The organism is Isoptericola chiayiensis (assembly GCF_013149805.1).
GTDB classification, from domain to species: Bacteria; Actinomycetota; Actinomycetes; order Actinomycetales; family Cellulomonadaceae; genus Isoptericola; species Isoptericola chiayiensis.
The window spans coordinates 1-56,934 of the sequence record NZ_JABEZT010000006.1; the positions used below are offsets into that span (position 1 = coordinate 1).

General features: G+C 72.7%; 53 protein-coding genes and 1 pseudogene (1 of these 54 only partly in view). 40 read left to right on the top strand and 14 right to left on the bottom strand.

The genetic code is table 11. The annotated features are described in order from the left end of the window. The 8 genes and pseudogenes from HDG68_RS11550 to HDG68_RS11585 form a co-directional block, all read right to left on the bottom strand. Window positions 1–305, bottom strand: a 305-nt coding sequence (locus HDG68_RS11550; RefSeq protein ID WP_172152249.1) for a hypothetical protein, incomplete at its 3' end; no start/stop codon positions are given. Continuing rightward, window positions 302–922: a DUF6318 family protein gene (locus tag HDG68_RS11555; protein WP_172152251.1), complete on the bottom strand. Its 621-nt coding sequence runs from the start codon at window positions 920–922 to the stop codon at window positions 302–304. The genes HDG68_RS11550 and HDG68_RS11555, both read right to left, overlap by 4 nt. 258 nt (window positions 923–1,180) lie before the next feature. Beyond that, window positions 1,181–2,029 carry a hypothetical protein gene (locus HDG68_RS11560; RefSeq protein WP_172152253.1) on the bottom strand — a complete coding sequence of 283 codons (849 nt, stop codon included), beginning with the start codon at window positions 2,027–2,029 and terminating at the stop codon, window positions 1,181–1,183. A 27-nt stretch (window positions 2,030–2,056) separates the two neighbouring features. Beyond that, a complete protein-coding gene (locus HDG68_RS11565) occupies window positions 2,057–2,722 on the bottom strand; it encodes a DUF4126 domain-containing protein (RefSeq protein ID WP_172152255.1) in 666 nt (221 codons plus the stop codon). A 13-nt stretch (window positions 2,723–2,735) separates the two neighbouring features. Beyond that, window positions 2,736–3,803, bottom strand: coding sequence for a glutathione S-transferase family protein (locus HDG68_RS11570; protein WP_172152257.1), 1,068 nt, complete (start codon window positions 3,801–3,803; stop codon window positions 2,736–2,738). Beyond that, entirely contained in the window at window positions 3,800–4,402 is a 603-nt protein-coding gene (locus tag HDG68_RS11575) for an HhH-GPD-type base excision DNA repair protein (protein ID WP_172152259.1), read from the bottom strand. Before HDG68_RS11575 ends, HDG68_RS11570 begins: the two co-directional genes overlap by 4 nt. 6 nt (window positions 4,403–4,408) lie before the next feature. Further along, entirely contained in the window at window positions 4,409–6,148 is a 1,740-nt protein-coding gene (locus HDG68_RS17570) for an AIPR family protein (RefSeq protein WP_172152261.1), read from the bottom strand. A 191-nt stretch (window positions 6,149–6,339) separates the two neighbouring features. Beyond that, window positions 6,340–6,435 (bottom strand): annotated as a pseudogene (locus HDG68_RS11585) (HhH-GPD-type base excision DNA repair protein); the annotation flags it as partial. A gap of 63 nt (window positions 6,436–6,498) precedes the next feature. Here HDG68_RS11585 and HDG68_RS11590 point away from each other — a divergent pair. Beyond that, window positions 6,499–6,909, top strand: a complete 411-nt coding sequence (locus HDG68_RS11590; RefSeq protein WP_172152263.1) for a DoxX family protein — start codon at window positions 6,499–6,501, stop codon at window positions 6,907–6,909. On the opposite strand, the gene HDG68_RS11595 is transcribed toward HDG68_RS11590, so the two are convergent. The 4 genes from HDG68_RS11595 to HDG68_RS11610 form a co-directional block, all read right to left on the bottom strand. Continuing rightward, window positions 6,895–7,341 carry a PNPOx family protein gene (locus HDG68_RS11595; RefSeq protein ID WP_172152265.1) on the bottom strand — a complete coding sequence of 149 codons (447 nt, stop codon included), beginning with the start codon at window positions 7,339–7,341 and terminating at the stop codon, window positions 6,895–6,897. The two genes, HDG68_RS11590 and HDG68_RS11595, sit on opposite strands and share 15 nt — an antisense overlap. Window positions 7,342–7,460: 119 nt before the next feature. Then, window positions 7,461–8,378 carry an ABC transporter ATP-binding protein gene (locus tag HDG68_RS11600; protein ID WP_172152267.1) on the bottom strand — a complete coding sequence of 306 codons (918 nt, stop codon included), beginning with the start codon at window positions 8,376–8,378 and terminating at the stop codon, window positions 7,461–7,463. Further along, on the bottom strand, window positions 8,375–9,463 hold the full coding sequence (locus HDG68_RS11605) for a putative F420-0 ABC transporter permease subunit (RefSeq protein ID WP_172152269.1): 1,089 nt from the start codon (window positions 9,461–9,463) through the stop codon (window positions 8,375–8,377). The genes HDG68_RS11600 and HDG68_RS11605 overlap by 4 nt, the downstream gene beginning before the upstream one ends. Next, on the bottom strand, window positions 9,456–10,484 hold the full coding sequence (locus HDG68_RS11610; RefSeq protein ID WP_172152271.1) for a putative F420-0 ABC transporter substrate-binding protein: 1,029 nt from the start codon (window positions 10,482–10,484) through the stop codon (window positions 9,456–9,458). The genes HDG68_RS11605 and HDG68_RS11610 overlap by 8 nt, the downstream gene beginning before the upstream one ends. A gap of 328 nt (window positions 10,485–10,812) precedes the next feature. On the opposite strand from HDG68_RS11610, the gene HDG68_RS11615 reads away from it, so the two are divergent. Next, window positions 10,813–12,399: a molybdopterin-dependent oxidoreductase gene (locus HDG68_RS11615; protein ID WP_172152273.1), complete on the top strand. Its 1,587-nt coding sequence runs from the start codon at window positions 10,813–10,815 to the stop codon at window positions 12,397–12,399. A gap of 14 nt (window positions 12,400–12,413) precedes the next feature. Here HDG68_RS11615 and HDG68_RS11620 read toward each other — a convergent pair whose 3' ends face one another. After that, window positions 12,414–13,817 carry an aminotransferase class I/II-fold pyridoxal phosphate-dependent enzyme gene (locus HDG68_RS11620; RefSeq protein WP_172152275.1) on the bottom strand — a complete coding sequence of 468 codons (1,404 nt, stop codon included), beginning with the start codon at window positions 13,815–13,817 and terminating at the stop codon, window positions 12,414–12,416. A gap of 154 nt (window positions 13,818–13,971) precedes the next feature. Between HDG68_RS11620 and HDG68_RS11625 the strand changes: the two genes are divergently transcribed. From HDG68_RS11625 to HDG68_RS11665, 9 genes are all read left to right on the top strand, one after another. Then, on the top strand, window positions 13,972–14,820 hold the full coding sequence (locus tag HDG68_RS11625; RefSeq protein WP_172152277.1) for a nitrilase-related carbon-nitrogen hydrolase: 849 nt from the start codon (window positions 13,972–13,974) through the stop codon (window positions 14,818–14,820). Window positions 14,821–14,857: 37 nt separating this feature from the next. Further along, complete coding sequence (gene hydA, locus HDG68_RS11630) at window positions 14,858–16,291, top strand: dihydropyrimidinase (RefSeq protein ID WP_172152279.1); 1,434 nt, start codon at window positions 14,858–14,860, stop codon at window positions 16,289–16,291. A gap of 23 nt (window positions 16,292–16,314) precedes the next feature. Continuing rightward, window positions 16,315–17,346, top strand: a complete 1,032-nt coding sequence (locus HDG68_RS11635; RefSeq protein WP_172152281.1) for a TIGR03842 family LLM class F420-dependent oxidoreductase — start codon at window positions 16,315–16,317, stop codon at window positions 17,344–17,346. Then, window positions 17,343–18,203 (top strand): ABC transporter permease, encoded by an 861-nt coding sequence (locus HDG68_RS11640; protein WP_172152283.1) that lies wholly within the window; start codon window positions 17,343–17,345, stop codon window positions 18,201–18,203. Before HDG68_RS11635 ends, HDG68_RS11640 begins: the two co-directional genes overlap by 4 nt. Then, on the top strand, window positions 18,200–19,087 hold the full coding sequence (locus HDG68_RS11645; RefSeq protein ID WP_172152285.1) for an ABC transporter ATP-binding protein: 888 nt from the start codon (window positions 18,200–18,202) through the stop codon (window positions 19,085–19,087). The genes HDG68_RS11640 and HDG68_RS11645 overlap by 4 nt, the downstream gene beginning before the upstream one ends. Beyond that, window positions 19,084–19,866, top strand: a complete 783-nt coding sequence (locus HDG68_RS11650; RefSeq protein WP_172152287.1) for an ABC transporter permease — start codon at window positions 19,084–19,086, stop codon at window positions 19,864–19,866. The genes HDG68_RS11645 and HDG68_RS11650 overlap by 4 nt, the downstream gene beginning before the upstream one ends. Before the next feature lie 70 nt (window positions 19,867–19,936). Continuing rightward, a complete protein-coding gene (locus HDG68_RS11655; RefSeq protein ID WP_172152289.1) occupies window positions 19,937–21,085 on the top strand; it encodes an ABC transporter substrate-binding protein in 1,149 nt (382 codons plus the stop codon). A gap of 89 nt (window positions 21,086–21,174) precedes the next feature. Beyond that, entirely contained in the window at window positions 21,175–22,515 is a 1,341-nt protein-coding gene (locus HDG68_RS11660) for an aspartate aminotransferase family protein (protein ID WP_172152291.1), read from the top strand. A 27-nt stretch (window positions 22,516–22,542) separates the two neighbouring features. Beyond that, window positions 22,543–23,331, top strand: coding sequence for an SDR family oxidoreductase (locus HDG68_RS11665; RefSeq protein WP_172152293.1), 789 nt, complete (start codon window positions 22,543–22,545; stop codon window positions 23,329–23,331). A gap of 123 nt (window positions 23,332–23,454) precedes the next feature. On the opposite strand, the gene HDG68_RS11670 is transcribed toward HDG68_RS11665, so the two are convergent. Next, the gene (locus HDG68_RS11670) at window positions 23,455–24,807 is read right to left on the bottom strand and encodes an MFS transporter (protein ID WP_172152295.1); all 1,353 of its coding nucleotides are present in this window, start codon (window positions 24,805–24,807) and stop codon (window positions 23,455–23,457) included. Window positions 24,808–25,035: 228 nt separating this feature from the next. Between HDG68_RS11670 and HDG68_RS11675 the strand changes: the two genes are divergently transcribed. The 29 genes from HDG68_RS11675 to HDG68_RS11815 all read left to right on the top strand — a co-directional run. Continuing rightward, a complete protein-coding gene (locus tag HDG68_RS11675) occupies window positions 25,036–25,668 on the top strand; it encodes a maleylpyruvate isomerase family mycothiol-dependent enzyme (RefSeq protein WP_172152297.1) in 633 nt (210 codons plus the stop codon). Between the two features lie 290 nt (window positions 25,669–25,958). Next, the gene (gene ileS, locus HDG68_RS11680; RefSeq protein ID WP_172152299.1) at window positions 25,959–29,276 is read left to right on the top strand and encodes an isoleucine--tRNA ligase; all 3,318 of its coding nucleotides are present in this window, start codon (window positions 25,959–25,961) and stop codon (window positions 29,274–29,276) included. 167 nt (window positions 29,277–29,443) lie between these two features. Continuing rightward, window positions 29,444–30,868, top strand: a complete 1,425-nt coding sequence (locus HDG68_RS11685; RefSeq protein ID WP_172152301.1) for a glutamate ligase domain-containing protein — start codon at window positions 29,444–29,446, stop codon at window positions 30,866–30,868. A gap of 143 nt (window positions 30,869–31,011) precedes the next feature. Continuing rightward, complete coding sequence (locus HDG68_RS11690; RefSeq protein WP_343037549.1) at window positions 31,012–32,010, top strand: siderophore ABC transporter substrate-binding protein; 999 nt, start codon at window positions 31,012–31,014, stop codon at window positions 32,008–32,010. A gap of 4 nt (window positions 32,011–32,014) precedes the next feature. Then, window positions 32,015–33,016 (top strand): iron chelate uptake ABC transporter family permease subunit, encoded by a 1,002-nt coding sequence (locus HDG68_RS11695; protein ID WP_172152303.1) that lies wholly within the window; start codon window positions 32,015–32,017, stop codon window positions 33,014–33,016. Continuing rightward, window positions 33,006–34,040, top strand: coding sequence for an iron chelate uptake ABC transporter family permease subunit (locus HDG68_RS11700; protein ID WP_172152305.1), 1,035 nt, complete (start codon window positions 33,006–33,008; stop codon window positions 34,038–34,040). Before HDG68_RS11695 ends, HDG68_RS11700 begins: the two co-directional genes overlap by 11 nt. Then, on the top strand, window positions 34,037–34,822 hold the full coding sequence (locus tag HDG68_RS11705; protein ID WP_172152307.1) for an iron ABC transporter ATP-binding protein: 786 nt from the start codon (window positions 34,037–34,039) through the stop codon (window positions 34,820–34,822). The genes HDG68_RS11700 and HDG68_RS11705 overlap by 4 nt, the downstream gene beginning before the upstream one ends. A 110-nt stretch (window positions 34,823–34,932) precedes the next feature. Next, window positions 34,933–35,928, top strand: a complete 996-nt coding sequence (gene dhaK / locus HDG68_RS11710; protein WP_172152309.1) for a dihydroxyacetone kinase subunit DhaK — start codon at window positions 34,933–34,935, stop codon at window positions 35,926–35,928. After that, a complete protein-coding gene (gene dhaL, locus HDG68_RS11715; RefSeq protein WP_172152311.1) occupies window positions 35,925–36,563 on the top strand; it encodes a dihydroxyacetone kinase subunit DhaL in 639 nt (212 codons plus the stop codon). Before dhaK ends, dhaL begins: the two co-directional genes overlap by 4 nt. A 69-nt stretch (window positions 36,564–36,632) precedes the next feature. After that, window positions 36,633–37,400, top strand: coding sequence for a dihydroxyacetone kinase phosphoryl donor subunit DhaM (gene dhaM / locus HDG68_RS11720; RefSeq protein WP_343037550.1), 768 nt, complete (start codon window positions 36,633–36,635; stop codon window positions 37,398–37,400). 56 nt (window positions 37,401–37,456) lie between these two features. Further along, window positions 37,457–38,059 (top strand): TetR family transcriptional regulator, encoded by a 603-nt coding sequence (locus HDG68_RS11725; RefSeq protein ID WP_172152313.1) that lies wholly within the window; start codon window positions 37,457–37,459, stop codon window positions 38,057–38,059. Window positions 38,060–38,131: 72 nt separating this feature from the next. Next, window positions 38,132–39,841, top strand: a complete 1,710-nt coding sequence (locus HDG68_RS11730; RefSeq protein ID WP_172152315.1) for an MDR family MFS transporter — start codon at window positions 38,132–38,134, stop codon at window positions 39,839–39,841. Next, entirely contained in the window at window positions 39,838–40,284 is a 447-nt protein-coding gene (locus HDG68_RS11735) for a DUF4233 domain-containing protein (protein ID WP_343037551.1), read from the top strand. Before HDG68_RS11730 ends, HDG68_RS11735 begins: the two co-directional genes overlap by 4 nt. A 43-nt stretch (window positions 40,285–40,327) precedes the next feature. Further along, window positions 40,328–40,768, top strand: coding sequence for a nucleoside-diphosphate kinase (ndk, locus tag HDG68_RS11740; protein ID WP_172152317.1), 441 nt, complete (start codon window positions 40,328–40,330; stop codon window positions 40,766–40,768). A 159-nt stretch (window positions 40,769–40,927) separates the two neighbouring features. Beyond that, window positions 40,928–44,485, top strand: coding sequence for a chromosome segregation protein SMC (gene smc, locus HDG68_RS11745; protein WP_172152319.1), 3,558 nt, complete (start codon window positions 40,928–40,930; stop codon window positions 44,483–44,485). Window positions 44,486–44,496: 11 nt separating this feature from the next. Continuing rightward, complete coding sequence (locus tag HDG68_RS11750; RefSeq protein ID WP_172152321.1) at window positions 44,497–44,814, top strand: hypothetical protein; 318 nt, start codon at window positions 44,497–44,499, stop codon at window positions 44,812–44,814. A 63-nt stretch (window positions 44,815–44,877) separates the two neighbouring features. Then, on the top strand, window positions 44,878–46,023 hold the full coding sequence (gene ftsY, locus HDG68_RS11755) for a signal recognition particle-docking protein FtsY (RefSeq protein ID WP_172152323.1): 1,146 nt from the start codon (window positions 44,878–44,880) through the stop codon (window positions 46,021–46,023). A gap of 216 nt (window positions 46,024–46,239) precedes the next feature. Then, window positions 46,240–47,517 (top strand): ammonium transporter, encoded by a 1,278-nt coding sequence (locus HDG68_RS11760; RefSeq protein ID WP_172152325.1) that lies wholly within the window; start codon window positions 46,240–46,242, stop codon window positions 47,515–47,517. Next, window positions 47,514–47,852 (top strand): P-II family nitrogen regulator, encoded by a 339-nt coding sequence (locus tag HDG68_RS11765; protein WP_172152327.1) that lies wholly within the window; start codon window positions 47,514–47,516, stop codon window positions 47,850–47,852. Before HDG68_RS11760 ends, HDG68_RS11765 begins: the two co-directional genes overlap by 4 nt. A gap of 5 nt (window positions 47,853–47,857) precedes the next feature. After that, window positions 47,858–49,741 carry a [protein-PII] uridylyltransferase family protein gene (locus tag HDG68_RS11770; RefSeq protein ID WP_172152329.1) on the top strand — a complete coding sequence of 628 codons (1,884 nt, stop codon included), beginning with the start codon at window positions 47,858–47,860 and terminating at the stop codon, window positions 49,739–49,741. A 43-nt stretch (window positions 49,742–49,784) separates the two neighbouring features. Continuing rightward, complete coding sequence (gene ffh, locus HDG68_RS11775) at window positions 49,785–51,413, top strand: signal recognition particle protein (protein ID WP_172152331.1); 1,629 nt, start codon at window positions 49,785–49,787, stop codon at window positions 51,411–51,413. A 20-nt stretch (window positions 51,414–51,433) separates the two neighbouring features. Then, complete coding sequence (locus HDG68_RS11780; RefSeq protein ID WP_172152333.1) at window positions 51,434–52,546, top strand: amidohydrolase family protein; 1,113 nt, start codon at window positions 51,434–51,436, stop codon at window positions 52,544–52,546. A 220-nt stretch (window positions 52,547–52,766) separates the two neighbouring features. After that, the gene (rpsP, locus tag HDG68_RS11785; RefSeq protein ID WP_172152335.1) at window positions 52,767–53,186 is read left to right on the top strand and encodes a 30S ribosomal protein S16; all 420 of its coding nucleotides are present in this window, start codon (window positions 52,767–52,769) and stop codon (window positions 53,184–53,186) included. Further along, complete coding sequence (locus tag HDG68_RS11790; protein WP_172152337.1) at window positions 53,186–53,425, top strand: RNA-binding protein; 240 nt, start codon at window positions 53,186–53,188, stop codon at window positions 53,423–53,425. Before rpsP ends, HDG68_RS11790 begins: the two co-directional genes overlap by 1 nt. A 117-nt stretch (window positions 53,426–53,542) precedes the next feature. Beyond that, window positions 53,543–54,079: a ribosome maturation factor RimM gene (rimM, locus tag HDG68_RS11795; RefSeq protein ID WP_172152339.1), complete on the top strand. Its 537-nt coding sequence runs from the start codon at window positions 53,543–53,545 to the stop codon at window positions 54,077–54,079. Window position 54,080: 1 nt separating this feature from the next. After that, window positions 54,081–54,914, top strand: coding sequence for a tRNA (guanosine(37)-N1)-methyltransferase TrmD (gene trmD / locus HDG68_RS11800; protein WP_172152341.1), 834 nt, complete (start codon window positions 54,081–54,083; stop codon window positions 54,912–54,914). Between the two features lie 140 nt (window positions 54,915–55,054). Then, on the top strand, window positions 55,055–55,414 hold the full coding sequence (rplS, locus tag HDG68_RS11805; protein WP_172152343.1) for a 50S ribosomal protein L19: 360 nt from the start codon (window positions 55,055–55,057) through the stop codon (window positions 55,412–55,414). Window positions 55,415–55,520: 106 nt separating this feature from the next. Then, a complete protein-coding gene (gene lepB, locus HDG68_RS11810; RefSeq protein ID WP_343037552.1) occupies window positions 55,521–56,339 on the top strand; it encodes a signal peptidase I in 819 nt (272 codons plus the stop codon). Next, window positions 56,336–56,934, top strand: partial view of a ribonuclease HII gene (locus HDG68_RS11815; RefSeq protein WP_172152345.1) — the 5' portion only. The gene runs 238 nt beyond the window's last position; the window shows 599 of its 837 coding nt (coding positions 1–599); its start codon is at window positions 56,336–56,338; its stop codon lies off the right edge, out of view. The genes lepB and HDG68_RS11815 overlap by 4 nt, the downstream gene beginning before the upstream one ends.

Consider the following 56,934-nt stretch of genomic DNA (forward strand, 5'->3'; position numbering starts at 1 on the left):
CCGTCGGTGCAGGCTTCGCGCAGGACGGTGGAGTCCAGGTCGTCGAGCAGGCAGTAGTGCACCGTGGCGCGGTAGTAGCGCACGTCCGACTCGCCGTCCCCGCTGCCGCCGCCGTCGAGCAGATCCTGCTGCTCCTCGAGCGTCGCGCCGACCGTGACGCTCGGTTCCTTGCTGTCGTCCACGCCCAGCTCGTAGTCGGCACCGCCCTCAGCCGCCTGCGAGGTTTGGCCCAGCAGCACCGTGACAATTGCCAGGGTGGCCGTTGCGAGCGTCGTAAATGTCGTCGTACGAGTCGTCGGATTCACTCGGGTATCTCCGCCATCTCGACGAGGACCCATTCGCCATCCTTCAGAGCAACTTCGACTCGTCGTTCAGCTCGACTGCCCTCGGAGTCAAAGACGACCTCGCCAGAGCTGTCCCGGATCGTCGTTTCGTGTTCGGCTACCTTTACGTCAACTGGCCAGATCGCTGTGACGGCGTCTCGTTGATAGACAGTTTCGACCGTGACCTCAAAGCCGCCGCCGCTGAAAGTGTCGCCGCGTCGTGCGATGGTCTTGGCCTGGTCGAGGCGTGAAGCGCAATAGTCGCATGATCGATGCGACCGCTTCTCCCACTCCGCCGTGTCGCCGGTGACCATCATCGGCTGCTCCAGCGCGAGGATGTACTTGACGGCCGCAGCCGCCCCGTCGCCGTCTTTCTTGTCCATGGCGGCGGGCCGTTCGGGCTTCTCCGGTCCGCTCGGTGACGGCGATGGTGTCGGGGACGGCTCGTCGGACGGCGAGGCGGTGACCGAGGCGGGCAACGGTAGCTCGCTCGAGGTGGCTTCCGGTTCGGCGTCGTCGTCGGTGCAGCCAGCGACGAGCAGTACGGAGGTGAGCAGGGTCGCGGTCGAGGTCAGGTGGTGCCGGGTCGTGCGCGTCATCGCGTCTCCAGGGCATCAGCGGCCAGATCGAGTCCCGACCTTAGCGACCGGGACACTTCCGGCGAAACTGCACGTCCCACCCTGTGGACAACGCTGTGCTACCTCGCCGGGAGGTCGCCTACCCCGCGGGAGGTTTGCCTACCTCGCCGGGAGGTCGCCTACCCCGCGGGAGGTTTGCCTACCTCGCCGGGAGGTTGCCTACCTCGCCGGGAGGTTGCCTACCTCGGCGGCGGCCGAGGGGAGCGAAGAGAGGGCGTCTCAGGCGAGCCGGGCCGTGAGCACGACCTGCTCGCCGACCTCCAGCGCGACGTCGTCGAGCCGCACGCCCGGCGGCAGCGCGTCGGTCAGGTCGACGCGCCGTCCGGCGACCTCTTCCACGCGGCCCCGCATCGCCCCGAGCATCGCGCCCACGATCGGGTTGCCGCTGTGCAGCTGGACGTCGCCGACGGTGAGGACCATGTGCTCGTCGACGGACGCCGACGCGGTCGCGGTGATCTTCGCGGACAGGAACATGCCCTTCTTGATCGACGCGTCGATCTCGAGCCGTGCGTCGCGCGGTCCGGTCTGGTCGATGCGCAGGTCGAAGTCGGTGAGCTGGATGCCGTTGCCGTGCAGCGCCACGGCGAGCAGGCCCTGCACCGTCCCTGCGAGGCCTTCGCGGGAGACGGCCACGCGGGCGTGCCCCGAGACGGGCGCGTCGTCGGTGGGTTCGATGAGCTCGACGCCGACCATGTCGTCGTCGGCGGTGACCCAGGAGAAGCGGACGTCGGAGACCTCGGCGGTCACGTCCACGGGAAGGTCGACGGCGGCCAGGGGATGCGCCTCGATGCGCAGGGTGCGCACGGTGCCGGCCTCGCGGTCGATGATCTGCGGGTGCCAGTGCAGGTGCGGCGCTTCCTTGCCCGCCGGCATCCCGACGGCCACCCCGGTCAGGTCGACGTCGAGGGACGCGATGTCCGTCCCGTCGAGCACCGGGAGGATCTTCGCGCCGTCGAGGCCCTGCACCTGCTCGCCCCCAAGGGCGACGAACGCCGCGCGCAGGCGTGCGGCCAGGTCCTGGTCTGAGTCGGGGCGCGGGGCGGGACCGAGGGGGAGCAGTGCGTCCATGCCGCCGAGCCTAACGGGCGCGACGCGTCATTCGCGGGACGACGGCGGTACCGACGGTGGCAGCGCCGGCCCGGGACCGCCGGGCCCACCACCGGCGGTACCGTCCTGCGCTGCCGTGTGCCGCCGTCGTCGGGCCCGCACCACCCGCCACACGACGACCGCCAGCCCGATCGCGACCGGGATGACGAGCAGCGGCAGCAGGATCGCCACCAGCGACAGGCCGACCGACGTGCCGTCCTCGGCGGTGGACAGCACGGGTGCGGCGAGCCCGCCCGTGGCGGCGTTGGCCCCGGCGCGCAGGGCCGCCTTGGTCAGGTGCACCACCAGGGCCAGGGCGATGCCCGCCACGACGGGCACCCAGGCACCGGAGTCGACGAACGCTGCGGGGTTCTCGACCCGCGCGGTCTCCGACGTCGCACCGGCACCGAACGCGATCCCGCCGGCACCGGGGCGCACCACCGTCTGGACGACGTCGTTAATCGAGTCCACCACCGGGACCTTGTCGCCGACCATCTCCAGGACCAGCAGCACGCCGAGCACGATCAGCACCCAGCCGTTCTCGAGCCAGGCCCAGGCACCGGGCAGGGTGATCAGGTCGGTGTACCGGGACAGCAGCCCGAGCGCCAGGAGCGGGATCCAGGCGTTGAGGCCCGCGGCCAGGGCGAGTCCGGTGCCGGTGGCGAGCTCGAGCATCAGGCGTCCGGCCTCACAGCGGCACGAGGGGGTTGTGCCCGGCCGTGACCTGCTCGCCGTCGCGGACCGGACCCGGCGCGGTGCCCCCGCCCCAGGGGTCCCCGCCGAGGGACTCCCGCCCGTGCGGCGTCAGCCAGCCCGACAGGTCCGGCCCGCACGGGATGATCCCTGTGGGGTTGATGTCGGTGTGCACCACGTAGTAATGCTCCTTGATCTGCTCGAAGTCCACGGTGTCGCCGAACCCGGGCAGCTGGAACAGGTCGCGGGCGTAGGCCCACAGGACCGGCATCTCGGTGAGCTTGTTGCGGTTGCACTTGAAGTGCCCGTGGTAGACGGCGTCGAACCGCACCAGCGTGGTGAACAGCCGCACGTCCGCCTCGGTGATCGCGTCACCCATGAGGAACCGCCGGTCGGCCAGTCGCTCCTCCAGCCAGTCCAGCGCCCGGAAGAGCCGCAGGTAGGCGGCTTCGTAGGCGTCCTGCGAGCCCGCGAACCCGCACCGGTACACCCCGTTGTTGACCTCGGTGTACACGCGCCGCATGACCGAGTCCATCTCGGCGCGCACGTCCGGGTCGGACGGCAGCAGCGCGGGCGCGCCCTCGCGGTGGTGCTCGGTCCACTCGGTCGACAGGTCCAGGGTGATCTGCGGGTAGTCGTTGGTGACCACGGCGCCGTCACGGGTGTCGACGATCGCCGGCACCGTGATGCCGCGCGGGTAGTCGGGGAACCGGGCGAAGAACGCCTCCTGCAGGCGTTCGATCCCCAGCACCGGGTCGCGGCCACCCGGGTCCAGGTCGAACGTCCAGCTCCGCTCGTCGTGGGTGGGGCCCGGCATCCCGATGCTGAGGGCGTCCTCCAGCCCGAGCAGCCGCCGCACGATGATCGACCGGTTCGCCCACGGGCAGGCCCGCGCCGCCACCAGCCGGTAGCGGCCGGCCTCCACGGGGTAGCCGTCGGCGCCGTCGCGGGTGATGCGCGTGGGGATGTAGTTCGAGTCCCGCACGAACTCCTGACCCGGCACCGTGTAGGTGCCGCCGCGGGAGTGCTCCGGACGTTCCGGCGTCGTCTCCGTGGTGCTCATGCCTTCGCCTTCGCTTCCTTCGCCGCTGCCTTCTGTGCCTTCTTGAACGCCCGGACCTCCTGCAGGGTCCCGGCGCTGGTCACGTCCGCGATCGACCGGCGCGAGCCGTCGTCGCCGTAGTGCCCGGCCGCCTCGCGCCACCCGGCCGGTTCCACGCCCCGCTGCTTGCCGAGCAGTGCCAGGAAGATCTGCGCCTTCTGCGTGCCGAACCCCGGCAGCGCGTTGAGCCGCTCGACCACCTCGGCACCCGTCGGCGCCTCGCCCGAGGCACCGGGATCCGTCCAGATCCGGGCCACGTCGCCGTCGTAGTCGTCGACGACGGCGCGTGCCACCGCCTGCACCCGGCCGGCCATCGAGCGGCCGTACCGGTGGATCGCCGGGGGAGTGGTCGCCATCTCGACGAACTCGTCGGGGTCCGCGTCGGCGATGCGTGCCGGGTCGAGCGTGCCGAACCGGTCGACGATCTTGCGCGGCCCGGCGAACGCGTGCTCCATCGGGTACTGCTGGTCGAGCAGCATCGCAAGCGCGAGTGCGAAGAAGTCATCGGTGAGAAGTTGGTCGGAGTCAGGATCGCCTGTCAACCAGAGCCTGTCTGTCATGTGCTCCTACTCCTCTCGTTCTGGGAGTGGCGGAAGCGCCAGTACCTTGGCCTTCAGTTTGTCTGTAAACGAGCGTGTGCGAACGGTGTCACGGGTTAGCGGCTGCCCGGGTGTTTCCTCCGCGACGACCGCATCGATTATCGGGAGAAGTCCCCGCACCAATTCTTCAGCGGCCTGAACATCCCAGATTACTTTTAGAATCTTGTCACACTCTACTTTTGACTTCCGATTTCCCTTTGGCAGCGGCCCGTCTCCCAGCACGCGCAATTTAATCGCTGCAAGAAGTTGATAGCGCGCAGGGGAATATGATCTATCGATTCGCTTGTTGCGAAGCAACCACTCAATCCTGTAGTACGCCGCTGCGCTGGTATAGTATGCAAGCGGATTCTGTTCGGGATTGAATAACTGGGGGGCCCTTGCCTCCTTGAGTTCCCGGACGTATCTTCCTGCCCTCGCCGGCTCATCCAGGAACATTGAAGCAAAGGTTCGAATAAGCTGAGATCGCGTAACGATTCGAGTCCGCTCAATGTCGTGCTCAGCGTACTGCTTGGATCTGCGCTCGTAATAGAGCTCTTCTCCCGAGGGGAAGGTGGTGAAGAGCGCTTCGAGGTCTTTATGGAAGTGCTCTCTGGCCGCAAGGTCGTCGTCCGTCACCGCCGTCTGTCGATTTGTTGCCGCTGTAATTCCGGCAATCACGTCCTCATCGTGTGATTGAATGATGCGGACGCTGACATTGACGTCATCGGTCAATTGTTCCTTTGCGTGGAACAGGACGTGGCAGGTCTGGCAGCCGTTCACAATCTGGAAGTCTTTCAGCGAGAGGTCATCCCCCGCAAGAGTGAGTTCGCGCGTAACTATGGTGATGCCGTTGTTGAGCACCGAGAATTGGTTGCGACGGACGGGATCGTGCAAGGAGGCCAGGATTTCGAGATTGACCGAGTTGAAGTCCTGGAAGTCCCGCACGTTGTCGAAGAAGAGTGCTTTACGAATTCCGCCCGAGGCATCTGTTAGGAGCTCAACGAGGTTACTCGCGGACATGACCCCGATGAAAGCCTGAGTAACCCCGGGCATCCTCGGCAGAGTCAGCCTTTTGTCCATTGTGAAAGATGCCGATACTGCCGCCGTCGCGGCCTGATACTGGTCACGAAGTTGTCGCGCTCCAACAGCTTCGACGGTAGCCGCGCTGAAATAGTTGGTCGCGTCTAGAACTGCTGCAGCCGCCTGCCGCTTCTCCTCCAGGAGCGCGTCGCCCGGTGTGCCCGTGGTCACATATCGGAATTCTATTGATGGTAGGCCGCCACCAAATTTTGAGATGTCCGAGTAGACTGATTTGATGGCTTCTTTGAGGTTTACAATGTCCGGGTTTGCAGGATATCGAAGCCGGTCATCCTTGAAAAGGTGACGCAGGTTATCTGCGACTTCGGTGAAAACTGCGGCCTGAAATGACTCGGGCCGCTTTGCTTGCACAAGGATGAACTTCACATCAAGTTGACGTGACGCGCGGACTGCTAAGTCGACGTCTGCTGCGTCTAAGAGCAGGTCGCCGTTGACCATAATCGCGGCGACGTCGATGCCGAGATCCCCGCCCGCGCCAATCACGAAATCAAGCGGGTTGAACTCGTCGTCGAAAACGGAGCTCAGCGTTGCCGTGGCTACGAAGGCTTCAAATTGGGTGGATTCTTCCAGGCTTGATATTCCTTGATCTGCCGCGAACGCATCAGTGAGCGATTTTACGATTCGATCCACTTTGATCCCTCTCGTTCTGCCTTGGGTTTAGTTCTTAGTAGATGAATGGTTCATCCACGGATGCCCGGTGCCGGATGCGGTTGGGGCCGTGCGGTTATGCCGTCGGACGCCCTGTGGAGTGCAACGCTACCTGACCTGTGTTTGCGGCGAACCGTAGGTTTCGTGTGCTGTTCTCCGTGCTACGCACTGCTCTGGTCCAGCAGCATCCCGACCAGCAGCGCGAACGGGTCCTCGCTGAGCAGTCGGTCGGTGGCGTCGTCACCGGTGATCCAGAGCTGTGCGGTCATGGGTCCATCCTGCCCCGGTCCGCAGCCCGTTGTCGCTGCGCGGGCACCGGATAGCCTCGGGTGATGCGACGACGCTCCCACCGCACCGCGACCGCCTCCGCCGCCGCGCTCGCGGCGGCCCTGACGGTGACCGGCACCCTCCACCTGGTCCGCCCGCGCGTCTTCGAGGGGCTGATCCCGCGGGCACTGGGCTCCCCGCGCGCCTGGGTCGTCGGCAGCGGCGTGGCCGAGCTGGCGTGCGCGGCGGCGGTCGCCGTCCCGGCCACCCGGCGCGCCGGCGGCTACGCCACGGCGGGGCTGTTCGTCGGGGTGTTCCCGGGCAACGTCAAGATGGCGCTCGACTCCCACGCGGGGGCGCGGCACTGGTCGCGCGACCCGCGCGTGGCCTGGGGGCGCCTGCCGTTGCAGGTCCCGCTGGTGGCGTGGGCGTGGCAGGTGGCGCGCAGCGCGGAGGCCGGCTCAGGCGGGCGCTGACCGGGCTGGTCGCAGCCGTCCGGCGAGGAACTCGTCGATGCCCAGGAGTCGCGACGCCACCCGGGGACCGTCGCCGAGCACACCGCGCGCGGTCTCGCCGTCGAGCACCCACGGGTCGACCACGGCGAAGTCCTGCCCGCGTCGCGTCAGCGTGTAGTGGCCTGCGGCGAGCACGTTGCGGCACCAGTCGGTGCCCGGACCCCACGGCAGCGGGTGCAGCACGATGATGTCGCGGGCGTCCGCGACCGTGACGGGTTCGCCGATGACGCGGGGCTCGCGAGCGGCGAACGCCACGACGGGGGTGTCGTACGCCCGTCCGCTGCGCCGTCCGACGTGGTGCAGCGTCGCCCAGGGCGGCACGCGGTGGCTCACCCGCAGCGCCCACGGGTTGACCTTCTGCGCGACGGTGGTGGCCGCGGCCGGAGCCTTCATGTCTCCAGCGTGCGGCTGATGCCCCGCGCTCGCCGCTCAGCCCTCGCGATCGCCATCGTCCCCACCGCGCGCCCGACGGGTCCTGGTTCGTCGTCGACCTCCTCGAGAGCCTGTGACGCTCACACCTCGTCGAAGGTCAGCACCGGCCGCCCGGTTCGGGGGTGGCGCAGCACGGTGGTGCGGACCCCGTAGACGGGATCGATCACCTCCGGCACCAGCACCTCGGCGACCGGCCCGGCCGCCACCACGTGCCCGGCGTGCCCGGGAGCCAGGACGACGGCGTGGTCGCACGTTGCGGCCGCCAGGGACAGGTCGTGCAGCGCCGCCAGCACGGTCACGCCGTCGCCGGCCAGATCGCGCACGAGCCGCATCGTCGCGAGCTGGGCGGCCACGTCCAGATGGTTGGTCGGTTCGTCGAGCAGCAGCACCCGCGGCTGCTGGGCCAGCGCACGCGCCATGTGCACGCGTTGGCGCTCGCCGCCGGAGAGCGTGCCGATCTCCCGGGCGGCCAGGTCCGCCGCGCCGGTGCGGTCGAGGGCGGCCCGAGCGAGCTCGTGGTCGTCCTCGGTGGGGCCGGCCAGCAGGGAGCGGTGCGGGGTCCGGCCCAGCAGGACGGCGTCGAGCACCGTCACGGGCAGCTCGGTGGCGGCGTCCTGCTCCACGAACGCCAGGGTCCGGGCCCGACGACGGCGCGGCATCGCCAGCACGTCCTCGCCGTCCGCAGCGGCCCGCGATGCTGTGGCGCCCCCGGGGGATCCGTCGTCGTCCGGGCTGCCGATCAAGGCGACCCGTCCGCCGTCGGGCCGCTCCACGCCCGCGACGAGCCGCAGCAGCGTCGACTTGCCGGTGCCGTTCGGGCCGAGCAGCCCGGTGACGGCGCCGGGCGGGGCGGTGACGTCGACGTCGTCGAGGATCAGCCGGCCGCCCACGGACCAGCGCACCCGCTCGGCCGCCAGGCCGGCCGCGCCCGCCGGGCCGTGGCCGCCGGAGGACGTCGGAGCGAGCCCGGCGGTCCGTGCGTCGAACGTCTGCGTCATGCCCGGGCCCGTCCCTTCCACAGCAGCAGCGCGAACACGGGTGCCCCGATCGCGGCGGTGACGATCCCGACGGGCAGCTCGCGCGGGGCGAAGACGGTCCGGGCCAGCGTGTCGGCCCACACCAGGAACGTGGCCCCGCACAGCATCGACAGCGGCAGCAGCGCGCGGTGGCGCGAGCCCACGAGGAACCGCACGGTGTGCGGCAGGATCAGCCCCACGAACCCGATGGCCCCGGACTGGGAGACCAGCGCCCCGGTGAGCAGCGCGACGCCGAGCAGCAGCAGCCAGCGCACCCGCGCCACGGGGACACCGAGCGCGGCCGCAGAGGTGTCGCCGAACGTGAACGCGTCGAGCACGGACCCGGTCGAGGCGAGCAGCGTGCCGAGCAGCAGCACCGCCCCGCCCGCCACGGCGACGGACACCCAGTCGGCGCCCGCCACGGAGCCCAGCAGCCACGCGAGGATCTCGCGGTACTGGTCGCCGGTGGCCGACCAGAAGATGACGAAGCTCGTCGCCGCGGCCGCGAGCTGGGAGACCGCCAGTCCCGCCAGCACGGTGCGTGCGGGGGTCAGCCCGCCGGCACCGCGGCCCGCCGCGGACGCCAGCGCCAGCGTCGCCGCCAGCGCCGCCGCCGCCCCGACGAACGCCGCCACCGGAAGCACGGCCAGCCAGCCGAGGACCAGCACGCACGCCGCACCCAGCGACGCCCCGGAGCTGAGCCCGAGCAGGTACGGGTCGGCCAGCGGGTTGCGGGTCAGGGACTGCATGACCACGCCGCACACCGCCAGCCCGGCCCCGACCGCGGCGGCGGTCAGCACCCGCGGCAGGCGCAGCTGCCACACGATGCCGTCGTCCAGCCGGTCGGGCGTCGCCAGCCCGAGCCAGTCGCCCAGGCCGAGCCGCGTCGCCACCACCTGCCCGACGTCCGACGGCGTCAGCCCGGCCGGCCCGATCGTCACCGCGACCACCACGGAGGTCAGCAGCACCGCCGTCGTGCCGCCCAGCCACGCCGCGAGCCGGCCCCGCGACAGCGTCGCCGGAGCGGGCGCGGTCCGGGGCCGGGTGGCGGCGCGGGTCTCACTCATCGAGGTCGAGCTCCGCGAGCTGGTCGGCGAGGTCGGCGGCGGCGTCGGCGTTGCGCACGCCGGCCTCGGTGGCCGGGAACGGCACGGTCAGGTAGCGCCCGGCCTGCACGGCGCTCAGCTCGGACGTCGCGGCGTTGGACTCGAGCCGGTCGATCTTGTCGTCGGCCGAGTTCCACGTGGCGTCCACGAGCACGATGACGTCCGGGTCGGCGGCGACGATCTCCTCCCACGCCATCGAGGTCCAGGTGTCCTCGACGTCGCCGGCGACGTTGTCCAGCCCGACGGCGTCGAGGATCATCTGGGGCGCGCCGATGCCGGCGCCGACGTACGGGATGTCGGAGCCCGAGGAGTACCACAGGGCCGTCAGGTCGCGCTCGTCCGGGGTGACGCCGTCGAGCACGGCCTGCTGCTCGGCGACCAGCTCGGCGGCCGCGTCCTGCGCGTCGAAGATCTCGCCGACCTCGGTGATCTCGGCGAACACCTCGTCGAAGGTCAGCGGGTTCGGCATGTACTCCGGGGCCTTGCAGGCGGCGGGCGCCACGTAGCTGTTCACGTCGAGCGAGGCGAGCGTCTCGCGGTCCCCGGCGCCGTCGGCGGCGACGTTCGACTCCCAGCCGGCGTAGACGAGGTCCGGGTCGAGCTCGAGGACCGCCTCGGTGCCGGGCACCTCGTCGCTGAACGGGTCGGCCACGGCGGTGCCGTCGGCGGCGTCGGCCAGCCACGCGGGCGCGGGGCCGTCGAGGAACGCGGACCCGACGATCCGGTCGCCCAGGCCGAGCGCCAGCAGCGTCTCGGCGGTGGAGGACTTGATGGTCACGACACGTTCGGGTGCGGACTCGAAGGTCACCTCGGTCCCGCAGTTGTCGACGGTGAGCGGGTATTGGGTGGCGGCGCCGTCGGCCGCGACGTCCTCGGTGGTGGACGGCTCCGTCCCGGCCGGTGCGGTGTCGGCGGAGCAGGCGGCGAGGGAGACGACGGTGAGGGTCGCGAGGGTCAGGGCGGTGAGGCGCGCTCGGGGCACGGGTGGGACTCCTGGAGGGCAGGGGTGGCGTCGTGGGCGGGTGCGTCATCTCGCACCGACCGGACCTGCGGCCCAAGTCAGGGGCCGCACCGACGGGCGATTCACCGGTGCCCGTGGTCCGCGAGGACCTCCACCCTAGTACCGCCCGCACCGCTGTGGGTAGAGAATCTGCGGGTCGCGGGCGCCGCCGAGCTGCAGATCTCATGCCCACAGCGGTGAGGTGGTGGGGGAGCCGTGCCGGCCACCGGGGATTACAGGGTGGTGACGGTCGCCGTCCGACGGCGGATCGGGCGCGGCGTCGGCCGCCCGCGGTGGCAGGGTGGAGAGCATGCAGACCCGAGGAACCGGCTGGTGGGCGGCGCTCGCCGGCGTCGTGGCCGCCGGCGCCGGACTGGCGCTGGCCGAGCTCGTCGCCGCGTGGGTGGACCCGACGTCCTCCCCGGTGCTCGCGCTGGGCGGTGTCGTCGTCGACAGCGTCCCGCCGTGGCTGAAGGACTTCGCCGTCGAGTGGTTCGGCACCGCGGACAAGCTCGTGCTGCTGTCCACCATGGGTGTGGTGCTCGCCGCCGGTGCCGCGCTGTCGGGGTGGCTGGAGCTGCGGCGCCCCCCGGCAGGCCGGCTGCTGCTCGGCGGCGTCGGCCTCGTGATGGCCGTCGTCGCGGCGACCCGCCCCGAGGCGACGCCGCTGTGGGCGCTGCCCGCGGTGATCGGGGTCGGCGTCGCGGTGGTGCTGCTGCGGCTGCTCGTGGCCCGCGTGCCGGTCCCTGCGCCGCCGCCCGCCACGCCGGTGCCTGCCGTGGCCGGCGCCGGTGCGGCACCCGAGGAACCGCCGTCGGACCGGGGCGCCACCCGGCGCACCTTCCTGGTCTGGACGGGGGCGACCGCCGTCGGCGGCGTGCTCGCCCTGGCCGCCTCCCGCACGCTGGCGGCCGGCAGCCGCGCCGTGCAGGTGGTGCGCGAGGCCATCAACCTCCCGGCCCCCGCCACCCCGGCCCCCGCCGTCCCCGCCGGCGCCGACCTCGGCGTCGACGGCGTCCACCCCTACGTGACGGCCAACGAGGACTTCTACCGGATCGACACCGCGTTGCGCGTGCCGCAGGTGGACCCCGGGTCCTGGTCGCTGCGCGTCACCGGGCTGGTGGACGAGCCGTTCGAGATCTCCTGGGACGAGCTCCTCGAGCTGCCGATGACGGAGCACCACGTGACCCTGTGCTGCGTGTCCAACGAGGTCGGCGGCGACCTCATCGACAACGCCCTGTGGCTCGGCTACCCGATCCGCGAGCTGCTGGCGCGCGCCGGCCCGCAGGCCGACGCCGACATGGTGCTGTCCTCCTCGGTGGACGGCTGGACCGCCGGGACGCCCCTGGAGGTGCTGACCGACCCGGACCGGGACGCGCTGCTCGCGATCGGCATGAACGGCGAGCCGTTGCCGGAGGAGCACGGGTTCCCCGCCCGTTTGGTGGTGCCCGGGCTGTACGGGTACGTCTCGGCCACCAAGTGGGTCACCGAGCTCAAGGTCACCCGGTTCGCCGACGACGAGGGTTACTGGACCCCGCGCGGCTGGTCGGCCCTCGGCCCGGTCAAGGTGCACTCCCGCATCGACGTCCCGCGGCCGGGCACCCCGCTCGAGCCCGGCACCGTCGTCGTCGCCGGCGTCGCCTGGGCGCAGCACACCGGCATCTCGGGCGTCGAGGTGCGCATCGACGACGGCGAGTGGCAGTCCGCCGAGCTCGCCGAGACCGTCGGGCCGGACACCTGGCGGCAGTGGCGCTACGCGTGGGACGCCACCGCGGGCGACCACACGGTGGCGGTGCGCGCGACGGACGCCGACGGCCAGGTGCAGACCGCGGACGAGGCGCCGCCCGCGCCGGACGGCGCGACGGGGTGGCACGCGTTCGACCTCACGGTCGGCTGAGCGGCCGGGTCCGGTCAGGGCCGCGTCGCCACCGCGACGGCCTCGGCGACGGCGTCGAAGTCCTCGCGGAGCATCCCGACGGTGAGCCGCAGGTGCGCCGAGCCCTCGCCGCGCGCCTCGCGCCCTGCCCGGAACGGCGCACCCGGCGCCGCCCGGATCCCCGCGGCCTCGAGCCGGACCAGCGCGGTGTCCTCGTCGGGGACCGCCAGCCACAGGTTGACGCCGTCACCGGCGCGCGCCAGGACGCCGCGCCGCTCCAGCGCGGCGACGAACCCGCGCTGCCGGGCGAAGTACAGGCGCCGGGCGTGCTCGACGGCGGCGATCGCGTCGGAGTCGGTGAGCAGGTCGGCCAGCACTCGCTGCAGCAGCCGGCTGGTCCACCCGGGCCCGAGCATGCGCCGCGCGACGAGCGGGTCCAGCACGGTGGCCGGTCCGCCCACGGCCGCGATGCGCAGGTCGGGGCCGTGGGACTTGGAGAAGGACCGCACGTGCACGACGCGGTCGGGCAGGTAGGACCCGAGGCTGACGTCGCGCGCCGAGGCGATGAGGCCCGAGTGGTCGTCCTCGACCACGACGACGTCGGGGCCCTCGGCGCGCAGCAGGCGCGCGAGCTCGCGGGCACGGGTCGAGGTCAGGCTGCGTCCGGTGGGGTTCTGGGCGCGGGGCTGCAGCACGACGGCGCGCACCCCGCGTTCGAGGGCGGCCGCCAGCGAGGCGGGCCGCACCCCGTGCTGGTCGAGCGCGAGGGGGACGCGTTCCAGCCCCAGCTGGTCGAGCACGTCGAGCACGGGCGGGAAGCCCGGGTCCTCGACGGCGACGCGGTCCCCGAACCCGGCCACCTGCTCCAGCGTCCGTTCGATCGCGTCCAGCGCGCCGTCGACGACGGTCATCCGCTGGGGCAGGAACGGCCACGTCTCGCGGAACAGCGCCTCGAGCTCGGGCAGGAGCGGGGTGTCGAGGTAGCTGCCCGTGTCCGCGGCGGGGTTGGACTCGGCGGCCCGGCGCAGCGCCGGACCCAGCCGGGGGAGCAGCTCGGGGTCGGGCGTGCCGCCGGAGAGGTCGAGGCGGGGGAGCGGGGCCGTGCCCCGCGCCGGGGCGTGACCGCCGTCGGCCATCGACCGGTAGCGCGGCGGCAGCCAGCCGCGCGGCTCGGGCAGGACGACGGTGCCGCCGCGGCCCCGTGAGGTCACGAGCCCGACGGCGGACAGGGCCTGGAAGGCGCCGCTGACGGTGGCCGGGCTGACGCCGAGGGCGGCCGCGAGGTCCCGCACGGTCGGCAGGCGGTCGCCGGGGCGCAGCTCGCCGGAGCGCACGACGCGCGCCAGCGTGGCGGCGATGCCCCGGGGGCTCGGGTCGGTGACCTGGGCGGCCAGGGCCGCCGTGTCGAGGCCCTGCTCGGGCTGCTGAGGCTGCGGCATCCGCCCATCCTGCCCTGACCGAATCGTCCGACTCGGAGTGTTTACAGCGTCGGCGGCAGCCGTCGCGGTACGGAAAACGATCGGTCACGCCACAGAAATGTTCAAGCCCCACAGTCACATTCATTCTCGTCCGACAGACCGTGGGAGGTCCTCCATGAGCGTGGTTCGCGTCGCATTCACCCAGGCCCGCTGGGCCGGCGACAAGGAGTCGATGATCGCGCTGCACGAGCGCTGGGCCCGCGAGGCCGCCGACCAGGGCGCCCAGGTCGTCGCCTTCCAGGAGCTGTTCTACGGCCCCTACTTCGGCATCACCCAGGACACCGCCTACTACGACTACGCCGAGTCCGTGCCCGGCCCGACCGTGGACCGGTTCGCCGCGCTGGCCGCCGAGCTCGGCGTCGTCATGGTCCTCCCGGTCTACGAGGAGGAGCAACCGGGCGTGCTGTACAACACCGCGGCCGTCATCGACGCCGACGGCACCTACCTCGGCAAGTACCGCAAGCACCACATCCCGCACCTGCCGAAGTTCTGGGAGAAGTTCTACTTCCGCCCCGGCAACCTCGGCTACCCCGTCTTCGAGACGGCGGTCGGCAAGATCGGCGTCAACATCTGCTACGACCGCCACTTCCCCGAGGGCTGGCGCGTGCTGGCCCTCAACGGCGCCGAGATCGTCTTCAACCCCAACGCCACCGCCCCCGGCGTCTCCAACCGGCTGTGGGAGATCGAGCAGCCCGCGGCGGCGGCCGCCAACGGCTACTTCATCGTCGCGAACAACCGCGTCGGGCTCGAGGACAACGAGTACGGCGACGAGGCGGTGTCGTTCTACGGCAGCTCGTACGCCGTCGGGCCCGACGGCAACTACGTCGGCGAGGTCGCGAGCTCGAGCGAGGACGAGCTCGTGATCCGCGACCTCGACCTCGGACAGATCCGCGAGGTCCGCCAGCGCTGGCAGTTCTTCCGCGACCGCCGTCCCGACGCCTACGGGCCGATCGTCGCCCCGTGAGCACCCCCGCACGCGCCCAGGACAGGAGGTCCACCCCATGAAGACCCTCATCACCGGCGGCACCGTCGTCAACGCCAGCGGCCGCTCGCGGGCCGACGTGCTCATCGACGGCGAGCAGATCGTCGCGCTGCTCGAACCCGGCTCGACCCTGTTCGGCGTGGACCTCGCCGCCTCCGTCGACCGGGTGGTCGACGCCACCGGCAAGTACGTCGTGCCCGGCGGCATCGACGCCCACACCCACATGGAGATGCCGTTCGGCGGCACGTTCGCCGCCGACACCTTCGCCACGGGCACGACGGCGGCGGCCTGGGGCGGCACGACCACCATCGTCGACTTCGTGGTCCAGTACCCGGACCAGAACGTCCTCGACCAGTACGCGCAGTGGCACGACAAGGCAGCCGGGAACTGCGCCGTCGACTACGGGTTCCACCAGATCCTGTCCGACGTGCAGGACTCCTCGCTGGCGGCCATGGACGAGCTCATCGACGAGGGCGTGACCAGCTTCAAGCTGTTCATGGCCTACAAGGGCGTGTTCCTGTCCGACGACGGCCAGATCCTGCGGGCCATGCAGAAGGCCGCCGACAACGGCGCCATGATGATGATGCACGCTGAGAACGGCGCCGTCATCGACGTCCTCGTCCAGCAGGCGCTCGCCGCCGGGAACACCTCGCCGTACTTCCACGGCACCACGCGCCCGTGGCAGGCCGAGGCCGAGGCCACGAGCCGGGCCATCATGCTCGCCGACCTCACCGGCGCCCCGCTGTACGTCGTGCACGTCTCGGCCAAGCAGGCCGTCGAGCAGATCGCCCTGGCCCGCGACAAGGGGCAGAACGTGTTCGGCGAGACCTGCCCGCAGTACCTCTACCTCTCCCTGGAGGAGCAGCTCGGCGCCGTCAGCGAGCAGTGGGGCGACTTCGAGGGCGCCAAGTGGGTGTGCTCCACCCCGCTGCGCTCGAAGCACGAGGGTCACCAGGACCACATGTGGCAGGCGCTGCGCACCAACGACCTGCAGCTCGTCTCCACCGACCACTGCCCGTTCTGCATGGCCGACCAGAAGGAGCTCGGCCGCGGCGACTTCTCCAAGATCCCCAACGGCATCGGCTCGGTCGAGCACCGCATGGACCTGATGTACCAGGGCGTCGTCACCGGCCAGATCTCGCTCGAGCGCTGGGTCGAGATCACCTCGGTCACCCCGGCGCGGATGTTCGGCATGTACGGCCGCAAGGGCGTGCTCGCCCCGGGCGCCGACGCCGACGTCGTCGTCTACGACCCGGCCGGCCACACCTCCATCGGCGTGGACAGGACCCACCACATGAACCTCGACTACTCGCCCTGGGAGGGCTTCGAGATCGACGGCCACGTCGACACGGTGATCTCGCGCGGCGAGGTCCTCGTCGCCGACGACGAGTTCGTCGGCCGCCTCGGGCACGGCAAGTACGTCAAGCGCGACCTGACCCAGTACCTCGTCTGAGCACGAGCCGGAAGGAGCTTCCCATGGACTTCGGTGTCGTCCTGCAGACCGACCCGCCCGCCTCGCGCGTCGTCGACCTCGCGCGCCAGGCCGAGAACCACGGCTTCGACTACGCCTGGACGTTCGACTCCCACCTGCTGTGGCAGGAGCCGTTCGTCATCTACTCGGCGATGCTCGCCGCCACGCGCAGGATCACCGTCGGGCCGATGGTCACCAACCCGGCCACCCGCGACTGGACGGTGCTGGCCTCGCTGTTCGCCACGCTCAACGACATGTACGGCAACCGCACCGTGTGCGGCATCGGACGCGGCGACTCGGCGGTGCGCACCCTCAACGGCCGGCCGTCGAACCTGGCCACCCTGCGCGACGCCGTCGAGGTCATCCGCGAGCTCGGCAACTCCCGTCCGGCCACGGTGGGGGAGCGGACGGTCCAGTTCCCGTGGAGCAAGGGGTCCGCGCTGGACGTGTGGATCGCCGCGTACGGGCCCAAGGCGCTCGCGCTCACGGGCGAGGTGGGCGACGGGTTCATCCTGCAGCTCGCCGACCCCGACATCGCGGCCTGGATGATCAAGGCCGTCCGCGACTCCGCCGAGGCCGCCGGGCGGGACCCGGACGCGATCACGTTCTGCGTCGCCGCCCCCGCCTACACCGGGGACGGCTCCGCGCCCGCCGCCCGGGCGCACATGCGCGAGCAGTGCCGCTGGTTCGGCGGCATGGTCGGCAACCACGTGGCCGACATCGTGGCGCGCTACGGCACGGACTCGGCGATCCCGCAGGCGCTGACCGACTACGTCCGCGACCGCGAGGGCTACGACTACAACGAGCACGGCCGGGCCGGGAACTCGCACACGGCGTTCGTCCCGGACGAGATCGTCGAACGGTTCTGCCTGCTCGGCTCGCCGCACGAGCACGTCGAGAAGCTGCAGGCGCTGCGCGAGCTCGGCGTCGACCAGTTCGCCCTCTACCTGCAGCACGACAACAAGGACGACACGCTGCGCACCTACGGCGAGCGCGTCATCCCGGCCATGCGCGAGCCGGTGGTGGCCAGCGCATGAGACGTCAGGTGCTGCTGGGTGTCGCCGGCGTCGTCGCGCTGGGGCTCGCGTGGGAGGGCTACAAGCTGCTCGCGCCCGACGACGGCGTGGTGGTCGGCGAGCTGACCGTGCTGCCGCGCACGACCGACCTCGCCATGCCGCACCTGTGGGACATGGCGGCCCGCGCCCTGGAACCGGTGAACTCGGCGACCGACGCGCTCCCGCTGTGGGTGGCGGTCCTGGTCGCCGCGGCCTTCACGCTCGGCGTGGCGGCGGTCGGCTGGGTGGTCGGCGTCGTCGTCGGGCTGGCCACCGCCACCGTCATGCAGCGGTTCCGCACCGCCGAGTCGGCCCTGCTGCCGTGGGTCGTGCTGTCCCAGACGGTGCCGCTCATCGCCCTCGCCCCGCTGGTGCGCCGCTGGGGCAGCCAGCTCGAGATCGGGGCGTTCGACTGGCAGGACTGGATGTCGGTCGCGGTCATCGCCGCCTACCTGGCGTTCTTCCCCGTGTCGATCGGTGCCCTGCGCGGGCTGTCCTCCCCGGACGCCGTGCACCTGGACCTTATGCGTTCCTACGGCGTCGGGTGGTGGCGCACCTACCGCAGCCTGCGCCTGCCCGCCACCGTGCCGCACCTGATCCCCGCGCTGCGCCTGGCCGCCGCCAACGCCGTCATCGGCACCGTCGTCGCGGAGGTCTCCATCGGTCTGCGAGGCGGCATCGGCCGGATGATCGTCGAGTTCGGCGCCAGCGCCAGCGCCGACCCCGCCAAGCAGTGGTCGCCGATCTTCGGCGCCGTCCTCGTCGGCCTCGTCGCCGCCGGCGTCTGTGTCCTGATCGCCCGGGCGCTGGCCCGCTACCGCGTCTCGGAGGTCTCATGAACACCCCCGCGCCCACCCGCCCGACCGCACCGTCCGCCGGTCCGGCCGACGCGCCGGCCGCCACCGGCACCGAGGCGCATGCCGCGCCCGCCGTCGAGGTCCGCGGCGTCACCCGGCGGTTCTCGTCCCGCTCCGGCGAGGTCGTCGCCCTCTCCGACGTCGACCTGACCGTCCGGGCCGGAGAGTTCGTCTCCCTCATCGGCCCCTCCGGCTGCGGCAAGTCCACCCTGTTGCGCCTCATCGCCGACCTCGACGAGCCCACCGCCGGTGAGCTGGCCGTGTTCGGCCGGCCGCCGCGGGTGGCCCGCCAGAACCACGACTTCGGCATCGCCTTCCAGCAGGCCGGGCTGCTGCCGTGGCGCAGCGTGCGCACCAACGTCGAGCTCCCCCTGGAGCTGCACGGCGCCGGGCGGGCCGCCCGGCGTGCGCGAGCCACCGAGCTGCTGGAGATGGTGGGGCTCGCCGACTTCGCCCAGCACCTGCCGCACCAGCTCTCCGGCGGCATGCAGCAGCGCGTCGCCATCGCCCGGGCGCTGGCCGAACGGCCCAGCCTGCTGCTCATGGACGAACCCTTCGGCGCGCTGGACGAGATGACCCGCGAGCACGTCCAGACCGAGCTGCTGCGCCTGCGCGCCGAGACGGGTGCCGCCGTCGTCTTCGTCACCCACTCCATCCCCGAGGCCGTCTACCTCTCCGACCGCGTCGTCGTGATGTCCGCCCGGCCCGGGCAGGTGCGCGAGGTCGTGCCCGTCGGGCTCGGCGCGGCCCGCGACCGCAGCGACGACGTGCGCGAGGACGACGCCTTCTTCGACCGGGTGCGGGCCGTGCGCGAGGCGTTGCACGGCACCGACGGCACCACCCCGCGGGGGGTGGACCGGCGATGACCCGATCAGCGACGACCACCTGGCGCCGCGTCGAGGTCGTCCTCGCCCCGGTCCTGCTCGGGCTGCTCGCCCTCGCGGCGTGGGAGGCCGCCGTCGTCGTCCTTGAGCTGCGCCCGTTCGTGGTGCCCAGCCCGTCGGCCATCGGCGCCGAGCTGACCGGCAACGTCGGCATCATCGCCACCGCGGCGCTCTCCACGGCGCTCAACGCCTGGTGGGGCCTGGTGATCGGCGTGGTCGGCGCGCTGGTCGCGGCCGCCGTCTCCGCCGCGGTGCGCACCCTCGACGAGATGTCGGCGCCCCTGGCCGCGGCGGCCGCCGTCGTGCCGATCGTCGCCCTCGCCCCGGTGCTGTACACGATGTTCGGCGCGAACGTCCAGACCGCGCGCGTCGCGATCGCCGCGATCGTGTCCTTCGTGCCGGTGTACGTCAACACCCTGCGCGGCCTGCGCACCGTGGCCCCCGTGCACCGCGACCTGCTGCGCGCCTACGCCGCCACCCGCCGCCAGGCCACGCTCACCGTCACCCTGCCCGGCGCGCTGCCGTTCTTCTTCAGCGGCCTGCGCGTCGCCACGTCGCTGGCCGTGATCTCCGCCCTGGTCGCCGAGTACTTCGGCGGGCCGGTGGACGGGCTGGGCAAAGCGATCACCTCGGCCGTGTCGTCCAGCAACTACCCGCTGGCCTGGGCCTACGTCGTGGGAGCCGTCGTCGTCGGGCTCCTGTTCTTCTGCGGCAGCTCCGGGCTGGAGCGGGCGGTCCTGCACCGCCGCTCCGGCCGGTGAGCCGCACGCCGACCCCTGTTGGACCGAGCAGCACCGACCAGCACGTCTCAGCACCCGAGAGGAACGCACCATGAAGCACACCGCACGGCCCGTCGTCCGGACCGGGGCCTTGGCAGCCGCGGCAGCCCTCGCCCTGACCGCGTGCGCCGGGGAGGACGAACCCACCACGTCGGGCGACGGCGAGGAGCTGACCCCCGTCACGCTCCAGCTGCAGTGGGTCGCCCAGGCCCAGTTCGCCGGCTACTACGCCGCCCTCGACCAGGGCTTCTACGAGGACGCCGGCCTGGACGTCACGATCCAGGAGGCCGGCACCGACACCGTCCCCATCGACGTGCTCGCCGCGGGCGACGCCGACTACGCGATCTCCTGGGTGCCCAAGGTGCTCGGCTCCATCGAGCAGGGTGCCGAGGTCACCAACGTCGCCCAGGTGTTCGAACGCTCGGGGACCCTGCAGGTCGCCATGGCCGACTCCGGCATCGAGGGCCCCGAGGACCTCGCGGGCAAGAACGTCGGCTCGTGGGGCTACGGCAACGAGTGGGAGCTGTTCGCCGGCATGCAGCAGGCCGGGCTCGACACCAGCGAGGACATCACCCTGGTCCAGCAGGCGTTCGACATGAACGGGTTCCTCGCCGGGGACATCGACGCCGCCCAGGCGATGACGTACAACGAGTACGCCCAGGTGCTCGAGACGGTCAACCCCGACACCGGTGAGCTCTACCAGCCCGAGGACCTCACGGTCATCGACTGGAACGAGGTCGGCACCGCCATGCTGCAGGACGCCGTCTGGGCCGACGCGACCCGTCTGGCCGACGACGAGGCCTACGCCGAGACCACCGTGGACTTCATCAAGGCGTCCCTGCAGGGCTGGGCCTACGCCCGCGACAACGCCCAGGAGGCGGCCGACATCGTCACCGCCGCCGGGTCCACGCTCGGCACCAGCCACCAGCTGTGGCAGACCAACGAGACGAACAAGCTCATCTGGCCGTCCACGTCCGGCATCGGCACCATCAACGCCGACCAGTGGCAGCAGACCGTCGACATCGCCATGAACACCCAGAACGAGACCGGCGCGACCATCATCACCAGCGAGCCGCCGGAGACCGCCTACACCAACGAGTACGTCGAGCAGGCGCTCGCCGAGCTCACCGACGAGGGCGTCGACGTCATGGGCGAGGACTTCGCCCCGATCGACGTCACCCTCAACGAGGGCGGCGAGTAGCACCACCCGTGCGTGGCGCCGCCGCCGAGATCCCCGGCGGCGCCACGCATGGCCCCCCACACCACCTGGCCCTCCCGGAAGGACGACCCATGCCTCCCACCGCCCCCACCGGCGCTGCACCCACCGGCGCCGCGCTCGACGACGCCGTGCTCGAGGCCGACCACCGGCACGTGCTGCACTCCTGGTCCGCCCAGGCGCACCTGCCGTCCTTCGTCGTCGCCGGCGGCGCCGGGTCGAGGGTGTGGGACCACGCCGGGACCACCTGGCTGGACTTCTCCAGCCAGCTCGTCAACACCAACATCGGCCACCAGCACCCCGCCGTGGTCGCCGCGATCAAGGAGCAGGCTGACCTGCTCACCACGGTCTCGCCCGCCACCGCCAACCGGACCCGCGGCCGCGCCGCCGAACGCGTCCTCGCCCGCGCCCCGGAGGGATTCGCCAAGGTGTTCTTCACCAACGGCGGCGCCGACGCCAACGAGAACGCCGTGCGCATGGCCCGCCTGCACACCGGCCGCGACAAGGTGATCTCCGCCTACCGCTCCTATCACGGCAACACCGGTGCCGCCGTCGTCGCCACGGGGGACTGGCGCCGCGTGCCCAACGAGTACGCGCGCGGCCACGTGCACGCCTTCGGCCCCTACCTGTACCGCTCGGAGTTCTGGGCCACCACCGAGGCCGAGGAGTGCGCCCGCGCGCTGCACCACCTCGAACGGGTCGTGCAGTGCGAGGGCCCGACGTCCGTCGCCGCGGTCCTGCTCGAGACGATCCCCGGCACCGCCGGCGTCCTCGTGCCGCCGCCCGGCTACCTGGCCGGCGTGCGCGAGATCTGCGACCGGTACGGCATCGTGCTGATCCTCGACGAGGTGATGGCCGGCTTCGGACGCACCGGGTCCTGGTTCGCCTTCGAGGCCCACGACGTCGTGCCCGACCTGATCACCTTCGCCAAGGGCGTCAACTCGGGCTACGTGCCCGCAGGCGGCGTCCTCGTCAGCGAGGCGATCGCCGCGACCTTCGACGAGCGGGTCTTCCCCGGCGGGCTCACCTACTCCGGGCACCCGCTGGCGATGGCCGCGATCGTCGCCGCCCTGGACGCCATGGCGGCCGAGGGAGTCGTCGAGAACGCCGCCCGGGTCGGACGCGACGTGCTCGGTCCCGGCCTCGCGGCGCTCGCGGACGAGAACCCGCTCGTCGGCGAGGTGCGGGGGACGGGGGTGTTCTGGGCGGTCGAGCTCGTCGCCGACCAGGACACCCGTGAGCCGCTGGACGCCGCGAGCGTGGCACGGATCAAGGCGCTCTGCCTCGAACGTGGTGTGCTGCCGTTCGTCGCCGAGAACCGCGTCCACGTGGTCCCGCCCTGCGTCGTGACCGACGACGAGGCGCGCGAGGGCCTCGCGGTCCTCGCCGGCGTGCTGCGCGACGTCGCCGCCTGACCGTCCCCGAACCCGAGGAGCCCCACCATGAGCACCACTCCGTCCACCCCCGCCCGCCGCGCCCTGGTCACCGGCGCGTCGTCGGGCATCGGCGCCGCCACGGTGCGCCGGCTGCGCGCCGAGGGCTGGCAGGTCGTCGCGTCCGCCCGCCGCGCGGACCGGCTGGAGGCCCTGGCCGCCGAGACCGGGGCCGAGGCGTACCCGCTGGACGTGACCGACGAGGCGGGCGTGGCCGACCTGGTGCGGTACCTGGAGCCGACCGGCGGGCTGGACGCCGTGGTGAACAACGCCGGGGGAGCGCTCGGCCTCGATCGGGTCGAGGACGGCGACCTGGACGGCTGGCGGCACATGTACGAGCTCAACGTGCTCGGCACGCTGCGGGTCACCCAGGCGGTGCTGCCGCTGCTGCGTGCGTCCGCGGAGGCGTCCGGGCCCGACGGCGGCGCCGACGTCGTCGTGGTCACCTCGACCGCCGCGCACGGCGCCTACGAGGGTGGCGCCGGGTACACGGGCGTCAAGCACGCCGAACGGATGCTGTCCACGACGCTGCGCTGGGAGATCGCCGGCGAGCCGATCCGTGTCATGGAGATCGCGCCCGGCAACGTCGCGACCGAGGAGTTCTCCCTGGTGCGGTTCGACGGCGACGCCGACCGGGCGGCAGCGGTTTACGAGGGGTACCAGCCGCTGGTCGCGGACGACATCGCGGACGCGGTCGCCTGGTCCCTGACCCGGCCGGCGCACGTCAACACCGACCTGCTGATCCTGCGGCCCCGCGCCCAGGCGCACAACCAGAAGATCGCGCGCACCGGCGTCTGACCGGACCGACCTGCTGCGCCGAGATACCGCTCCGTCGCCGAGGTACCGCTGGGTCGCATCTCCGGACGTCGACCGGCCGGTATCTCGGCGACGGACCGGTATCTCGCGAGACGGTGGTCGGTATCAGGACCGGGGACGCGCCGTCAGCGCGATCACGGGCAGCACGGCCAGCGCCAGCAGTCCGCCGCCGAGGGCGAGTGCCGCGAAGCTCGACGAGGCGACGACGAAACCGGACCCCAGCCCGCCGGCGGCCCCGGCCAGCGCCACCGCGAGGTCGACGGCTCCCTGGGTCCGGGCCCTGGTCGCCAGCGGCACCGAGGTGGTCAGCAGGGCTGTGCCGGACACGAGGCCCAGGCTCCAGCCGAGGCCCAGCAGACCCAGCCCCACGGCCAGGCCGGCCGCGGACGACGGCGGCACCACCGCGGACACGACGCCGGCAGCCAGGAGCGTGGCGGCCGCACCGACGGCGACGCGCAACGGCCCGTACCGGTCGGTCAGCCAGCCGGACAGCGGCGCGGGCAGGTACATCATCCCCACGTGCACGGCGATGACCAGTCCGGCGGTGGACACCGCGTGCCCGTGGTGGGCCATGTGGATCGGCGTCATCGTCATGATCGCGACCATCACACCCTGCGTGAGGACCATCACCGTCCCGGCGAGCAGCACGGCGCGGCGCACCGTCAGGCCCCGCATGGCGGTGCCCGACGGCGGTGCCGCGGTGCCGCCGTCGTCCCCGGTGGGTCCGGCGGTGGCTGACGCGGAGTCCGGAGGGTCCGTGGACGGCCTCGCAGCCACCGGTGTCTCCCGCTCCCGCTCCAGCGCCCGGGACCGGGCCAGCAGCAGCGGGTCGGGGCGCAACGCAGCCCACAGCACGACCGCCGCCCCGGCGTACGCCGCGCCGCCCAGGAGGAACGGCCCGGCCAGCGCCGGGACGCCCCAGCCCTGGGCGAGCTCGCCCATGACGCCCACGAGGTTCGGTCCGGCGACGGCCCCGACCGTGGTGGCCACGAGCACCGTGCTCACGGCGCGGGCCTGGTGGTCCGGCCGTGCCAGGTCGGCACCCGCGTAGCGGGCCTGCAGGTTCGTCGCGGTGCCCGCTCCGTAGAGCGCGAAGGCCACGAGGAGCAGCGCGACGTTCGCCACGACGGCCGCCAGCACGACGACGAACGCCCCGAGCGCCCCGACGACGTACCCGAACGTGAGGCCGGCGCGCCGCCCGTAGCGCTGCGACAGGCGGCCCACCACCAGGGCCGCGGCGGCGGACCCGCCGGTGAACAGCGCGGCGGGTACCCCGGCGAACCGTGCCGACCCGAGCAGCTCGGCCACCAGCAGGGCACCCACCGTGATTCCGGCGGCCAGCCCGGCTCCCGACAGGACCTGGGCGGCCACCAGCACGCGCAGGGTCCGGCGCTGGGTCCCGTCGGCCGACGGCGTGGCGGGACGTGCGGCACCGTGCGTGCGGTTCTCGGCACGCATGAGGTCCTCCTCGGGGTTCGCGACCGGGGGTCGCCGGCCGGCGGGGTGCGGGCGTCGGACCGACAGTACGACGCGCCGGGGCGGGTGGGCCGTACCGGTCGCTCGTTCGGCAGGAGTTCACCGCGGGACGGCAGGATCTGCCCTGCGCCGATGAGTTCTGTCGCCCCGAGCCGTCCGTCACACGGGCGGGCGCGAGGTCCGTGACGACCGGTGGAGAGGAGCCGATCTGTGCCCACGAGCGACGTGATCTGGGAGGCGGTGCACGCGGAGCGGCGCCGGCTGGTGCGTGACCTCACCGGTCTGCCCCACGACCGGTGGACAGTCCCGTCCCTGGTCCCCGGGTGGTCGGTCCACGACGTGCTCGCGCACCTCGTGGACAGCGCCGTCACGACCCGCCGAGCGTTCTGGCGCCAGATGGTCGCCGCCCGGTTCGACTTCGACCGGGTGAACGAGCGCGGTGTGGCGCGCTGCCGCGCCACCGACCCGACCGTGACGCTGGAGTCCTTCCGCGCGGTGGTCGACCGCACCGACACACCTCCGGGTCCGCTCGCCGCGCGCCTCGTCGAGGCCTACGTCCACGGGGAGGACATCCGCCGGCCCCTCGGCATCGGGGCGTCCTACCCGTCGGAGCCGGTCATGACGGCGTTGGACTACCTGATCCGGACCGGCGCACGCTTCGGGGGAGGGCGCGAGCGCGTCGCGGGCCTGCGTCTCGAACCGGTCGACGCCGAGGGTGCGCGGGGCGACGGCTTCTCGGTCCGTGGCCCCGCCGTCGCCCTGCTGCTGGCGGTGAGCGGCCGTCGTGCCGGGCTCGCCGACCTCTCCGGGAGCGGGGTCGAGCTCCTGGCCGAGCGTCTGTGAGCACGCGCTTGCACGGCTCGCTATCATCGAGGCACAGGCGTCGACCCGGCCATCACCGGCGAGCCTCCGGAAGAACGGCCCTCGCCGCGCGCGGGCGCCCAGTAGAACCGGACGGGTAGGCCCGTCACAGCCGTGAACGAGCGGTGGACCGGCCGTCGGCAAGGACGGTCCGCAAGCGGGGTGGTACCGCGGCCCGGCACGCCGGGCGTCCTGACCCAGGACGCCGGGGCGCCGTCGTCGTCCTCGATGCCCGACGACGACCCGTACGCCCGCCCGTTCAGGAGAGCCCCATGGCCTACCCGCTGCACCGCACGCCCGAACCCGCCCCCGGGACCACGCCCGGCGAGGCGTTCGGCATCCCCGCGTCCCCGCAGCTGCCGCAGATCGAGCGCGACGTGCTGGCGTACTGGGAGGCCGACGACACGTTCCGCGCGTCGGTCGCCAAGAACCCTGCCGGGGAGAACGGCGAGAACGAGTTCGTCTTCTACGACGGCCCGCCCTTCGCCAACGGGCTGCCGCACTACGGCCACCTGCTGACCGGCTACGTCAAGGACGTCGTGCCGCGCTACCAGACGATGCGCGGCAGGCACGTCGAGCGGCGCTTCGGCTGGGACACCCACGGCCTGCCCGCGGAGCTGGAGGCGATGAGCCAGCTCGGCATCAAGACCAAGGACGAGATCCTCGAGCTCGGCATCGAGACGTTCAACGACGCCTGCCGCACCTCGGTGCTGAAGTACACCGCCGAGTGGCGCGAGTACGTCACCCGTCAGGCGCGCTGGGTCGACTTCGACCACGACTACAAGACCTTCAACCCCGACTACATGGAGTCGGTGATCTGGGCGTTCTCCGAGCTGTACCGCAAGGGGCTCGTCTACGAGGACTTCCGCGTCCTGCCGTACTGCTGGAACGACCAGACGCCGCTGTCCAACCACGAGCTGCGCATGGACGACGACGTCTACCAGAACCGTCAGGACCCGGCGGTGACCGTGGGCCTCGACGTGACGTCGGTGCCCGACGGCGGTACCGACGTCGTGCGCCCCGGCGACAAGCTGCTCGTGTGGACGACCACGCCCTGGACGCTGCCGTCCAACCTGCTCGTCATGGTCGGGCCGGACATCGACTACGTCGTCGTCGAGGCCGCGCCGGCCGGGACGCCGCAACGGTTCGTGCTCGCCGAGGCGCTCGTGGGCGCCTACGCCCGCGAGCTGACCGACGACGGCGCCGAGGAGCCCCGCGTCGTGGGGCGCCTGACGGGCCGCGACCTGCTGGAGGTCACCTACGCCCCGCCGTTCTCCTACTACGCCGGGCGCGAGCGGGCCCACCGGGTCGTCGAGGCCGACTTCGTCACGACCACGGACGGCACCGGCCTGGTGCACTCCGCCGGCGCGTTCGGCGAGGACGACAAGATCGTCTGCGACCGCGAGGGCGTCGCGTCGGTCATGCCCGTCAAGGCCGACGGGACGTTCGTGCATCCCGTGGACGAGTACGCGGGCCTGCAGGTCTTCGACGCCAACGCCCCGATCATCGACCACCTCAAGGCGCGCACCCGAGGGGAGGCCGACGCCGGGTCGGTCAGCGCCGGGACGGTGCTGCTGCGCCGCGAGTCCTACGACCACGCCTACCCGCACTGCTGGCGCTGCCGGCAGCCGCTGATGTACATGGGCGTGTCCTCCTGGTTCGTGGAGGTCACCAAGATCAAGGAGCGGATGCTCGAGCTCAACGACCAGATCTCCTGGACGCCGGACCACATCCAGCACGGCCAGTTCGGCAAGTGGCTGGCCAACGCCCGCGACTGGTCCATCACCCGCAACCGGTTCTGGGGCTCCCCGGTGCCGGTGTGGAAGTCCGACGACCCCGCCTACCCGCGCGTCGACGTCTACGGCTCCTTCGCCGAGCTCGAGCGCGACTTCGGCACCCTGCCGCGCAACGCGGCGGGCGAGCCGGACCTGCACCGCCCGTTCGTCGACGACCTCACCCGGCCCAACCCCGACGACCCGACGGGCCGCTCCACCATGCGGCGCGTCGAGGACGTCCTCGACGTCTGGTTCGACTCCGGCTCCATGCCGTACGCCCAGGTGCACCACCCGTTCGAGAACCGCGAGTGGTTCGAGCACCATTACCCGGGCGACTTCATCGTCGAGTACATCGGCCAGACCCGCGGCTGGTTCTACACGCTGCACATCCTGGCCACCGCGCTGTTCGACCGGCCCGCGTTCCGCTCCGCGGTCTCGCACGGCATCGTGCTCGGCTCCGACGGGCGCAAGATGAGCAAGTCGCTGCGCAACTACCCGGACGTCAACGAGGTCTTCGACCGCGACGGTTCGGACGCCATGCGCTGGTTCCTCATGTCGTCGCCGATCCTGCGCGGCGGCAACCTCGTGGTCACCGAGGACGGCATCCGCGACGCCGTGCGCCAGGTGCTGCTGCCGCTGTGGAGCACCTACTACTTCTTCACCCTGTACGCGAACAGCGCGAGCGGTTCCGAGGGCTCCGCCGCGGGATACCTCGCGAAGCCCGTGACGGCCGAGCGCGTGGCCGGGCTGCCCGCCCTGGACCGCTACCTCCTGGCGCGCACCCACGACCTCGTCGACCGCGTGACCGACCAGCTCGACGCCTACGACGTCGCCGGGGCCTGCGAGACCGTGCGCGAGCACCTCGACGTCCTCACCAACTGGTACGTGCGCACCCAGCGCGACCGGTTCTGGGCCGAGGACGCCGACGCGTTCGACACCCTGTACACCGCGCTCGAGGTGCTGTGCCGCGTGATGGCGCCGCTCGCCCCGCTGGTGACCGAGGAGATCTGGCGCGGCTTGACCGGCGGGCGCTCGGTGCACCTGGCCGACTGGCCGACGTCGGACACCGTGCCCGCCCTGGTGCGCGACGACGAGCTCGTCGCCGCCATGGACGAGGTGCGCGCCGTCGTGTCCTCCACCCTGGCGCTGCGCAAGGCCAACCAGCTGCGGGTGCGCCAGCCGCTGGCCCGCCTCACCGTCGCCGTCCCGGACCCGGAGGCGCTCGCGGACTACACCGGCCTGCTGACCGGCGAGCTGAACGTCAAGGCCGTCGACCTGGTGGTGGCCGACGCCGCCGCATCTGAGCGGTTCGGGATCACCGAGCGGCTCGCCGTCAACGCCCGCGCCGCCGGGCCGAGGCTGGGGCGCGGCGTGCAGGCGGTCATCAAGGCCGCCAAGACCGGTGCCTGGCACCAGGCCGACGGCGAGGTCATGGTGACCACCGACGACGGCGACGTGCCGCTGCTGCCGGCAGAGTACGAGCTGACCACCGTCGTGGGCTCCGAGGCCGGTGCCGACGTGGCCGCGTCCGTGCTGCCCGGCGGCGGGTTCGTGGTGCTGGACCTGGCCCTGGACGCCGCCCTGCGCGCCGAGGGGTACGCCCGCGACGTCGTGCGCGACGTCCAGGACGCCCGCAAGGCCGCCGGTCTCGAGGTCAGCGACCGCATCGATCTCGCGCTCGGTGTGCCGACCGAGCACGTGGACGCCGTCGAGGCGCACCGCGACCTGGTGATGCGCGAGACGCTGGCCACGTCGATGGTGGTGACCGGCGTCGACGGCTCTGAGCGGACCGTCGACGTCACCCGCACGAAGTAGGCCAACGTCTCGCGACGTAGGCAATCTCTCCGCGAGGTAGACCAGGGTTCCGTGAGGTAGGCCACGGAACTCTGGCCTACCTCGCGGGAGGTTCGCCTACCTCGGCGTGACGATGCCTACCTCGTCGGACGGCGGTGGGAGACGTGCAGGTCGCGTAATCTCGGTGCGTGAGCGACGAGACCGGCAGGACCAGGAAGCAGAAGGCCGACGAGCGCAAGGCGGCCCGCACCGCGGCCGAGGACGCCGCCGCCCGTGAGGACCTCGAGCGCATCTACACCCACATCGTGTCCCGGGCCCCGGAGCACGACGTCGAGCCCACGATCGACGACCGCGTCGGCCGGTTGCTCGAGCTGCTCGGCGACCCCCAGCGCACGTTCCGGGTCATCCACCTGACCGGCACCAACGGCAAGTCCTCGACGGCCCGCATGGCCGAGCGCCTGGTCCGTGAGCACGGGCTGCGCACCGGGCTCTTCACCTCGCCGCACCTGAGCAGCGTCACCGAGCGCATCCAGGTCGACGGCGAACCGCTCGACGCGGTGCGGTTCGTCGAGGTCTGGAACGACGTCCACCCGTACATCCAGGTGGTCGACGACGAGCTCGAGGCCGAGGGGAAGTCCCCGCTGCACTTCTTCGAGGTGCTGACCGCCATGGCGTTCGCCGCCTTCGCCGACAACCCGGTCGACGTCGCCGTCCTGGAGGTCGGCATGGGCGGTACGTGGGACTGCACCAACACGGCGGACGGCGACGTCGCCGTGATCACGCCGGTCAGCGTGGACCACGAGAAGTGGCTGGGCTCGTCGCCCGCGCAGATCGCGACGGTCAAGGCGGGCATCATCAAGCCGGGTGCCACCGCCCTGACCGCGGCACAGCGGCCCGACGTCGACGAGGTCCTGGCCGAGCGGGCGGCCGAGGTCGGGGCCCGCCTGCTGCGCGAGGACGTCGACCTGGAGGTGCTCGACCGCAAGGTCGCCGTCGGCGGTCAGCTGGTCGCCCTGCGCACGCCGGCCGCCACGTACACCGAGGTGCTGGTCCCGCTGCACGGCGCCCACCAGGCCCACAACGCCCTGCTGGCGCTGGGCGCGGTCGAACAGCTCCTGGGCGGACGGGCGCTGGACGGCGGGGTCGTGGAGACGGCGTTCGCCGACGTGGCGGTGCCCGGCCGTCTCGAGCTGGTGCGCTCGAGCCCGACGGTGCTGGTCGACGTCGCCCACAACCCGCACGGTGCAGAGGCTCTGGTCGCGGCGCTGGACGAGGCGTTCACGCTGCGCACCGTCGTCGGCGTGGTCGGGATCATGGCGGACAAGGACGCCGAGGGTCTGCTGGCGGCGCTCGAGCCGGGGCTGTCGCAGGTGGTCCTCACGCGCAACTCGTCGGAGCGGTCGGCGGACCCGTTCGCGGTCGCCGAGATCGCCCGCGACGTGTTCGGCGAGGACCGGGTGCACGTCACCGAGCGGCTGGACGAGGCGCTGCAGGTCGCCACGAACCTGGTGGAGGCGGACGACGTCGTCGGCGTCGGTACGGGCACGGGGGTCGTGGTGACGGGGTCGGTGATCACCGTGGCCGACGCGCGGATCCTCCTGGGTCGGGGGTGACGGAGTCGCGGGCGGCGCGAGTGTGACGATCATTACGCAACGTCCACGTTGCGGAATGGGTGGACGGCGAAGGTAAGCCTCACCTATGTTGTGTGCGGCGTCTTCACGCCGACCACACACGTCCCGCATCGAGGAGTTCCACCGTGAGCGTTCGCTCCCTGCGCCGCACGGCCGCCGCCGTCGTGCCCGCCGCCGTCCTGGCGCTTTCCCTCTCGGCCTGCGCCGGCACCGACGAGGCCGACGCCGGATCCGAGGCCGACGCCGAAACGGCCGCGGAGTCGTCCGACGCCGAGTCGGCGACCATCACCATCGAGCACGCCCAGGGCACCACCGAGCTCGACGGCGTCCCGGAGAAGATCTTCACCTTCGACTACGCGGCCCTGTCGGTGCTCGACGCGCTCGACGTCGACGTCGCCGGCGTGGCCAAGTCCAACCTGCCCGAGGCGTTCGCCGACTACGCGAGCGACGACGTGACCGACATCGGCACCATCTTCGAGCCCGACTACGAGACGGTCGCCGCCGAGCAGCCCGACCTGATCATCGTCGCAGGTCGGTCGTCCGCGGCCTACCCCGACCTGTCGGAGATCGCGCCGACCATCGACCTGTCCAACGACTGGGCGTCGTTCCACGACTCCGTGGTCGCCAACACCGAGCTGCTCGGCGAGGCCGTCGGCGCCGAGGAGGGCGTCGACGAGCTGGTCGCGGAGCTCGACGAGTCCGTCGCCGCCGCACAGCAGGCCGCCGAGGGCGCGGGTACCGGCCTGATCGTGCTGACCTCCGGCGGCGAGGTCACCGCCTACGGTCCGGGATCCCGTTTCGGCTACCTGCACGACACGCTCGGCGTCGAGCCTGCCGTCGAGGACGTCGAGGCGGAGACGCACGGCGAGGCGATCTCGTTCGAGTTCATCCTCGAGTCCGACCCCGACTGGCTGTTCGTCCTGGACCGGGACGCCGCCATCGGCGAGGGCACCGACAACGCCGAGCAGGTCCTCGACAACGCCGTCGTCCACGAGACGACCGCCTGGGCCGAGGAGCAGGTCGTCTACCTCGACCCCGTGGCCTGGTACATCGTCAACGGCGGCGTCCCGACGCTGACCGGCATGGCCGACGAGGTCACCACGGCGCTCCAGGACGCCTCCTGACCTCGTGAGCACCACCGCACCCGCCGGGACGGCGTCGCAGCGCGGCGCCGTCCTCGGCATCTGCCTCGCGGTCCTCGGCCTGGTCGTCGGGGCCGTCGCCTCCGTCTTCATCGGGGTCAGCGACGTCACCCCGGCCACCCTCTGGTCCGACGACGGGCACGCCCGACAGCTCCTGACGGTGTCGCGGTTGCCGCGCACCGTCGCGATCCTGCTCGCCGGTGCCTGCACCGCCGTCGCCGGGGTCGTGATGCAGATGCTCGTCCGCAACCGGTTCGTCGAGCCGTCGACCGTGGGCACCTCGGAGTCGGCGGCCCTCGGGCTGCTGATCGTCACGATCTGGGCGCCCGGGATGGCGCTGCCCGGCAAGATCGGCGTCGGGGCGGTGTTCGCCGTGGCCGGCACGTGTCTGTTCCTGCTGGTGCTGCGTGCCGTGCCGATCCGGTCGGTCGTCACGGTGCCGCTGGTCGGCATCATGCTCGGCGGCGTCATCGGTGCCGTCTCCGCCTACATCGCCTTCCGGTACGACCTGATGCAGACCCTGTCCGCCTGGCTCACCGGGGACTTCTCCGGGGTGATGGCCGGTCGCTACGAGATGCTGTGGGTCGTCGCGGCCCTGACGGTCGTCGTCTACGTCCTGGCCGACCGGTTCACCGTCGTCGGGCTCGGTCGCGACACCGCCACCGCGCTCGGCCTCGGCTACCGCGGCGTCATGACGCTCGGCCTGGGCGTCGTGGCCGTCACGAGCGCCGTCGTCGTGGTCGTCGTGGGCGCGCTGCCGTTCCTCGGCCTGGTGGTCCCCAACGTGGTCAGTCTGCTGCGGGGGGACAATCTGCGCCGGTCCCTCCCGTGGGTCGCGATCGGGGGGGCGGCGCTCGTCCTGGTCTGCGACGTCGTCGGCCGCGTCATCCGCTACCCGTACGAGATCCCGATCGGCGTCGTCATGGGGGTCGTCGGGGCCGCCGTGTTCCTCTGGCTGCTGCTGCGAAAGGCCCCCGATGTCGGTTGACGTCCACCCCCTCGACGCCGCCCGCGGGACGTCGGCCACCCCTGGTGCCGGCGACTCCACCGAGCGGGCGCTGCGTCGTCGTGCGCGGCTCGTCGTGGCGGGCCTGACCGTCCTCGCGCTCGCCGCGACCGCTGTCTACCTCACCGTCGATGTCCGTGCGGGGTGGGAGTTCACCCTGCCGTTCCGCGGTCGCCGCGTCGCGGCGATGGTCGTCGTGGGCGTCGCGATCGCCACGTCGACCGTGGTGTTCCAGACCCTGACCACCAACCGCATCCTCACGCCGTCGATCCTCGGGTTCGACTCCCTGTACCAGCTGCTGCAGACCTCGCTGGTGTTCGTGCTCGGCTCGTACGCGCTGGCGTCCGTCGGGGTGGTCGAGCAGTTCGGCGTCGCCGTCGCGCTCATGGTCGCGGCGTCTCTGGCGCTGTTCCTGGGCCTGTTCGGCGGGGGCCGACGCTCCCTGCACCTCGTCCTCCTGGTGGGTGTCGTGCTGGGCACCCTGCTGCGCTCGGCCACGGCGCTGATGCAGCGGATGATGGACCCGAGCGAGTTCCAGGTGCTCCAGTCGCGACTGTTCGCGAGCTTCACGGGGGTGGACGAACGCCTCCTCGCTGCCAGCGCCGTCGTCGTGCTCGTGTGCTGCACGCTGCTGTGGACGATGCGGCGTCGCCTCGACGTGGTGGCGCTGGGCCGGGAGACGGCTGTGGCGCTCGGCGTGAACCACCGACGCACCTCGTTGCTGGTGCTCGTGGTGGTGGCGGTCCTGGTCTCGGTGTCCACCGCGCTGGTGGGTCCGATCACCTTCTTCGGCCTGCTCGTCGCCAACCTGGCCTACGTGCTCCTCGGCAGCCACCGGCACGCCCTGACGCTGCCCGTGGCCGCCCTGCTCGCCGTCGTCACGCTCGTCGGGGGACAGGCCTTGCTCGAGCACCTGCTCGGCATGGAGACCGTCCTGTCCGTCGTCATCGAGTTCCTCGGAGGAATCGTGTTCATCGCACTGCTCGTCGCCGGAGGCCGCCGATGACGGTCCCGACCCGTACCCGCGGAGCCATCGCCGCCACCGGGCTCACCAAGCGCTACGGCGAGACCGCCGTCGTCGACGACGTCTCGATCGAGCTGCCCGCCGGCGGCGTGGTCTCGGTGATCGGCCCGAACGGGGCCGGCAAGTCCACGTTCCTGTCGATGGTGGCGCGGCTGCTCCCGATGGACGCCGGGCGCGTGGTGGTCGACGGGGACGACGTCGCCACCGCTCCGGGTGACGTCATGGCGCGGCGACTGGGCATCCTGCGGCAGGACAACCATCTCGCGGTCCGGCTGACCGTCCGGGAGCTCGTCACGTTCGGCCGTTACCCGCACTCGAAGGGGCGCACCACGGCGGAGGACCGCCGGCACGTCGAGGACGCCCTGGACTACCTGGACCTGACGGACCTGGGAGGCCGGTTCCTGGACGAGCTGTCCGGCGGGCAGCGTCAGCGGGCGTTCGTGGCGATGGTGCTCGCGCAGGACACCGACTACGTGCTGCTGGACGAGCCCCTGAACAACCTCGACATGGTCCATGCCCGGGGGATGATGCGGCTGGCACGACGTGCCGCCGACGAGCTGGGCAGGACCGTCGTCGCGGTGCTGCACGACATCAACTTCGCCGCCGCCTGGTCGGACCGCATCGTGGCGATGAAGGACGGGCGCGTGGCCGCCTCGGGGACGCCGGCCGAGATCATGCGACCTGCGGTGCTCGGGGAGATCTTCGACATGGACGTCGCGGTGCACCAGATCGACGGTCGCCCGGTCGCGCTCTACTACACGTAGGCTGCGACGACGCTGCGGGTGTCGCCCCGTGGGTGTTGGATGGAACCGGGTGCTGTGGATGGACCCGGTTGTCGTTCGACCACGAGGACGTCGAGAAGGGGTGCGTCGCGATGAAGAAGTTGCTGGACGACCCGGCTGAGGCCGTCGTCGACGCGTTGCGCGGGTTCGCGCTCGCGCACGCGGGAGAGATCGAGGTGCGTCGCGACCCGACGTACGTGCTGCGCGCGGGTGGCCCGGCGGCGGGCCGCGTCGCCCTGGTCAGCGGTGGCGGGTCGGGCCACGAGCCGCTGCACGTCGGGTTCGTCGGTGCGGGGATGCTGGACGCCGCCGTGCCGGGGGAGATGTTCACGTCCCCGACGCCGGACCAGGTGGCCGCGGCCGTGCAGGCCGTCGACGGCGGTGCGGGCGTGCTGGCGGTGGTCAAGAACTACACCGGGGACGTGCTGAACTTCGAGACCGGCCTGGAGCTGGCCCAGGACTCGGGCGTGCAGGTCGCCAGCGTCCTGGTGGACGACGACGTCGCCGTCGAGGACTCCCAGTTCACCGCCGGACGGCGCGGGGTCGCCGGGACCCTCGCCGTCGAGAAGATCGCCGGTGCTGCTGCGGCCCGGGGGGACTCGCTCGGTGCGGTGGCCCAGATCGCCCAGCGTGTCGTGTCGCGGGTGCGGACGATGGGGGTGGCGCTGACGGCGTGCACGGTGCCGCACGTGGGGCGCCCGAGCTTCGACCTGCCCGAGGACGAGGTGGAGATCGGCATCGGCATCCACGGCGAGCCGGGCCGGCACCGCCAGGCCGTGGGCAGCGCCCGCGAGATCACCGCTGCGCTGGTGGAACCGGTGCTGGAGGACCTGGCGCCGTCGGGCGGCGAGCGCGTGCTGCTGCTGGTCAACGGCATGGGTGGCACGCCGCAGAGCGAGCTGTACGTCGTCTACGGCCGGGCCCGCGAGCTGCTCGAGGCGCGCGGGCTCGAGGTGGCCCGGTCGCTGGTGGGCAGCTATGTCACGTCGCTGGAGATGCAGGGGGTCTCGGTGTCGGTGCTGGTGCTCGACGACGAGCTCGCCGAGCTGTGGGACGCGCCGGTCCGGACCCCGGCGCTGACGTGGTGACGCTGGACGCCGCGTGGGCCGAGCGGTGGATGCGGCGGTCCGCCGCCGACATGCACGCGGCCCGGGAGGAGCTGACGGAGCTGGACCGCCGGATCGGGGACGGCGACCACGGTGTGAACATGGACCGCGGGTTCGCGGCCGTCGCGAGCCGGCTCGACGACGAGGCCGTGCCCCCGCGCGAGACGGTGGCCCAGGTGCTGCGGCTGGTGGCCACGACGCTGATGTCGACGGTGGGGGGCGCCTCCGGCCCGCTGTACGGCACGGCGTTCCTGCACGCGGCGCGGGTCACGAACCGCGCCGATCTGGACGGCGCGGGTGTGGTGGCGCTCGTCGAGGCCGCGGCCGAGGGCATCACGAGCCGCGGTCGCGCCGTGCCGGGGGACAAGACGATGGTGGACGCCTGGGCACCGGCCGTGGAGGCGGCCGAGCGTGCCGCGGACGGCGGCGACGCGGTGGAGGTGCTGCGCGCCGCCGCGGCGGCCGCCGCGGACGGTGCGGCGGCGACGGTGCCGATGATCGCGACCAAGGGTCGGGCCTCGTACCTGGGCCCGCGCAGCGCGGGGACCGAGGATCCCGGCGCGAGGTCGACGGCGATGCTCCTGGCCGCCGCGGTGGCGGCGGCCGGGGCGGACTGACGTGGGGGACGTGTCGGATCGCGTCCCCGTTGCGACGGCTCGCGGACCTGCGGGCGGGGAGGTGGAGCGGTGACGGTGGACGTGGGGCTGGTCCTGGTGGCGCACTCGGCGCCGATGGCGCAGGGGACGGCGGACCTGGCGCGGCAGATGGCTCCTGACGTGGTGATCCGCTGCGCGGCCGGGGACGAGGACGGCGGCCTGGGCACCTCGTTGGACCGGGTGCAGGACGCGCTGGCGGACGCCCTGGGCACCGTCGACGGCGTGGTGGTCCTCGCGGACCTCGGGTCGGCGGCGCTGGTGGTGGAGGCGGCGTTCGAGCTGGACCCCGCGCTGGCACGGCGGGCTCGCCTGGTCTCGGCGCCGTTCGTCGAGGGTGCCGTCGCGGCGGCGGTCACGGCGCAGCAGGGTGCGGCGCCCGACGCGGTCGCCGAGTCGGCGGAGGCCGCCGTGCACTCGATCGGTCCGTCGCCGGTGCTGGAGCTCGTGGAGTCCTCCGCCGACGACAGCCCGGCGCCCGCCGGCACCCATGCGTCGGGCGAGACGGTGCAGGCACCCGGTGCGCCGACGTCGGGCGCGGCCGACGAGGCGACGGCGACGGCACAGATCCGCAACAAGCTGGGCCTGCACGCGCGACCGGCGGCGCTGCTGGCCCGGTCGGTGGCCGACCTGGGTGTGCCGGTGACGGTCGACGGGGCCGACGCGTCGAGCGTGCTGGCGTTGATGTCGCTGGGCACGGTGGCCGGTCAACGGGTGACCGTGGCGGCGCGCGGGACGGACGCGGCCGGTGCGGTCGACGTCGTCGTGGGGATGATCGAGGGGGGCTTCGGGGAGGAGTGACCACCGCCACGAATCATGCATTGACTGCAATGTTGCAGTGAGTGCATGATTCTCGGGTGAGCACCGCACCGACCACCGGCTTGCGCGCGCGCAAGAAGCGCGAGCGCAGCGACGCCATCGTCGACGCCGCCCAGGCGCTGGTCCTGGACCGCGGCCTCGACGCCGTGACCGTCGAGGACATCGCCGCCTCCGCGGGCATCTCGCCGCGCACCTTCTTCAACTACTTCGACACCAAGGACGACGCCGTGCTCGGCCAGCGCGGCCTCGACGTCGACGACGACGCGGTGGCCACCTTCGTCGACGGCGGTCCCACCGGGACGCTGCTCGAGGACGTCGAGGCGCTCGTCACCGCGATGCTCGCCACCATGGCGGGGTCGCACGACCGCGCCCGCCGCGCGTACACGCTCCTGGAGGCCGAGCCGCGACTGCTCGCGCGGCACGCCGCGTGGCTCGAGCAGCACCGCGCCGAGGTCGCGCGGCTGTTCGCGCGCCGCGCCGAGACGCTCCCGGCCGCCGTCGACCCGGACTTCGCCTCGCTGACCGTCGGCCTGCTGCTGCGCGCCGCCGGCGACCGGTGGGAGAGCTCCGGGTGCGCCGGCGAGCTGGCCGACCACGTCGCGCCCGCCGTCGCGTCCCTGCGCGCCCTGCTGCGCTCCTGACCCCGGCGCCCCCCGCCGCGCCCCGCACCGCCCCGCACCGCCCCGCTCCACCCGTACCGATCCGAGGAAGCCATGGCCCACGCCCCTGCCCCCGCGCCGGACAAGCCGCTCGTCGTCCTGACGAAGCGCACGATCTGGCTCATCTTCGGCGCCCTGATGGCGTCGATGTTCCTGTCCTCCCTGGACCAGACCATCGTCGGCACCGCGATGCCCACGATCGTCGGCGAGCTGCACGGCGTCGCCCACCAGGGGTGGGTCATCACGGCCTACATCCTGGCCGTGGCGATCGGCATGCCGCTGTACGGCAAGTTCGGCGACCTGTACGGGCGCCGCTGGCCGTTCCTCGTCGCGATCGGGCTGTTCACGGTCGCCTCGGCCGGGGCGGCGCTGGCCGACACGATGCTGGCACTGGTGCTGTGGCGTGCCGTGCAGGGCCTGGGCGGCGGCGGGCTGATGATCCTGTCGCAGTCGATCATCGCCGACATCGTGCCCGCCTCGGAGCGCGGCAAGTACATGGGCCCCCTCGGCGCGCTGTTCGGCATCTCCGCCGTGCTGGGACCGCTCCTCGGGGGCTGGTTCACGGAGGGTCCGGGCTGGCGCTGGGCCTTCTGGCTGAACGTCCCGATCGGGGTGGCCGCGTTCGCCATCGCCTGGTTCGCGCTGCGGCTGCCCTCGCACCGGTCCTCGCGCCCGGTGGACTGGGCCGGCATCGTGACCATGGCGACCGCGACCACCGGCATCGTGCTGATCACCAGCTGGGAGTCCCTGGCCGACGGCGGCTACGACTGGTCCGACTGGCGCCTGTCCGGGCTCGTGGTGCTCACCCTCGGGGCGGTGGCGGCGTTCGTCGTCGCCGAGACGCGGGCGGCCGAGCCGCTGCTGCCCCTGCGGCTGTTCAAGAACCGCACCTTCACCCTGTCGACGCTCATCGGCCTGGTGCTCGGCATGGGCATGTTCTCCGCGATGGCGATGCTGCCCACGTTCCTGCAGATGTCCACCGGCGCCGGGATCACCGAGTCGGGCTGGCTCATGCTGCCGATGATGGCCGGCATGATGATCACCTCGATCGGCTCCGGTCTGGCGATCACCCGGACCGGTCGCTACAAGGCGTTCCCCGTGGTCGGGCTGGTCGTGGTCGGGCTGTCGATGGTGTGGCTGACGACGCTCAGCGGCGACATGTCGATGTGGACGTTCGGGGCGATGATCTTCGCGCTGGGGGCCGGCATGGGACTGGTCATGCAGGTCGTGGTGCTCGCCGTGCAGAACGCCGTCGACCCGCACGAGCTCGGTACCGCGACCAGCGCGAACAACTTCTTCCGGGAGATCGGCGCCGCCGTGGGGTCCGCGCTGTTCACCACCATGTTCACCACGCGGCTGACGGACAACCTCCAGGGGGTGTTCGGCGACGTGCCCGGCGGGGCCGCCGAGTCCGAGGCGAGCCTGACGCCGGAGGCGGTGCAGCAGCTGCCCGAGCCGTTCCGCACCGGGGTGATCGACGCCTACGCCGAGTCGCTCGCCCCGTCCTTCTGGTACCTGGTGCCCCTGGTGGCGGTGGGCCTGGTCATGGCTCTCTTCCTCCCGGTGCTCAAGCTGTCCGACGTCGCCGGGATGGTCGCGCGCGGCGAGGCGGTCAACGACGAGAGCGAGCTGCCGGGTGCGGTGCCCGCGGTGTCCGGCGCGGACGACGGCGGCTCGGACGACGGCGGGACGGCCCCGGGAGCGGACGCCGGTGCCGGGCCGCGTGACCCGCACCGCCGGACGCCGGATACCCTGGAGCGGTGAGCTCGAAGAAGGACGACCGTCCCCGCCCGGGGGACTCGATCACCCCGCGCAAGCCGGCCAAGGTGCAGTTCGCCTCGACGGTGCTGCAGCTCGAGGCGTTCGTGGTCCTCTTCGCGGCGTTGGCCCTGTTCGGGCTGCGGGACACGGGCTACCGCCCCGGCCTGCTCGTGCTGGACTCCACGGCGTCGCTGTGGGTCGTGTCCGGGGTGCTGGCCGTGGTGCTGATCGTGCTCTCGCGGATGCTGACGCGGCCCGGCGGGTTCGTGGCGGGGTCGGTCGTGCAGGTCCCCGTCCTCGCGACCGGGCTGCTGCTGCCCATGATGTTCCTGGTCGCGGGGATCTTCGTGGTGCTGTGGGTGATGGCGCTGCGCCTCGGCGGCCGCATCGACCGGGAACGGGCGGCCTACGACGCGGAGCATCCCGAGACGGCACCGAACGCCTGATCCGGCGGCCGGTGGCGCCGTCGTCGGCCGATAGGGTGGCGCCATGACCGATAGCACCACGCCCGCGCCCGAGCGCACCCTCGTCCTCGTCAAGCCCGACGGCGTCCGCCGCGGCCTGTCCGGCGAGATCCTGCGGCGCATCGAGGCCAAGGGCTACACGCTCACGGCCGTCGAGCTGAAGAACGCCACCCCCGAGGTCCTCGCCGCGCACTACGCGGAGCACGAGGGCAAGCCCTTCTACGCCCCGCTGGTCGAGTTCATGCTGTCCGGCCCGGTGCTGGCGGTCGTCGCCGAGGGGCAGGGCGTCATCGCCGGGTTCCGCTCGCTGGCCGGTGCCACCGACCCGACGGCGGCTCTGCCGGGAACGATCCGCGGCGACCTGGGCCGCGACTGGGGTCTGAAGGTGCAGCAGAACCTGGTGCACGGGTCGGACTCCGTGGAGTCCGCCGAGCGCGAGATCGGCCTCTGGTTCCCCGCGCTCTGAACCTCTCCCTGCGACGCTGCGGGCGCACCTCCCGGCCCGTCCCGACCGGTTCGACCCGGTCCGGGACCCCGGGAGGTGCGCCCGCGGTCGTGCGCGGAGGGTGCCGGAACGCCGGGGCGGCTGCGCAGGATCCGGTCCGACGGCGGTTACCCTCGGCGGGTGCACCTCAAGACGCTCACGCTGCGTGGCTTCAAGTCGTTCGCCTCGGCGACGACGCTGAGCCTCGAGCCGGGCATCACGTGCGTGGTCGGGCCCAACGGCTCCGGCAAGTCCAATGTGGTCGACGCGTTGAGCTGGGTCATGGGGGAGCAGGGGGCCAAGTCCTTGCGCGGCGGCAAGATGGAGGACGTCATCTTCGCCGGCACGTCCGGTCGCCCGCCGCTCGGCCGCGCCGAGGTCTCCCTGACGATCGACAACACCGACGGTGCCCTGCCGATCGACTACACCGAGGTGACCATCTCCCGCACGCTGTTCCGCAGCGGCGGCTCGGAGTACGCCATCAACGGCAGCTCGTGCCGGCTCCTGGACGTCCAGGAGCTGCTGAGCGACTCCGGCATCGGCCGCGAGATGCACGTCGTCATCGGGCAGGGCCAGCTCGACGCCGTGCTGCGCGCCACCCCCGAGGAGCGTCGCGGGTTCATCGAGGAGGCGGCCGGCGTCCTCAAGCACCGCAAGCGCAAGGAGAAGGCGCTGCGCAAGCTCGAGGCGATGGCGGGCAATCTCGCGCGCCTGACCGACCTCACCACGGAGCTGCGCCGCCAGCTCGGCCCGCTCGGCCGCCAGGCGGAGGCGGCCCGCAAGGCCCGCACCGTCCAGGCCGAGCTCCGTGATGCCCGCGCCCGCCTGCTGGCGGACGATCTCGCCCAGCTCGGCGCCCGCCTCGAGCAGGAGCGTGCCGACGAGGCCGCGCTCAAGGACCGGCAGCGGGCCACCGAGGAGTCGCTCGACGACGCCCGCGGGCGCCTCACCCGCCTCGAGGCGTCGGCGTCGGCGGCCACCCGGGCCGCCTCCTCGGCCGCGGACACGGTGCACGCCCTCGGCGCGGTGCGCGAGCGGTTGCGCGGGCTGGCCTCGTTGGCCGACGAGCGCGCGCGTCTTCTGGGCACCGCGGAGCCCGAGCAGCGCGGTCAGGACCCCGACGAGCTCGACGCCCAGGCCGAGCGGGCCCGCCGCGCCGAGGCGGAGCTCGGCAGCGAGGTCGACGTGGCCCGGGAGGGCCTGCAGGCGCTCGAGGCGGAACGTGCCGCCGCCGAGGAGGCCGCGGCCGACGCCGAGCGGGAGCTGGCGGCCCTGCTGCGCGGTGCGGCGGACCGGCGTGAGGGGCTCGCCCGGCTGTCCGGCCAGGTCGCGGCGCGGCGCAGCCGGGTGGAGGCCGCCGACGCCGAGATCGACCGCGTCCGCGAGGGGGTCGGCGAGGCCGAGCGGCGGGCCGAGGCGGCGGCTCGCGAGTTCGCGGACCTGGAGGCGCAGGCGGTGGGGGCCGAGGCCGGCGAGGAGGGGCTCGACGCCGACCACGAGGCGGCGGCCGAGGCGCTCGACGCCGCCCGCGCCGACGTGGAGCGGCTGGAGGGCGACCTGGAGGCCGCCGAACGGGACCGCGCCACGTGGTCGGCCCGGGTGGAGGCGCTGGAGCTCAGCCTCGACCGCAAGGACGGTGCCGGTGCGCTGCTGGCCGCCGACCAGCCGGGCGTGCTGGGGTCCGTGGCCGCGCTGCTCGGTGTGGAGGCCGGTTTCGAGGAGGCGGTCGCCGCGGCGCTGGGCCCGCTGGCCGACGCCGTGGCCGTCGAGAGCGTGGACGCCGCGGTGGACGCCCTGCGGATGCTGCGCGACGACGACGCCGGTCGCGTGGGTCTGGTGGTCGGTGGCCCGGACGGCGGCTCGCCGGCCGCGGCTCCCGACGGGGCACGGGCGGCGCTGGAGGTGGTCACCGCCTCCGGCCCGGCCGCCGGTGCCCTGCGTACCCTGCTCGCCGACGTCGTCGTGGTCGAGGACCTGGCCCGGGCCCGGGCGCTGGTGCGCGACCGCCCCGACCTGGTGGTGGTGACCCGGGACGGGGACCTGCTGGCGGGCTCGCGGGCCTCGGGCGGTTCCGCGGGCGCACCGAGCGTGCTGCACCTGACCAGCGCGCTGGACGAGGCGCGCGCCGGTCTCGACGACGCCGTCGCCCGCGGCGAGCGGCACCGCGCCGACCTGAGCACCGCCCGGGAACGCCTCGAGACCGCCACGGTGCGCCACGACGAGACCCTGGCCCGGCTGCACGAGTCCGACGCCGCGCTGGCGGCCGTCGCCGAGCAGCTCGGCACGCTGGGTGCGGCACGCCGCGCGGCCCAGACGGAGGCCGAGCGCCACCGCGCCGCCCTCGCGGAGGTGACCGACCGGCGTCGTGCGGACGTCGAGGAGCTGGCCGAGCTGACCCGCCGGCTCGAGGTCGCCGAGGCGGAGCCCGCGCAGACCGAGGACGACGCCGCCGAGGCGACCCGCGTCCGTGACGCGGCGCAGGAGCGCGCGACGGCGGCGCGCCGGTCCGAGACGGAGGCCCGGCTCACCCTGCGCACCGCCGAGGAGCGGGCGCGTGCGGTGTCGGGCCGCGCGGAAGGACTCGCCCGTGCGGCGGAGCGGGAGCGCCGGGCGCGCCAGGAGGCCGCCGAGCGCGCTGCCCGCCGGTCGCGCGAGGCCGAGCGCGCGGTGGCGGTCCGCGCCGACGTCGAGGTCGCGCTCGAGGCGCTGGAGCGCTCGCTGGGACGAGCGGGTGACGAGCGGGCCGCCGCGCAGGCGGACCGCGACCGGCACCGTGGCGAGCTCGACGAGGTGCGTCGCGACGTCGACCGGTTCGCCGGCGAGCTGCGGGACCTGACCGACGTGGCCCACCGCGACGAGGTGGCGCGCGCCCAGCAGGTGGCACGGCTGGACCAGCTGCGCACGCGGGCGGTCGAGGAGCTGGGCACCGACCCCGACGCGCTGGTCGACGAGTTCGGCCCGCACCTGCCGGTCCCGGTGCCGCGCGACCCGGACGCCCCGGACGACGAGCCCGACCCCGATCCGGTGCCGTTCGTGCGCGCCGAGCAGGAGAAGCGCCTGGCGTCGGCGGAACGGTCGCTGAAGCGCATCGGCACCGTGAACCCCCTCGCCCTGGAGGAGTTCGCGGCCCTCGAGGAGCGGCACCGGTTCCTCACCGAGCAGCTCGCCGACCTGCAGGGGTCGCGCGAGGACCTGCTGCAGATCGTCACCGAGATCGACGAGCGGGTCGAGCAGGTGTTCGCCGAGGCCTACCAGGACACTGCCGCGCAGTTCGAGCGCGTGTTCTCCCGGCTGTTCCCGGGCGGCGAGGGGCGCCTGGTGCTCACCGAACCGGCCGACCTGCTGACGACCGGCATCGAGGTCGAGGCGCGGCCGGCGGGCAAGAAGGTCAAGCGGCTGTCGCTGCTGTCCGGCGGGGAGCGGTCGTTGACGGCCGTGGCGTTCCTGGTGTCGATCTTCAAGGCGCGCCCCAGCCCCTTCTACGTGATGGACGAGGTCGAGGCGGCGCTGGACGACGTCAACCTCGGGCGGCTGCTGGAGATCTTCCGCGAGCTGCAGGAGGACTCCCAGCTCATCGTCATCACGCACCAGAAGCGCACGATGGAGGTCGCGGACGCCCTGTACGGGGTGACGATGCGCGGTGACGGTGTGACCACGGTCATCTCCCAGCGGCTCGGCGAATCGGTCGAGGCGGGGTGACAATGGGCGGCATGGTGACCTTCGTCTTCTGGCTCGCGGCCTCGCTGCTGCTGGCCGGTGCCGTGTTCCTCGTCGCGAGCGTGATGGGCCGCATGCAGGACGACGACGGCGAGAGCGGGCTGCGGGCGTTCGGCCGCGCGTTCCGGCAGGGCCTGCGCCGCGACGGCGACCGTCGCGCCTCGGGCCCCGTGGACACCGACATGGACGCGTTCTTCGCGGCGAACCTCGAGCAGGCACCCGGCTACGTCGACGCCGAGGAGCTCTCCGACGTGCTGCACCGGGTCCAGGTGCGCGTCCAGACGCCGCCGCGCGGCACCCCGCGCGGCTGACGGCCCGCACGCCGCCCGCGAGGCGGGTGCCGCGCCCCCGGCCGTCTGGGACACTGGGGGACCGTGACTGACTACCTCTGGCTCTGGATCGTTCTCGGCCTCCTGCTCCTCGTGGGCCTCGGCTCCGCCCTGGTGGTCCCGCGGCTGCGCGGGCGCCGTCCCGACGACACGTCGGGTCCGACGACGGCGGCCCCGCCCGACGACGGCACGGCGGCCGACGCGGGCGGCGACGTCCTTGTCGAGGAGCCCGCGGCACCCGCGCTGGAGACGCCGGAACCCGCCGCGGGCCGGATGGTCCGGCTGCGTGACCGGCTGGCCCGGTCGGGGTCCCCGCTGGGTGCGCGCCTGCTGAGCGTGCTGTCGCGGGACACCCTGACCGAGGACGACTGGGACGAGCTGGAGGAGACGCTCCTGCTGGCCGACATCGGCACCGGTCCGGCCGAGGAGCTCCTGGAGGCCCTGCGGACGCGGGTGCGGGTGCTGGGGGTGCGGGAGCCGGACGCCGTGCGCGAGCTGCTGCGCTCCGAGCTGCTCAAGGTCGTCGACCCGACGCTGGACCGTTCGCTGGCCCTGGAGCGTCCGGTCGTCGACGGGGTGACCAAGCCCGCCGTCGTGCTGGTGGTGGGCGTCAACGGCACGGGCAAGACGACGACGGTCGGCAAGCTCGCCCGGGTGCTCGTCGCGGAGGACCGGTCGGTGGTGCTGGGTGCGGCGGACACGTTCCGCGCGGCCGCGGCCGACCAGCTGCAGACCTGGGGTGCCCGGGTGGGCGTGGAGACCGTGCGGTCCGAGCGCGAGGGCGGCGACCCCGCGGCCGTGGCGTTCGACGCCGTGCGGACGGGCAGCACGCGGGGGACCGACGTCGTGCTGGTGGACACCGCGGGCCGGCTGCAGAACAAGGCCGGCCTGATGGACGAGCTGGGAAAGATCTCCCGGGTGGTCACGCGCGAGGCCCCGCTGGGGGAGGTGCTGCTGGTCCTCGACGCCACGACGGGCCAGAACGGGATGCAGCAGGCCAAGGTGTTCGGCGAGGTCGCCGGGGTGACCGGCATCGTGCTGACCAAGCTCGACGGCACCGCCAAGGGCGGGATCGTGGTCGCCGTCCAGCGCGAGCTGGGCGTCCCGGTGAAGCTGGTCGGGCTGGGCGAGGGGCCGGACGACCTCGCGCCGTTCGACGCGGAGCAGTTCGTCGACGGTCTGCTCGGGTGAATCCTGGGCGGTCGTGGTGATCTCGTGACGGACACGGAACGGTCACGGGAAGGTCACGGCCTGCGGTCGATCGTCTCGCAGTGCGGACCGAAACGGGATGTTTACCCTTGTGCGCCCTTCGTCACACGGTTGTAACACCGGGTCCTCGCCGATGAAACTCCCCCCCGCCACGGTGGTCACCGACCGGCCAGAGGGGCTGGCGAGGGGAGTAACACCATGGAGCTGGATACCGGAGCAACCGCGTGGATGCTGACGTCAGCATCTCTCGTGCTCCTGATGACGCCAGGACTGGCGTTGTTCTACGGGGGCATGGTCCGCGGCAAGTCCGTGCTGAACATGATGATGATGTCGTTCGGCGCCATCGCCGTGACGGGCGTCATCTACGTCCTGTGGGGCTGGTCGATGTCCTACGGCGCCGACGTCGGCGGGATCCTCGGGAACCCGTTCGACCAGTTCGCGCTGCAGGGAGCGATCTACGACGAGGCCGGTGAGTTCCTCATCGACGACTTCGGCGTCCCCGCCATCGTCGGTGTCGGCTTCCAGGCGACGTTCGCGATCATCACCGTGGCGCTCATCTCCGGTGCCATCGCCGACCGGGTCAAGTTCGGTACCTGGATGGTTTTCGTCGCCCTGTGGGTGACCTTCGCCTACTTCCCCATGGCCCACATGGTCTGGGGCGGTGGCCTGCTCTCCGGTGACGGCCCGTTCGTGATCGGCGACGCCGCCCCGATCGACTTCGCCGGTGGCACCGTGGTCCACATCAACGCCGGTGCGGCCGCCCTGGTGCTGGCCCTCGTCGTCGGCAAGCGCAAGGGCTTCGGCACCGAGCCGATGCGCCCCCACAACCTCACGCTGGTCATGCTCGGCGCCGCCCTGCTGTGGTTCGGCTGGTTCGGCTTCAACGGTGGCTCGGCCTTCACCGCGGACGGCTTCGCCGGCCTCGCCTGGGTCAACACCACCGCCGCGACCGCTGCCGCCGTCCTCGGCTGGCTCGTCGTGGAGAAGCTGCGTGACGGCTCGGCCACCTCGCTCGGTGCCGCCTCGGGCATCGTCGCCGGTCTGGTCGCGATCACCCCGGCCGCCGGCTCGGTCAGCCCGCTCGGTTCGCTCGCGATCGGCGTCATCGCCGGTGGCCTCTCCGCGTGGGCCGTGGGCCTGAAGTTCAAGCTGGGCTTCGACGACTCGCTCGACGTCGTCGGCATCCACCTGGTGGCCGGCCTGTGGGGCACGGTCTCGATCGGCCTCCTCGCCACCGAGACGGGTCTCCTCTACGGTGGCGGCATCAACCAGCTCGCCGTCCAGGCGATCATCGCCGTCGTCGCGATCGCCTTCGCCGCGATCGTCACCTACATCCTGGCGATCATCCTCAAGGCGGTCATGGGCTGGCGAGTCTCCGAGGAGGTCGAGGTCAACGGCATCGACCTCGCCGTCCACGGTGAGTCCGCTTACGAAGGGCTCCAGTCGGGGTCCGTCATCAAGGAGGTCCGCGCATGAAGCTCGTCACCGGGGTCATCCAGCCCCACCGTCTCGACGACGTGAAGTCCGCCCTGGAGGCCGCCGGCATCCGCGGGATGACGGTCTCGGAGGCCAGCGGCTACGGCCGGCAGAAGGGCCACACCGAGGTCTACCGCGGCGCGGAGTACACCGTCGACCTGGTGCCCAAGGTCCGCATCGAGGTCCTGGTCGGCGACGCCGACGCGCCGTCCGTGGTGGACGTCGTCGTCAACGCCGCCCAGACCGGCAAGATCGGTGACGGCAAGGTCTGGACGGTGCCGGTCGACGACGTCGCCCGGGTCCGCACCGGCGAGCACGGCGACGCCGCGCTCTGACGCCGATGGCCGACCACCCGACCTCGGGCGTCGGCCCCGCGCAGCAGGCCCCGCACCCCGGTCCCGGGGTGCGGGGCCCTGTCGTGGGGCTGCGCGACGAGATGCTCGCCTCCGCCCGGCAGATGACCGGTCCCGGCCGGTCCGGCGTCGCACGGCGGGCCACCCTCCAGCAGCTCGTCACCGACCGGCTGGCGGCGCTCTACACCGAGGCCACCGCCGACGTCGACCCGTCCGGCCTGGCGCTGGCCGCCGTCGGCTCCCTGGGCCGCAACGACCTCGGGCCGCTGTCGGACCTCGACCTGGTGCTCGTGCACGACGGCCGCACCCACAAGGCGGACGAGCTCGCCCAGGTCGCCGAACGGCTCTGGTACCCGCTGTGGGACTCCGGGGTGGACATCGACCACGCCGTGCGGTCGCTCAACCAGACCCGCCAGCTCGCGATGCGCGACCTGCCGGCCGCCGTCGGATGGCTGGACGTGCGACCCGTGGCCGGTGACGCCGTCGTCGTGCACCGTGCCGCCTCCGGCATCCTCACCGACTGGCGCTCGGCGTCGCGACGTCGGCTCCCGGAGCTGCTCACCAGCGTCCGCGAGCGGGCCGAGCGCTCCGGCGACCTGGCCTACCTTATCGAACCGGACCTGAAGGACGCGCGCGGCGGCATCCGCGACGCCGTGGTGCTGTCCGCGCTGGCGGCCACGTGGCTGACCGACCGGCCGCACGGCCGGGTCGACTCCGCCTACGCGCACCTGCTGGACGTGCGCGACACCCTGCAGGTCGTCACCGGCCGGCGCGCCACCCGGCTGCTGCTGGCCGACCTCGACGAGGTCGCCGCGGCGACGGGCTACGACGACCCCGACGAGCTGCTGGCCAGCCTGGCCGCCGCCGGGCGGGAGATCTCCTTCGCCCTCGACTCCACCGTGCGCCGTGCGCGCCAGGCGCTGCAGCGCCCCGCGGTCCGCCGCAAGCCCGTGCTCGTGCGCGGACGGCGCCAGCCGCCCCGGCTGCGCTCCGTCGGCGACGGTCTCGTGGAGCACGACGGCGAGCTCGTCCTGGGCGTCAGCGCCTCGCCCCGCGAGGACCCGCTGCTGTCCCTGCGCGCCGCGGCGACGGCCGCCCGCACCGGGCTCGTCCTGTCCCCGGTGACCATGCAGTCCCTGGCGGAGTGCCCGCCGATCCCCGAGCCGTGGCCCGCCCCGGCGCGGGCGCACCTGCTGTCCCTGCTGAGCGCCGGGACCGCCCAGATCCACGTGTGGGAGGCGCTCGACCTGGCCGGCGCGGTGACCACGTGGATCCCCGAGTGGGCCGACGTGCGCAACAAGCCGCAGCGGGCCGCCGTGCACCGGCACACCGTCGACCGGCACCTGGTCGAGACGGCGGCGCTCGCGCCCACCGTGCGCAAGCGGCAGCTCGCCCGAGGGGTGGACCCGAGACTGCTGCCCACCGAGCTGCTGGCGGTCGCGGCGATCGTGCACGACCTCGGCAAGCGGCGTCGGGCCGAGAGCACGGACCACTCGGTCGAGGGGGCGCGGGTGGTGCCGCCGCTGCTGCGCCGCATGGGGTTCGACGACGGGTTCGTCGACGACGTCGAGCGGCTCGTGCGCCACCACCTCACGCTCGCGACGCTGGCCACCACGGCCGACCCGGACGACCCGGGCACCGTGGCCGCGCTCCTGGACGCGGTGGACCACCGTCCCGACCTGCTCGAGGTGCTGCGGGCGCTGACCGAGTGCGACGCGACCTCGCTCGGCCCGGCGGGCTGGACGAGCTGGCGGGCGAGCCTGGTCGACCTGCTCACCGACCGGGCGCGGGTGCTGCTGTCGTCCGCCCCTGTGGCGGGGGAGGCGGGGGAGGCCGACGGGGAGTCGGGACCAACGGTGACCGGCCGGTAGGCTAGGGGACCGCACGCATCCATCCCCCGAAGAGGACCACCTGGTGTTCAACTCCCTGTCGGACCGGCTCACCTCGACGTTCAAGAACCTGCGCGGCCGGGGGCGCCTGTCCGAGGCGGACATCGACGCCACCGTGCGCGAGATCCGGCGCGCCCTGCTGGACGCCGACGTCGCCGTCCCCGTGGTGCGGCAGTTCACCGCGGCGGTGCGCGAGCGCGCCCTGGGGGCCGAGGTCTCCGGCGCGCTGAACCCGGCGCAGCAGGTCGTCAAGATCGTCAACGCCGAGCTCGTCGAGATCCTGGGCGGGCAGACCCGCTCGCTGCAGCTCGCCAAGACCCCGCCGACGGTGATCATGCTCGCCGGCCTGCAGGGCGCCGGCAAGACGACGCTGGCCGGCAAGCTGGCGCTCGCGCTCAAGGAGCAGGGGCACACCCCGCTGCTCGTCGCGGCGGACCTGCAGCGTCCCAACGCCGTCACCCAGCTCTCGGTCGTCGCCGAACGGGCCGGCGTCCCGGTCTTCGCCCCGCACCCGGGCAACACGAGCGACGCCGACGCCGAGACCATCATCGGCGACCCGGTGGGCGTGTCCCGCGACGGCGTGGCCGAGGCGCGCGCCAAGCAGCACGACGTCGTCATCGTCGACACGGCGGGCCGGCTCGGCGTCGACCAGGTCCTCATGCAGCAGGCCGCCGACATCCGTGCGGCGATCACCCCGGACGAGGTCCTGTTCGTCATCGACGCGATGATCGGCCAGGACGCGGTCACCACGGCGAACGCGTTCGCCGAGGGCGTCGACTTCACCGGCGTGGTGCTGTCCAAGCTCGACGGCGACGCGCGCGGTGGTGCCGCGCTGTCGGTCGCGAAGGTGACCGGCAAGCCCATCATGTTCGCCTCGACCGGGGAGAAGCTCACCGAGTTCGAGGTCTTCCACCCGGACCGGATGGCCTCGCGCATCCTCGACATGGGTGACGTGCTCACCCTGATCGAGCAGGCCGAGAAGGCGTTCGACGCCGACGAGGCCGAGCGGATGGCGGCCAAGGTGGCCGGGGGCGAGGACTTCACCCTGAGCGACTTCCTGGTGCAGATGCAGCAGATGAAGAAGCTCGGCTCGATGAAGAAGATGCTCGGGATGATGCCGGGCATGGCGCAGATGCGCGACCAGCTCGAGAACTTCGACGAGCGCGAGGTCGACCGCGTCCAGGCGCTCATCCAGTCGATGACGCCCGCCGAGCGCGAGAACCCCAAGATCATCAACGGCTCGCGCCGTGCCCGCATCGCCCGGGGCGCCGGGCAGACGACGGCGGCGGTCAACGGGCTGCTGGACCGGTTCGGGCAGGCGCAGAAGATGATGCGGCAGATGGCCTCCGGCGGGGCGCCCGCGGGGCCCGGCGGCATGCCGGCCATGCCCGGGATGCCGGGCATGCCGGGGGGCGGCAAGAAGTCCCGCGGCAAGCAGCAGCCGAAGAAGAAGGTCAAGGGCAAGTCCGGCAACCCTGCCAAGCGCGCGCAGCAGGAGCGCGAGGCCATGCAGCGGGCCCTGGGTGGCGGGCCGAGGAAGGCGGCGCCGAGCGGGTCCGCGTTCGGGGTCGGCGCCGGCAAGGAGTCCGAGGTGGACCCGAAGGACCTCGAGCTGCCGGGTGATCTCGGCAAGCTCCTCGGCGGCGGTCGCTGAGACCCCGATAGGCTGCGCGCATGTCCGTGCCGCACGTACCCCTGCACGTCACCGGCCGCATCCTGCTCGACGGCGACCGCGAGGTCGGGGAGATGTGGGTGCGCGACGGGCGCCTCAGCCTCCTGCGCCCCACGCCGCAGGGCAGCCCGGCCACGGAGATCAGCGGCTGGGTGCTGCCCGGGCTGGTGGACGTGCACTGCCACGTCGGGCTCGACGCGGGCGGTGCCGTCGAGGAGGACACCGCGGTCAAGCAGGCGCTGGCGGACCGGGACTCCGGGGTGCTGCTCGTGCGGGACGCCGGTTCCCCGCTCGACACGTCGTGGATGGCGACCCGCACGGAGCTGCCGCGGCTGGTCCGTGCGGGCCGGCACGTCGCCCGCCCCAAGCGCTACCTGCGTCACTTCGGGCTCGAGCTCGACGACGTCGCGGACCTGCCGCGCGTCGTGCGCGAGCAGGCGCGCGCAGGCGACGGCTGGGTCAAGCTCGTCGGCGACTGGATCGACCGCGACCTGGGTGCGGACGGGGACCTGCGCCCGCTGTGGCCCCGGGACCTGCTCGTCGAGGCGGTCGAGGCGGCGCACGCCGAGGCGGCCAGGGTGACGGTGCACGCCTTCTCCGAGGAGGTGGTCGAGGACCTCCTCGCTGCCGGCGTGGACGGTATCGAGCACGGAACGGGCATCCCGGCCGAGCTGATGCCGGAGGTGGCCCAGCGGGGGATCCGGGTCACGCCCACCCTGCTGCAGGTGGGCCAGTTCGAGAACATCGCCGCGCAGGCCGACGGCAGGTACCCCGTCTACGCCGCGCGGATGCGGCGCATGCACGCGCGCCGGTACGAGCAGGTGCGGGCCATGCACGACGCCGGGATCCCGCTGCTGGTCGGCACGGACGCCGGGGGCACCATCGACCACGGGCGGCTCGCGGACGAGTGCGCCGAGCTCGTCCGCGCCGGCATCCCGGACGCCGAGGTGGTCGCGATGGCGACCTGGCGCGCCCGCGCGTTCCTGGGGCACGGGGCGATGGTCGAGGGGGCGAGCGCGGACTTCGTGGTCTACCCCGACGACCCCCGCGAGGACGTGGAGGTGCTGCGGCACCCGAGCGCCGTGGTGCTGCGGGGACGCGTCGTCGCGCCCTGACCGGTGTCGCTCCGCCTCGGCCCGCGCCGTCCGCCCGGGAGTCCGCAGGTGTGACGCACCCGCGCTTGGGCCCGGGCGCGGTCCTCTGGCACAATGTCGAGGTACTCGGTATGCCCAGGCCCCTCTCACCTGGACGTACCCGGTCCTGACCCGCCCGCCGCCGGACCCCACCGGTGGTGTGACCCGGGTCGCCCCCACAGAACCAGGAGAGTCCACACCAGTGGCCGTCAAGATTCGTCTGAAGCGTCTCGGCAAGATCCGGGCCCCGTACTACCGCGTCGTCGTGGCCGACTCGCGCACCAAGCGCGACGGTCGTGTCATCGAGGAGATCGGTCTGTACCACCCGACCGAGGAGCCCTCGTTCATCGAGATCCAGTCCGACCGCGCCCAGTACTGGCTCGGTGTCGGCGCCCAGCCGACCGAGCAGGTCGCCGCCCTGCTGAAGGTCACGGGCGACTGGCAGAAGTTCAAGGGTCTCGAGGGTGCCGAGGGCACCCTGAAGACCAAGCAGGCCGGTTCCGCGAACGCCTCCGAGGCGATCGAGGCCGTCAACGCCGAGGCCGAGAAGGTCAAGGCGAAGGCTGCGGAGTCCGCCTCGAAGAAGGCCGCCGAGTCCGACGAGGACGAGGCCGGGGCCTGATGCTCGCGGACGCTCTGGAGCACCTCGTGCGCGGCATCGTGGACCACCCGGACGACGTCCGGGTGGACGCGCGGTCCCAGCGTCGTGGTGAGCTGCTCGAGGTCCGGGTCCACCCCGAGGACCTCGGGCGCGTCATCGGCCGCGGTGGCCGGACCGCCAAGGCGCTGCGCACGGTCGTGGGCGCCCTGGCGACCGACGGCCCCGTGCGCGTCGACGTCGTCGACGTCGACCGCCGCTGAGCGCCCGGAGCGAGAGCACGTCCGACGAGGCCCGGTCCCCCCGCGGGACCGGGCCTCGTCGTGTTCACTGGACGGGTCGGTCGCCGCGACGGCGGCCGTGAGGCACGAGGAGACGACATGGAGCTGGTGGTGGCCCGCGTGGGTCGCGCGCACGGACTGCGGGGCGAGGTGGCCCTCGAGCTGCGCACGGACGTCCCTGAGGAGAGGCTCGCCGCGGGCGCCGTGCTGGCCACGGACCCGGCCGACGCGGGCCCGCTCACCGTGGAGAGCACGCGGGTGCACCAGCAGCGCTGGCTGGTGCGGTTCGCCGAGGTGGCCGACCGCACGCAGGCCGAGGAGCTGCGCGGCGTCGAGCTCGTGGTGACGGCCGACGACTCGGTCGAGGAGGACGCCTGGTACCCCCACGAGCTGACCGGGCTGCGCGTCGAGCTCGCCGACGGCACGCCGGTCGGGGAGGTCGTGGGCCTGGAGCACCCGCCCGCGCACGACGTCCTGGTGGTCCGCGAGACCGGCGGTCAGCGCACCGTGGTGCCGTTCGTCCGCGCCATCGTGCCCACGGTCGACGTGGCCGGCGGCCGCGTGGTGCTGACCCCTCCGGGCGGTCTGCTCGCCCGGGACGCGGACGCCGTCGACGGCCCCGGGGACGGTGCCTGAGGTGCGCATCGACGTCGTCACGATCTTCCCCGACTACCTGGCCGCGCTCGACCTGTCGCTCGTCGGCAAGGCGCGCCGCGCCGGCCTGCTCGACCTGCGCGTGCACGACCTGCGCGACTGGACCACCGACCGGCACCGCACCGTCGACGACACGCCGTTCGGGGGCGGAGCCGGGATGGTGATGCGCCCGGACGTGTGGGGCCGGGCGCTGGACGACCTGCTGCCGACGGCACCGGACCCGGCGGTCCGCCTGGTGGTGCCGACCCCGTCGGGGCGGGTGTTCACCCAGCGCGGCGCCGAGGAGCTGGCGTCGGCGGAGCACCTGGTGGTCGCCTGCGGACGTTACGAGGGGATCGACGCGCGCGTCGTCGAGCGCTACCGCGCCGAGGGGCACCCGGTCGACGAGCTCTCGATCGGTGACTACGTGCTCAACGGCGGCGAGGTCGCGGCGCTGGTGATGGTGGAGGCTGTGGGCAGGCTGCTGCCCGGGGTGGTCGGCAACCCGCAGTCCCTCGTCGAGGAGTCGCACGGTGCCGCGGGCCTGCTCGAGTACCCCGTGTACACCAAGCCGCCGTCGTGGCAGGGGCTCGAGGTGCCCGACGTGCTGCTGTCCGGGCACCACGCCCGCATCGAGCGGTGGCGGCGGGACCGGGCGCTGGAGCGCACCGCACGCCGTCGTCCCGACCTGGTCGACGCGCTCGACGCGGAGGCGCTGGACGCCCGCGACCGCGAGGTGCTCGACCGGGCCCTGCACCCCGACCCGTCCGACGACGGGGTCCGTGGCGCGTCTCACCAGGGCGAGGGCGCGTCGAGCGCCGGTGGTGTGGCAAAATAGTCCGTCGGTGTGCCGCAGCCCGGACTCTGCCACGGGGGAGACCCTCGGGCCGCGAGCCGGTGCACCGCATTCGACGACAGACGGTCCGTGCACCACGGACCCAGAACTTGTCCTGACCTGTGGCAGGCGGGGAGAGAACCATGAAGACTCTCGACAACGTCGACGCGGCCTCGCTGCGCGACGACGTCCCGGACTTCCGTGCCGGCGACACCGTGAAGGTCAACGTCAAGGTCGTCGAGGGCAACCGCTCTCGCGTCCAGGCGTTCCAGGGTGTCGTCATCGCCCGCCGCGGCGGCGGCGTGGGCGCGACGTTCACCGTCCGCAAGATCAGCTTCGGCGTCGGCGTGGAGCGCACCTTCCCGGTGCACGCCCCCACGATCGACTCGATCGAGCTCGTCACCCGCGGTGACGTGCGCCGCGCGAAGCTGTACTACCTGCGTGCGCTGCGCGGCAAGAAGGCCAAGATCCGCGAGAAGCGCGAGACCCCGGCCAAGAAGTGATCCCGGCGGCAGCGGTGCTGCCGACGCCACGGGCGGTCCTCCCCACGACGGGAGGGCCGCCCGTCGGCGTTTCGCCGGGCACCGGTGCGTCTGGCAGGGTGTGGTCGTGGCAGACTCCGATCACGTGACTCCCGTGCAGCGTGCCTCCGACCCCGCCGACGACGACCGGTCGGCCGGTCGGCCCGCGGGCGAGGCGAGCGCGGAACGGGCCGGCACCCCGCCCGCGCACGCCGCCGAACCCCCGAGGCAGCGAAGCCGGGGGCTGAGCCTGCTGCGCGAGTCCGCGATCATCGTGATCAGTGCGCTGGTGCTGTCGTGGCTGATCAAGACGTTCCTCGTCCAGGCCTTCTACATCCCGTCGGCCTCGATGGAGGACACGCTCCAGATCGGCGACCGCGTCATGGTGTCGCGGCTCGTGCCGGACGTGCTCGACGTCAATCGGGGCGACGTCGTGGTCTTCGTCGACCCCGGCGGCTGGTTGCCGCCGACCGAGACCCCGGACGCCGGGCCCGTCGGCAACGCGGTCCGCGAGGCCGCGACGTTCATCGGCCTGCTGCCGCAGGACAGCGGCGAGCACCTCATCAAGCGGGTCGTCGGGACGCCGGGCGACACCGTGGAGTGCTGCGACGATCAGGGCCGGGTGAGCGTGAACGGCGTGCCCGTCGACGAGGACCCGTACCTCGCGGCGGGCTCGGTGCCCAGCCAGACCGAGTTCTCCACGCAGGTGCCCGACGACATGCTGTTCGTCATGGGCGACAACCGGCAGAACTCCCAGGACTCGCGGTACAACACCGGCAAACCCGGTGGCGGGTTCGTGCCCCTGGACAACGTGGTGGGCAACGCGTTCGTCATCGTGTGGCCGTTCGAGGACGCGCGGCTGCTGCGCAACCCGTCGGACGTCTTCGCGCAGGTGCCGGCACCGTGACCGCCCGCAGCACCCGACGCGGCACCCGACGCAGCCCGACGCTGCGCCAGGAACGCGGGCTGCTGGGCGAGGGCGCGCTCCTGGTCGGCGGCATGGACGAGGTCGGCCGCGGCGCGCTGGCCGGCCCGGTGAGCGTCGGCCTGGTCGTGGTGGACGCCGCGACGCCCACCGCCCCGCGTGGCCTGACCGACTCCAAGCTGCTCTCGCCGTCGGCCCGCGAGGTGCTCGTGGAACCCGTGCGCCGGTGGGCGGTGGCGTGGGCCGTGGGGCACGCCGGTCCCGCCGAGATCGACGCGCACGGCATCGTCGCCGCGCTGCGCCTGGCCGGCCGCCGCGCCCTGGCCCAGGTGCGACGCAGCGTCGGCGACGTCGACGTGGTCCTGCTCGACGGCTCGCACGACTGGCTGAGCCGCCCCCACGCCGACCTGTTCGAGGCGGCGGGGGAGGACCCGGGCGGTGCGCTCGACGCGCCCGAGCCCGGAGTGCGCACGCTCGTCAAGGCCGACCTGCAGTGCTCGTCGGTGGCTGCCGCGAGCGTGCTGGCGAAGGTGGAACGGGACGGGCTGCTGGCGCGGCTCGCCGCGCAGTACCCCCA

Excerpts from the sequence above, each read along its gene's own strand:
- HDG68_RS11555 (WP_172152251.1), bottom strand. The coding sequence starts at position 922 with ATGACGCGCACGACCCGGCACCACCTGACCTCGACCGCGACCCTGCTC.
- HDG68_RS11560 (WP_172152253.1), bottom strand. The coding sequence starts at position 2,029 with ATGGACGCACTGCTCCCCCTCGGTCCCGCCCCGCGCCCCGACTCAGAC.
- HDG68_RS11565 (WP_172152255.1), bottom strand. The coding sequence starts at position 2,722 with ATGCTCGAGCTCGCCACCGGCACCGGACTCGCCCTGGCCGCGGGCCTC.
- HDG68_RS11570 (WP_172152257.1), bottom strand. The coding sequence starts at position 3,803 with ATGAGCACCACGGAGACGACGCCGGAACGTCCGGAGCACTCCCGCGGC.
- HDG68_RS11575 (WP_172152259.1), bottom strand. The coding sequence starts at position 4,402 with ATGACAGACAGGCTCTGGTTGACAGGCGATCCTGACTCCGACCAACTT.
- HDG68_RS11590 (WP_172152263.1), top strand. The coding sequence starts at position 6,499 with ATGCGACGACGCTCCCACCGCACCGCGACCGCCTCCGCCGCCGCGCTC.
- HDG68_RS11595 (WP_172152265.1), bottom strand. The coding sequence starts at position 7,341 with ATGAAGGCTCCGGCCGCGGCCACCACCGTCGCGCAGAAGGTCAACCCG.
- HDG68_RS11600 (WP_172152267.1), bottom strand. The coding sequence starts at position 8,378 with ATGACGCAGACGTTCGACGCACGGACCGCCGGGCTCGCTCCGACGTCC.
- HDG68_RS11605 (WP_172152269.1), bottom strand. The coding sequence starts at position 9,463 with ATGAGTGAGACCCGCGCCGCCACCCGGCCCCGGACCGCGCCCGCTCCG.
- HDG68_RS11615 (WP_172152273.1), top strand. The coding sequence starts at position 10,813 with ATGCAGACCCGAGGAACCGGCTGGTGGGCGGCGCTCGCCGGCGTCGTG.
- HDG68_RS11620 (WP_172152275.1), bottom strand. The coding sequence starts at position 13,817 with ATGCCGCAGCCTCAGCAGCCCGAGCAGGGCCTCGACACGGCGGCCCTG.
- HDG68_RS11625 (WP_172152277.1), top strand. The coding sequence starts at position 13,972 with ATGAGCGTGGTTCGCGTCGCATTCACCCAGGCCCGCTGGGCCGGCGAC.
- hydA (WP_172152279.1), top strand. The coding sequence starts at position 14,858 with ATGAAGACCCTCATCACCGGCGGCACCGTCGTCAACGCCAGCGGCCGC.
- HDG68_RS11635 (WP_172152281.1), top strand. The coding sequence starts at position 16,315 with ATGGACTTCGGTGTCGTCCTGCAGACCGACCCGCCCGCCTCGCGCGTC.
- HDG68_RS11640 (WP_172152283.1), top strand. The coding sequence starts at position 17,343 with ATGAGACGTCAGGTGCTGCTGGGTGTCGCCGGCGTCGTCGCGCTGGGG.
- HDG68_RS11645 (WP_172152285.1), top strand. The coding sequence starts at position 18,200 with ATGAACACCCCCGCGCCCACCCGCCCGACCGCACCGTCCGCCGGTCCG.
- HDG68_RS11650 (WP_172152287.1), top strand. The coding sequence starts at position 19,084 with ATGACCCGATCAGCGACGACCACCTGGCGCCGCGTCGAGGTCGTCCTC.
- HDG68_RS11655 (WP_172152289.1), top strand. The coding sequence starts at position 19,937 with ATGAAGCACACCGCACGGCCCGTCGTCCGGACCGGGGCCTTGGCAGCC.
- HDG68_RS11660 (WP_172152291.1), top strand. The coding sequence starts at position 21,175 with ATGCCTCCCACCGCCCCCACCGGCGCTGCACCCACCGGCGCCGCGCTC.
- HDG68_RS11665 (WP_172152293.1), top strand. The coding sequence starts at position 22,543 with ATGAGCACCACTCCGTCCACCCCCGCCCGCCGCGCCCTGGTCACCGGC.
- HDG68_RS11670 (WP_172152295.1), bottom strand. The coding sequence starts at position 24,807 with ATGCGTGCCGAGAACCGCACGCACGGTGCCGCACGTCCCGCCACGCCG.
- ileS (WP_172152299.1), top strand. The coding sequence starts at position 25,959 with ATGGCCTACCCGCTGCACCGCACGCCCGAACCCGCCCCCGGGACCACG.
- HDG68_RS11700 (WP_172152305.1), top strand. The coding sequence starts at position 33,006 with ATGTCGGTTGACGTCCACCCCCTCGACGCCGCCCGCGGGACGTCGGCC.
- HDG68_RS11705 (WP_172152307.1), top strand. The coding sequence starts at position 34,037 with ATGACGGTCCCGACCCGTACCCGCGGAGCCATCGCCGCCACCGGGCTC.
- dhaK (WP_172152309.1), top strand. The coding sequence starts at position 34,933 with ATGAAGAAGTTGCTGGACGACCCGGCTGAGGCCGTCGTCGACGCGTTG.
- HDG68_RS11730 (WP_172152315.1), top strand. The coding sequence starts at position 38,132 with ATGGCCCACGCCCCTGCCCCCGCGCCGGACAAGCCGCTCGTCGTCCTG.
- ndk (WP_172152317.1), top strand. The coding sequence starts at position 40,328 with ATGACCGATAGCACCACGCCCGCGCCCGAGCGCACCCTCGTCCTCGTC.
- HDG68_RS11750 (WP_172152321.1), top strand. The coding sequence starts at position 44,497 with ATGGTGACCTTCGTCTTCTGGCTCGCGGCCTCGCTGCTGCTGGCCGGT.
- HDG68_RS11760 (WP_172152325.1), top strand. The coding sequence starts at position 46,240 with ATGGAGCTGGATACCGGAGCAACCGCGTGGATGCTGACGTCAGCATCT.
- HDG68_RS11765 (WP_172152327.1), top strand. The coding sequence starts at position 47,514 with ATGAAGCTCGTCACCGGGGTCATCCAGCCCCACCGTCTCGACGACGTG.
- HDG68_RS11770 (WP_172152329.1), top strand. The coding sequence starts at position 47,858 with ATGGCCGACCACCCGACCTCGGGCGTCGGCCCCGCGCAGCAGGCCCCG.
- HDG68_RS11780 (WP_172152333.1), top strand. The coding sequence starts at position 51,434 with ATGTCCGTGCCGCACGTACCCCTGCACGTCACCGGCCGCATCCTGCTC.
- HDG68_RS11790 (WP_172152337.1), top strand. The coding sequence starts at position 53,186 with ATGCTCGCGGACGCTCTGGAGCACCTCGTGCGCGGCATCGTGGACCAC.
- rimM (WP_172152339.1), top strand. The coding sequence starts at position 53,543 with ATGGAGCTGGTGGTGGCCCGCGTGGGTCGCGCGCACGGACTGCGGGGC.
- rplS (WP_172152343.1), top strand. The coding sequence starts at position 55,055 with ATGAAGACTCTCGACAACGTCGACGCGGCCTCGCTGCGCGACGACGTC.